Here is a 42,590-nt window from a genome sequence, read left to right as displayed (position 1 = left end):
TCAAATAAGACTTTGGCAACAAAGCACAAGTCTGTGAAGCCCGAAGCCCATTTGTCTTTAGCAAATGGGTAGTTCACAACTCATTATAGTAAAGCAAATAAAAAATTTAAGGCTGATTTTGAGTTTTATTTTTCATCTAAGGATGATAACTATGATGTGGCTCAAATGGTGGAAAGTCAAATAAAAAGTATTATCAAAAAATATTCTAAAAGGAATTATATCGATTATAGCAGTAGCAATGCATTATCAAGAGAACTGTCTAAGTTCTTGCAGTCAGGTGAGCAATATTTGAAAAATAATAATTTGCTTGACGCTTCTAAATTTACTATGACATTTATTAAAGAAGTAACGCCTGCTTTAGATTATACAGATGACAGTAGTGGTTCAATTACAGATGTAATTATTTCCAGTATAGACTTATTACTTGATATAATTTCCAAGGCACCATTTTCATTAAAAGAACGTATTACTGATTTATTGAAAGTTGAAGTTCAAAAATCCATGTATTATGAATTTGGAGAGTGTGGGCATACTTTGGTAAATATATATTCCACCCTGTGTTCTGAATTAAATAGGAGTTCTGATTTCATTGATTTTGCAGAGAAAAGAATTCATGCTACAAGAGTCAATGGTGATGTTTATGAGCACGAATTTTTTGTAGTTGAACTCATATTATTTCTTTTCCAAGAAAATAATCAAGAATATGCGATGCAATTAATCTATGAATATCTGCACTTACCTGCGGTTCGGCAAATTCTTGTGGAAGAGTTGATTAGTATGCAAGAATTCGATAGTGCAATAGCTTTAATTGAAGACGGTATTTTGTTGGCTAATGAACATCATAGTTTTGGATTAGTTAAGCAATGGGAGAGAAATCTACTTCGGATTGCAGAAATTCAGGGTGACACTAAAACTCTGCGAAAGAATTACGAGAAGTTGGCTTTTGATCCAACTTTTAGTAGTGCTGATTATCAAAAATGGAAGAATACATATTCTGCAGAAGAATGGCCATCAATAATTGAAAATAAAATAAAATCTATTCGTAACAAAATTCAAAAAGCAAAAAAAGCCAATAAATGGCAATCAGAAGATTATTTATTATTGATCTCATTAGGTCCAATTTTTGTTCAAGAAAAAATGGATAAAGAGTTGATCGAGCTTATAAAGAAACAAACGGAATTAAATATAATCCTTCAATATCATTCTTATTTAAAGGATTTATATCCAGAAGACTTAATGAAATTATATCTTCCTTTATTAGAGCAACTTGCCGAATTTGCATCTGATAGATCTGCTTATAAGAACTTATTAAGGGTAGTAAATTTAATCTATAATGATATTCCATCTGGAAGAAATGCTTTAAATAACCAGTGCATTGAATGGAAAGTTATATATCAAAGACGTCCAGCTATGCTGGATGAGATAAATAAGTTTATTGAGCGTGTTTCATAGGCACTTAAGATCTTTTAGATCCTTGTTATCACGATTTTTTAAGCCTTTATTTATACAAAAATGAAAGTATAAATAATCACGTTTTTTACAGTTGTTAATTTAGGTTTGAATTTTATGGTCTAAAATTTTTTTAGGCCATAATTACTACTTCCAAATGGCATTCTCTATATGACCTGATTTTTCACTGGAGATACATTACTATAGGACATTATTTATGGTATGCTATTGACAAATTGAATTTTGAGATATATTTTGTTTCAAGTATATTTTGTTTAGTGTGAAATGGCCCATATTGTTGGGCCATTTTTTTAGCACTGTACAAACTCTAGTAAATAACTGCAAGAAAACTTAATCAAATGTATATGTGGAATCGGATTTTGTTTTATCTTATTCTTGGCGCAAAGTAGCGGGGTTGGTTAAACCTAACAAAAGAATAGCAGAGGGTGGCTAAAGCGTCTTGGTGGGGGGGCGTTAGTAGACAACTTTTAATTATGGTAAGAGATATGTTTTTCTATCCTAGATTAATAAGAATAAAATGAATTATTTTTCATATTTCAAAAGTAGCTAAACAGCTACTAATTTTTATTTTGTAAGAAAATGTGAGGTTTTTAGCTTTACTAAGGTGTTAAATATGGGTAGTTTTGTACCATAAATTATATTATACATATGAGAATATTTTCTTCTTTAGCTTTCAGTGTTTTAGCATTACTATTAATCGTAACTAGTTGTGATAAATCTGATTCAATTTCAAAAGATAAAGTTATTATTAACAATAACTTAAATTCATTGAATCAACGTGTGTCTAGTAAAAATGCAGGTTTATTAAATTTTCAAACGCCATCTGCAAATGGTATGAAATTTAGAAGTGGTGATACTGAGCAGTCAGTAATTCTAACATCATCAGACAAAAACTTTGCATTAGCATTGGTTTCAGAAGTTTCTTCACCATCTTTCGATGGTGAGAAGTTGAGATCCACGCATGTTGCTATAGAGGGATCTTATGCATACGTAAGTTATAATACAGAGGGAGACAAATACTTAGGGGGTGTAGATGTTATTGATATTTCAGATATTAATAACCCAAAATTAGTTGTAAGTGCTCAACTTCCAGATGTAGATGTTAATGCTTTACAAGTGGATGGGAATAAGTTATTAATAGCTGGGGCAGCAAATAGAGATGTGTTTTCAGAGTTATCGACTTCTGCTTGGTCTTCTTTCTTGACTTTAAATAATGGTATGCTTGGCAGTAATTATGAATTCCAAAATCTTCCCGGTCCTTCTGCACTAGATATAATTGCTGGAAAGCAAGGTGCTAATTTTGTCGTATCCGGAGGAATGAGCGGTGTACTAGCCAAACTTAATAAACAAAATGGAAATGTTGAGATGTCTATAACGATTCCTGATTTAAGATCTGTTAAAGATAATGGTACGAAAGTAGTTGCCTTAAGTGGTACAGGGGTATTAAAAGTGTATAATGAGTCTTTAGTCCATGAGAAGGATGTTTCTGTTGAATCAAACACGGCAGAGTCTAAAAGGACAATGGATTTACATCAAAATATGGCCATTGTTCCACAAGGAAAAAGTGGATTTGGCATTTATAATATACAATCGGGAAATTTAGTTAAGCAGCATGGGATTCCAAATTATTCAGGCAACGATTTAAATTTAGATCCAGAGGATGTTGTAGTAAATGCAGTCTCGGTAAACAGTGATAAACTATTTACTGCCAATGGAGGTGCAGGCATTGCTATTTATAATTTTTCTGGTGAATCTGGTTCAGCAAATTTACTTGGGACGGCAAGTTTTAACGGAATGGATTTAACATCTAGCAATTTTGTGATAAGTAAAAATAACTTTGTTTTTGTAGCATCAGGGAGAGGGGGATTAAAGATTTTAAAAATGATTGATCTTACACCAAAGGTTCCAACATGTAATGGAACATATCCTATTTATTCTGGAAATGATAGTTGGTTCAATATCAATTCAAATGATGTTAGATACTTCTCGGGAGTACGTGCTTTCCAAGGCGTAAATATAGGCGGAGCATTAACTTGGTGCGGTACCTTAAGTGTTACTTCTAGTGACTTAAATGTTAACTCAAATGGAAAGTTAGATGTATATGGAACATTAGCAGCATCTAAAAACATAAATGTTAATTCCAGTACTAATCTTTATGGCGCCTCTGTAGTTGAGGGTAATATTAATTTAAATAGTGCAGGTGTATTAAGAGTGTCAGGGAATTTAGCTCAAGGAAAAAATTCGGCAAATACCACCTTCCATATAAATGGAAAATTAGAAATCGATGGTGAGGTTGTTGTCTACGGGGATTTGAATATTAATAGTTCAGGTACTGTGGAGTTTAAGAATGCAGCATCTAAGCTAATCGTGTATGGAAGATTTACTAATAACAATGGAAAAGTTTTAAACGGTAGTATTCAAAAAATATAATCACATTAAAGCTGTTTCATGTGATCTACTTACTCTGTATTTATAAAACGGAGCGTAAAACCCACAGGCTAAAGACCTGTTGGTTTTACGCTCCGTTTTATAAATACATTATTTTATCTTGTGTTCCACTTCTTATTTATTAAATATATTGACAATACTTCATCTAGAAGGATATCTGTAAGAATCATTCTGCGTATTGTTAGCCATTTGAGCATGATAATCCTTAACAGTAGTTTGCTTATCAATATTTTCTTTATTTTCCATAATTAGCCTTGCAAGAGTTTCATTATAGTTTTTTGTTAACCCTTCGGTCTGCTCATGCATATTATCTCTTAGGTTTTTTAGTTCTCTAAAAATAAGATAGGACAGCCCTCCATCAATAAGTACAGAAAGGATTAACCTTTTTCTATCTGAGAGTATACCTTGACTATCGGTGGCTGAATGTTGGAACTTTGTACCATCTTGTAATTCAATTAGTTTACCTTTTCTGAAATCCTCTTGCTGCGAAGCAGATAAGGGCAAGCCGTTAACTTCAATTATTTGTGGTAGTCTACTAGGGTCATACGATACAAAATCTTTGGTTTGTTTATCGTATTCGATGTTTACAGTAATGATGTTATCATCTTTAGTTTTGTGTAATTTGCTTATTAGGTTCACTTCTCCAGAAATAAGAGCCTCGTTTTCCAAAGAAGTTAATAAAGGGTGTTTTTGTGGCTTATTATAAATGGGGTGAATTTGAAGAGTAATATTGTTTAGCTCATCACGATACAGTGAAAGTTTTGCGTCGAGTTTATCGATTTCGATGCCATCTACCTGCAGCCCTTTTAGGCTAACCATATCTGTCCTTCGGCCTGAAAGTAAAGATTCAATATCTTCAGGTTTTAATTTTAAGTCACCGTCTTTATAAAGTCCTAATTTTTCTAAATCCTCTAAGGGAAGGGTTTCCATTTTACTTTTTGAGTTTTCCATAATTATTGGTTTGAGAGATATTATCGTTTGATTGAAATAATATTAGAATGTTCTTCATTAGTTGGTAAATGCGCAGCGTTTTGATTAATGTTAATTGGAATTATTTTAGTTGGGCTTTTAGCCGATAGTAAAGAATTATATAATACATCGGATTTTGAAAGAATGAAGTTATTTCCCGTGGATAGATCTTCAACTCTAAAGCGACCTCTTTTAAGCAGGCTATGAATTTTATAAGAGGTGTTATTGTACTCAATTACTTCTCCCATATTTAGGCTTGAGCCCATTTTTTTACTCGAAACTTTAATGTTCTCTTGTATATCTCTTGATGTATTTATGTCTCTTTTAATGTCGAATGCCATTATGTAGTTTAATATTTTTTCGGCATCTGCTGCTGCGGCATGTATTTCATAAGGTTTATCTTTTAGTAATTGAATCCAGCTTTCCACATAAGCAATATGTTGTCCCGGATCATGTCCAATGTTAAGTTCATGTCCTATAAGCATTGAGGCAATTTCAGCCCTTAATTCCTCTCGGGCATACTCTTGAGTTCCTATTCGATTAAAAATATCTCTGTTCAAGCGATCCTTATGAGAGGTCCAGTGTCCCATTTCGTGCAGTACAGTAGCATAATATTTATCAGCGGAATCAAACTGATTGCGTTTGGGCATTACAATCTGGTCAGTTTTGGAATTGTAATAGGCTCTATCTTCATTATTGTGGGAAATATTAGCTTTGGACGCTATAATTAGATTTTCTACTCTTTGTAGATTTTCCCAGTTTGAAATTTTAGGTTCTTTTATTATTAAAGGTTCTATGCCGTTTATTTGCTGGGCATTAAATACCCATGCGGTTGTTATAATAGGTGTTTTAAGCTTTTGAAATTCTTTTAAAGGTTTTCCATCTTCCTGGGTTATTATTTTCCCCTGTTGGTCTCGCGAGGTGAAATAATCATGAGTTTTTACATATTGAATAAGTGTTGCTTTTTCGCCTTTTTTGACACTATACCCCTGAGAATCTGCTTGTTTAAATGTCAACCATCTAGGGTCTTCTCTTTGGGCACTTAATAGGGATAATATATTTATTCCTTTGTACCTGTTACCTGTAAGGGCATTATAGGGCAGCATGAATGAAGGACCATTGCTATTCCATGGCAATTGCCATGGCGCTGTTCCTTGTTCTAGCTTTTTAATAATATTGTTAGCAACTATTTCATGTAAAGCTTTGGAACTGTTATTATTCATCTTCATCTCCTTGCTTAAATTGACTTGAATGATCCATGTATTCTATTCCATATATTAGGGCTTCTTCCGGGGTTAGCTCAATGCTTCCTAGAGTGGTTAGTAAAGCTAATTTCTCTTGTAGGCTTATAAAATGATTATCCATTTTCATTTATTTTTTAGTGTGTTAAGGTGTAGTGATTGAATTTCTTTAAGAAATGATATAGGGTCTATATACCTGCCTTTTAGTTTTATCGATAGATGCAAATGTTCTGCTGTTGCAAGGCCAGTGTTTCCTGAGATTCCAATATTATCTCCTGCGCAGACCTGATCTTTTTGTTGTAGGAGTAAACTATTCAGATGTGCGTAGATTATTTCCAGTTCTCCAGATTTTATGGTAATATAATTTCCGAGATACCTATGGTATCCAGCAAAAATCACCTCTCCATTTAGAATACTTTTGATGGTATCTGATTTACACTTAAAATCTACGCCGTAATGGAATTTGGGTATCCCAAGGATCGGATGGATTCTCTTGCCAAAAGGTGAAGTGATTTTTAGTTCAGGCAAAGGGCTACTAATGTGGAGCTGTTGTGCAAAATGAATTTTAGGAATAAGTAATAGACACATTAAATAGGCAGGGAATATACAGGTGATACGTCTGTCTATAGAACAGAAATTTAGAAATTTATATAGCATGTTCTTTATGTTTAAAGAGATAATTAAAAAGATCTGGGATATCTTAGCTTCGGATAGCATCGTCAACTACCTGGTTTACTTGTTGAATTATCAGGGAATAATTCTCAAGTAGTATCTCTTCTTGTTGATCTCCAAAGTCGTAAAATAGGGGCATTTCTTGGTAGTTATTTTCCTCCTTATTCAACTCCTTCATATCCAGGTTTATCCTACAGTTGATTGCTGTGGTTTGAAATTCTCCAGTGAATTTTTCAATTCTATCACGAGCAAGAATGCCTACAACTTCTCCCGCTGAAAGCGATGCTATTTTTCCTGCAGGAATGAGCGAATCTAGCTTTTCATTGACCGAAATAGAAGTTTTTGTTCTATCTATACTTAGACTTTCACCTTGCTGTTTAACTTTTCCAAAAAGTTTTTCTAACCAATCGAGTGTATCCTTACTTCGTACTGCTCCAGATATGATGTTGCCCATTATAGCCATGATAGTATCAGCTGCCTCTTTGCCATATTGTTGACGGAGCATAGGTAGTTCCTGGATACCTAACACTACAGCAGATAAATTTGATCTGGCTTGAGCGAGTAATACATCAATCTTATGTATATATACACTTGGGGCTTCATCCACCACTAGGCCTACAGGTAGATTTCCTTTGGTATTTATAAGTTTAGTAACTCTATTAAGAACAACAGACAGGCAGGCCGAGTTAATGCTTTGCGTACTTGGGTCATTAGCAAGCACAAGAATTGAAGGAGACTTGGGGGAAGATATACGCAAGTCAAAATCGTCACCAGAAAACACCCAAAATGTTTCCTTGGTAGCCATTCTTGAGATAAATATTTTCAGGGTGCCGACCTGTCCTTCCAATTGATCAAATGCTTTAGCTTTATAGGCAGACATAAATGGAGATAATAAAGAGGCCAGTTCATCATTACTGAATAGTACAGTAAATATTTGATCGTATGATAAATTTAAAAAGGCTAGTACGTGAGGAAATGAGGAGTATCTCCCTTGTTGATGCCTGCTGAAATAATATATACATGCTGCAAGGAAATTTATGGCCGATTGCGTAAAAAATTGATCGCTTCCAGCTGACTTATCACCTTTTTTTAAAGCTTCCACTAACGCCTCTGCTGTCTCCGATGCATCAGCTAAGGTTTTTATATATTCGGACTTAAATGGATTCACTCTTCGGCTTTTTTGGGGCTCATTCAGATTTATCACATGAAATTTGTGTCCATATCCTTTATCGACCATTTTGCTATAATGATAGTACGCTATTTTGCCAAGATCCGGGTATTTAAGATCGTATAGGCACATGGTAAATGACTTATTTATCATCTGTCTAATTATAGGCATAATAACGCCGAAACTTTTCCCACTTCCGGGAACCCCACATACTAAAAGTCCGCGAAAAAGATTCTCAAGGCTAATGAACCCTTTGTTTACTTTTCTATTATAATAAAATAGCATGGGTATATTGATGGCATATGGATTAGTAGATGCTTTTGTTTGTTGCAAAAAGGACTCTTGTTGAATGTTCCATCTATCTTTCCCAAGGTTAGAGTGTATGATTTTTGATATGTTATCTAAGGCAACATGCAATAATACAACCCCAACTATGCTGCAGGCAGTATAGGTTAAATTCAGGGTGTTAATTTTATTTAGAATTGTAGAGGTTGGAAATTTATAATACAGCCAAATGGAAATACTTAATATTAGTATTCCAAAGATTAACGGAAAGAGAATATGTTTTTGCGGGTTGAGATCTACCTTCTTTTTTGATAAGGTTCCTATGGCCACTAGGCACAGTAAGCTCAGTGTAAATGATTTACTAGCTATAGGGCTACTATACATTGGTAAACTTAAAACTTTGTAGGTTAGATTTTCTACAAAAACATACTGGGTGTGTAGAAACGCTTTTGTAAATGCAAACAGATAGACATCAAAACATACGGAGAGATAAACTCCAAATTGAAGCAACCTATAAAGACTTTTTTGTTCTTTAGTTTCTTCCATGATCTCTTGAGTTTTTAGTTAATAAACTGATAATCTTGCTAAGGGAATTCGATTATAGGGCTTTTGCATTTGATATATCATCAAAACCTATGTCCAGATCTAGCATACGTCCGGAAATCTGCTTTTCTGTTAAGCTAATTTTGAGAACTTTGCTATTGGGGAATATGACTTTTTTAATGACATATATGTTACGTTGGTGGGATTTTATAGTACTTAGCTCCTTAAATTTCCATATGGGTGTTATTTCAACGCTTTGAAAGTTAGTCGTTTTAAGTACTTTTTTGTCTTCAACAAAAAACCTAAACTCATCGATGTCATAAGATAGTTTTGTCTGGTTTGAAAAACTGATATCTAAAAATATATATTCACCTACTGCATAAATCTCATTAACTGAAAGGGTTATCCCAAAATCCTTTTTCTTGGTGATTGGTTTGGATTTTTTTTTGGATAGGAGTTGCATGGATATTTCTTTTTTATTGATTTCTGTTAAAAGATCTCTGTTAATTTCCAGGGGTTGGCTCCTGATCGGATCGAGCTGGATTAAGGCAGGCAGGTTTGCTTGAAAGGTATTAAGGTAGCAAAGCCGGTATTGAGAAATAAAGTCTTCGGCGACAATAGTTAAGGTTCCAAGCTCGGGGCTTAATGCCCCTTGTGCTATAGAGTCGTTTTGAAATTTAATACGCAACATATTTTCTAAGGGCAAATCTCCATGAACTAGCTCAGAGGAGATATCGACATATTTAATGGGCTGTGGGGATAGAAAATGTACAGAGTTATCGGCGTACAGGTATATAGTAGGGAGATCCTGCATGTGCGTTTGTCGGGCTAAATTGTTTTGTGCAAAAATATGCGTGATATACAAAAGGGAGAATAGCAGTGTTAAATTGATTTTTATAGTTTTCATAAGTTATGTTTTTAGGTGTAAGGAAATATAAATTCGGAACTGTAGTTATGGATAATATAGGCCAAGATTAAAGCCTTCATAGGCGTGAATGCCGTAAATGTTTAGAAAAAAGCCTGGCTTTTAATTTGCGCTATTATTTGCACTTGCGTCTACTAAGTAGACATGGGTATTGTATTTTATTTTTGCTTTATTTTTTCTTATGTGTTTATTGATTGCTGAACTTGTGGATTGAAACATGCGCTGCACAGTACTCATTAATAATTGGGCATTATTTTCTGCTTGTTGATTAATCGTTAAGCCCTGTGCCGAGTTGCTGGTAATCTCCTTACTAAATTCTCTAAACTGAGATTCAGGAACATATAATCCGGCTTGACCATCTTGGTCATAGATGTTGAGTTTAACAGGTAATATCTGATCTTTATGCAGGATAGCGTTTACTGTTATTTGTACCCTTTGCGCGGAAAATCCCGATACTTTGGCATAGAGAAAGGTCCCTTTTTCAATTTTATATTTCCCTACTTTTAAATCTTCAAGCAGTCGTAAGCGAAGCCGCGAATCCACATAGGAGGTTCTATTTTCATCTATTATTGCCTTTATTAAGCTTTCTTGTTTATCGCTTTTAATGGTATTAAAAACTCCCTTGCTATTTGTGAATTTTTCTACATTTAAATTTGTTGTAAGCTCCCTTTGTGCTGTTTGGTGTGGCTGTTCATTAGGCTCTTTAGAGTTATATTGGGGATCATTCGCTTTAGCAAAGCTGTCGGCTAGAGCCATCTGTTTTCGAAATAAATCCAAAGGATCCAGCTGCTTTGTGCTGGTGCTTTCTTTTTTTTCGTTTTGCTGATAAGGTAAATTTTTAAGTATTTTTTCTAGTTCTTTATCTGTGCTTTTTGCCGGATATGGTTTAGTTATGTTATAAGAAAGCTGAGCAGAGGATAATGATTTCTCAATAGAGTCTAATTTTCTTTTTTCGTTCTGGTTGTATAGCTCATCGAACTTAAATTCTGTTTGCTGCTCCTGTTGTATTTGACTTATGGCAGTATATCCGTCTGCATATTTATATTGATTTTTATATGCAGCAAGTTTATCTGCCAGCTCTCGTTTTTTTATTTCATCGGACACATCGGTAATATGCTCTTGCAGTGTATTTTCCCTGGGCTGGTCCTGCGGATTTTTGGTGGCAAATACATCATTAAATATGTAATAGAATATACATAAAAAGGGCAGTGCAATAACAGGAATGATGTACCGTGGTTTTTTGAAGTTAACTTTCATAATTTGCTATTTATGTACCAGTGTGTCTGGCATTTTTGAATTGATTATGCTGGTTTCAATTTTCTGCATTCTTTCAAAAACATACAATACCATGGCACTATCTTGGTGGGTTAATGAATCTTTACGAACTAATTGTTCAACTATACTTTGGAGCTCAAATAATTCTTTAGTCGCTGAGGCAGAGTAGGCGATGCTTCCCATTCCAGCGTAAAAGCCTGACAGCAAACTTTTGGCAGGGGCTTGTGTGGTATCTTTGTGCGTTTTAGGTAAATAAAAAAAGCATCCTAAAGAGATTAGAATGCTGGATACCATGACCCCATATACAGTTTTGGGGTAGGAATTTATAATATAGAAGAAGCTGCGCTGTATTTTACCGATATGATCCTCCCAACGATTATATAACTCCTGCCATAGGGACGGTTGATCTTGTTTATTAGATGTTATTCTTCTGAACATGGCTGATATCTTTATTTTCTATTGTTTTCCATTTTGTAATTAATACACCATGGCCGTTATTCTCGGTTCTAAGTTTTAGATCATGGAGGTGTCCTTCTGTGATAATTGTTCGCACCACAGTGGAGCTTCGTCTATCAATAGTTTGTTTACCGTAATAGCGAAAATATTTCCTTTTAGGATCTATATGAATAGAATCTGTTTGTATAGTTAATACAGCGCTTGAAGAGAGTATGGAGTTGAAAAATCCCTTTTCCCGTAAATTGTTGTACTGTAATGCACCTGTTTCATCTATCAAGTACATTGCTTTTTTCATTTGGTACTCCATGAATTTCTCATCTGGTGCAAGTGTAAAAAAGAGCATATGGAATAAATTCACATGCGTTCTATATTCAAGCGGTCTGTTCACGTTCACATCCAGCTGGTTTGCTTGATAGGGGGTAGAATTTTTATCTAAGATATATACGGATTTACGGGCGATATGAATCTGTTTAAATGCAAAGAAACTTACGCCAAGTGATATTATAATACTAGTTATAAGACTTAAAATCGAAATCCATGAGGCTAGTCTAATCTTGCTCTCGATGTTTCTAATAATCATAATGATAAGGATTGTAGTTTATATTTTAGTTGCGATTTTGCTGGCTGTACGCCATGCTGCTGATGAGTTCCTAGCTACGGTGCTCACTGCAGAGGTAATTCCACTTGTAGAAATAATCCATGTGCTGATACTGGGAACGGTTAACATGGTAAGGCCCCCTATAATAAAGGAGATAATAACAATACCGAAACTTAGTATACCGTTGGAGGCAAACCAGCCCATTTTTTCTAAAGTATCTCCCGATGTAGCTAATAACTGTTCATAGCGTGTAATCTCAGCCTCCATGGCATATTGTTGAAAAAGACTAGATATATGCATCACCAGGTAAGCAATTCCTGAATAAAGGTTAACACTGACAAAACGCGCAATCCAGCTTGAAAACGAATCTCTAAAGGCAGGAAGTATGCTTGTAGAAACTGAAAAAGGCCCTAATATGATAAGTATGGTGGAATATATAATTTGAATCATAAAAATTATATATACGCAAATTCTTAAGACCCATAGTGCAAGGGTTTCAAGTGTAAAAGTTAAAAGCAGTTGTAAGTTTACCTGCATTCTGTTTTTTAACTGTGTTACTGTATTCCATACGGTAGTAAATCCTTCTTTTACAGTAGAGGTAACCGATTCCCAGGCTTTGCCATACCAAGAATCTGCTTCTTTTTGAGCCACCTCGGTCTGGGCTTGAATGGTGGTAAGTTGGTCGGCAATTTTAATCATTAAATCTGCTCGTTTTATACGTAAGGCGTTTACTTGTAACTGTCCTGTATCGAATAGGGCTTCTGTTTTGGCGGCTATTATATCTGTGGGATAGGATATAATGCGTGTAAAGGGGCTCCACCATATTATTATCATTGCTAGGCCAAAAGGGCGCAGAAGTGGCATTATTTCTAATTTCTTATCACCTGATATCATATCATATGACCTTATGGCGAATGATATTAGCATAAAAATGGCTGCTAAGGCTTGCGCATCGGCTATAAATACATCAAAATGTGTCCACATGGTGTTTTTCATGCCCCGTAAAAAATGCATCACACCTTCCTCATAAACACCATTGCCTTGCAGGAAATTGAAAGTATCCTTAAATGATTCGGGTGCGCTGGCAGCAATAGATTGATGGTTTACGGGCAGAAGTGAGCATAAGAAATTTAAAATATTCATAGCATGAGGTTTATTTAGCGTATAGACGCGTAAGAATTTTGTTGGCTATTTGAATGTCTGTCTGCCCGGGCGGTATGGAAGGAATATGGAGGCTTAAGGCATTCGGGGAAACATGTATTTTCTTTGCTAGGGCGAGATACTTAGCTTGATACTGCACTTTTGCATTCCAATTGCTATTGAGTAGTTGATAGTCTTGCAGTATACGGTGATAACTAAGCATTCTACTTCCTCTATCCAAGTAACTTTGTTGCGCGATTGAGAGTCTCTGTCTTAGGCTTTCAAATTCTTGGATGTACCAGTCTAGCACTCCTTTGGCAATCAAGTTTATTTTTAATTCGTAAGAAAAATCTTTCAGATGATCAATACGATCCTCTAGAAGTGGGCTAAGCTCATTTTTATAGTATAGATTCCATAGTGGATCGGCAGAATTTACTTGGGGAGCGTAGTTATATATTTCCGTGAGGGAAGTGCTCCGCAGGGTGTCGCTGTGTAGTTTATAGCGCTGGGTAGATTCTTTCATTGCCAGTAGCATACCCATGCGTAGGGTTTGAGGTCCAGAAGCAGATAATGGGCGATGGTCTACTTTAGGATAGTTTGGGTGAAGGCCCCATGTAAGCCAATACTGCGGGTTTAATCCTAGAAAGCCTTTTTTTGGCGTAAATTTATTTTTATCCCATTGTTTAAAAACCATACGCTCTTGTTGATTGACAATGTGTTTATCATTTATTTTCCGTACAGTTTGTCCATTGAGAGGGCTCAAGCTTAGGATGATATAGAAGAGCAATAGGTATGAAAATTTTGATTTTAGCATTTTTTTAAAATTTAGTGGATAATTTACTTTAATAGGTTGTAGTACCTTAAAATTTCGTCTGCTTTCTGCTTATCGGTATTAATAAAGCTGGCATACGGATTAATTGATTTCACAATACCATTTATTTTAGCCCAGTAAATAGCGCGGTGCATGGAAAATATAAGGGCTCTGATTACTTTTAATTCTAAGCTTATTTTTGTGAGTAGATAATCTCGTTTTTGGTAATCCATTAAAATGTCCGTACCTTCTTTTAATATAAATTCGTATACCTCGGCAGCAAGTTTTAGGCTCCTATCTTTAAAAGATTTTGAGGCTTGCTCAGCAAAAAGTAATAGCCATGGGGCGGGGGCTGCCAGCTGCAATACCACACTGCTTTCTTTATATATCTCCTGTACAAGTTTGCCAATACCAACCACTTGGATAGAGGATTTCAAACCTTGATCTACATGAGTTAAAGATTGATGAATGATGTTTTTTACTAATATCACTGCGCTTAAATTTATATTGATATTATCTACTTGTTGATTTATTTGGCTAAGCAGTGATTTGTGGTAGCTTTCCGCAGATAAGCGTACAGCAGCATTTTCATTAACTGTGCGCAGGTGATTGGCATCATGAATGACGGTTACCACCCCTTGGGCTAGCGCAAAATTTATCGGAAAGAAGAACAAAACGATTATATATATTAATTTCATGGGGTCAAGATTTTTATTTTCGATAGGATACGCTCTACGATACGTTTATCTTCATTTATGAAATCAGAAAATGCATGCTGGGATTTAACCTTTTTAAGTACACTGGCGTAATACATGGAGTTTGCAAGACTCCTTGAGATGCTTAATATAGTTTTCAGCTCGGTGATTACCTGAGCATAAAATATTCGCCGGTCACTTTGCTTCATCTGATTAATCTCCCCGATTGTGAGCATAAGTCCTAAAATATACCTGGCTAACTGTTGGGCTCTATGGATTAATTCGCTTTGAGAATTTAGGGCAAGCCTTAACGTGCTGGGGTCATCCTGGACATAGTGGAGTATGCGCTCCTGCTCGTTGGTAATCTGCTGTATTAATTGGGAAGATTCCATCGATGTATTAAGGATAAGTAATGCTGTCCCTAGCACCTGAAATCGCCCTGTGATCTCACGGTATCGACTTTTTAGCGTTGCGGTTTGCTGGCTGTTTATTTCTTGGTTTGCTGTCGCTACAACTTGGGTGCTTCGAAGAGTTTGCTGTTTTTCATATTCTTGTTTGCTGTGAGCGACAAGCTGATGTAATAGTTCAATATTAAGCTGTGCTTTTGACAAGGGCAGTAGGCACATGTTAAAGGTAAATAGGAGCAGTAGCGTTTTCATTTTTTAACCAGTCTTGAATTCCTAATAATATCATCAGCTATACTCTTATCAATATTTATAAAGGTGCTGTAAGGATTCAAGGATTGTAGTATTCCGCGCTGCTGCGCCCAGAACATGCTTCTTTGCATTCCAAAGGCTATTCCGCGCAGTATGTTAAGCTCAATTCTTATGTAGTTTAATAGCTTAGCCCTTTCACCCGAATCCATCAGGTTTTCCTTTCCGCCTTTTAGAGCGAAGGTGCCCACTTCTAAGGCTAAATTTGAAGCCCTAGTTTTAAACTCTCGCGCACCTTCTTCTGCAAAAAGTAGGAGTATGGGGTTGGCTTTTGCTATTAATAGTGCTTTTTCAATGTTTTCTAGAATGTCGGCGGAAATTTCAGTGATATCTTTAACGGCTAAAAGCGAGCGCATTACACCCGATACCTCTGAAAGACCTCTATAAATTTGATTTTGCAAATCATTGGCTATAGTTAACTGACCCGTGATTGCAAGCTGTCCACGTTGAATCAGTGTAAGGTTTTCATTGACATTATTAAGTTGGTTATTAATAACTCCAGCATGTGTAGCTGTTGCTGCTGCGACAGTAGGGTCAATATAAACTTGGGCATTGGCTAGGTGTAGGCTCAATACCATTAAAATAATGGAGAGAATTTTCATGGAATAGTATTTTAAGGTTTACAAATAAATTGTTCCAACGGGCGCGCTGGTGAGATTTACCTGGTTAACAAAATCTTGAAGGCTCATTTTCGATTTGTTAAAGTCATCCACAAAGGCTGTAAGGGCATTGGGGTAGGTTTTAAAGTGTCGCACGTATATTTCCACAGCACTTTTCTCTGGCTTTTCTGTTGTAAAGGCCAGGTGGTGATATAAGCTTACCTCTACGCCATAGACCTCGCCGGAATTCCCTCTTCTAATATAGAATTCATTGAATCGGGACCGATTATGCTTATTATCAAGCTTATTTATGGTGCTAATTTTTAGCTGCTCGACAGGACTTATATTAAGAAGTTCTGCTACTTTTTTTAAATCAGTTTCTTTTTGTTGCAGAAGTATAACCGTATCCGAGTTGTTAATAATACTATCTTTGATTATGGGATTTCCTATGATGTCGTTTATTTCTTGGGTTACTTCAATTATCTCTCCATAGAACTTACGTACCGTTTTATTTAAATACAACAGAAAATTTGCCATCATTGGAGAAGAGATAGCTCGCCAAGCTTCTTCTAAAATGAGCGTTTTCCTTCTGTTTTTTCTGTGCCTCATCTTTTGGATAAACATATCCATAATAATAAGGGTGACAATGGGTAGTAATATGGTGTTAGACTGAATATTGTCTATTTCATACACCACAAATTGCTCGTCAAAAAGAGATTTATCTGCAGGTTCATTCAAAATCTGTTCATATTCTCCGGCTTTATAGAATTTTTTAAGTACAAAACAGAATTCATCTATATCAAAGGGAATATTTTCCTGTTTCATGATGTTTGGGATATGTTTTTTTGCGAAAAGATAAAAGCTGTTAAAATTTAGCTCCTCTGTACGCTTATCCGCTTTATAGGAGAAGTAATCTATATAGTATTCTGAAATTACTTTTGAAATTACGTCACGTTCTAGGGTTGAAGCCTCACCGTTAGATCCTTTCCATAAAAGGCATATTAAGGTAATTAAGAAGTCTTTTTTCTCAATATTAAATTCTTCTTTTGTGATGGCAAAAGGATTCATGGTAATGGGGTTTTCATCACTATAGGTTATATATTTTCCATTATAAGTACTGCATAAGCCCGAGTAGGAGTGCCCCACGTCCACGATTACTACATCCATATTGTACTGTAGATACTGCTGAACGATAGCATTAATAGCATAGCTCTTTCCTGTTCCTGATGATCCCAGTACGAATCGGTTTCTATTTTTTATTCTTCCAGTTTGCATGGGATGATCCGATGGATCAATAGCTACAGGAATGCCTTGCCTGTCGGTGAAGTAAAGTAAAAAGTCAGATGGTTCATCGCTGGGCAATCGTTCTTTGAAAAACAAACATAACGCGGCATCGCAGGTTGTCAGAAACCAATCATACTTTTTTAATTCCACAGCATTTGCAGGAAGGGTTGTACGAAATAACTCGAGCTGGTTAAAGGCATTGCGGGAAGTGATGATTCCCTGTTGGAATAGTGCAGCCTCTATAAAGTTCGTTGCCTTATCTAGACTACCGGGGTATGTTGAGACCAAAATGTTAAAGTGCGCATGCACCAAAATTTGGTTTTCACGTGCAACATCAACTAATAATCTGTCAATATCTTCTACACATAATGTATTTGCGGGGTCAGGTATTCCCGCATGCCTATTTCTTTTAACTTCTAATTTATTTATCAGCTGGCGTTGTGCTGGTATTTCGATAAATTGATTGTATATGATAAGCTGATAATCGGGAACATTATAAAGAAAGAAGAAATTGTCAATAGGGAAATTTTGTGCATTGGAATCATTCTTTATAGTATATGGGCTTATCGTTTCAGGAAGATCTATACTCTGGGTGTTAATAAGTGTGATAGCCCGAACGTTTTTATTACCGATTGATAATTCTGTGTTTTCAGGCCTAATATTATCTAAAGTAATATTTTCATCTTTGAAATTTAAAGACATAACGCGCTTGACAAACAGATTTATCTGCTGGTTGGAAAGTATTTTGGGCTCTAGGTTTGCCTGAAAAAATAGTTCATATATTTTTTGAATATTTATAATAAATGCGGAGAGATCTCTGGCATCAAAAGTGTAAAAAGCCCCTTTTTTTACCGAACGGGTAATGGTGAAATAGGTTTGAATTTCTGTATAGGCTCTCCCTGAGAAATGCTCTTGGTATTTGCTGTGAAGGAATTCTTGATTTTGATTTGCTTTATATGCTTTGCGAATAAATATATCCTGCTTTTGCAGCATATGCCCTTCACCTAATATTTTAACCGCATTAAGAAGTATCTGATGATGCTGAATATAAAGTTTTGCATCTGCGGCATACTGCATAATGGGATTATTAATTTTTAGTATCACCGAATAATCACCATTTAAGTGATAGAGTATATCAATACCTTGGTAATTGTCTATACCGGCGTAGGGGATATCAAATAGATTTTTGATTACTTTTCTCATAGCTAATTAATAGTTTGGTTTGGGGAACAAAAATTCTGGGGTATTTTTTTCTATGGTAGGGTCCCTTATTTTGCCGGTGAAGTATCAACGCAATACAGCCACCCATGGTTGCAAGGGCGCAAAGTCCAGCTATTATCATGTTGGTTAAGGCCGCGGCAATGGCCCCTATAAATAGCCCTAATATTAATGAGCCAAGTGCCCAGTAAATATATTTTCCTTTAAAACCCTTATAGGTAAGGGGCTTTTGAAGCCCCTTGTATATGGGATAACTTTTCGGTGTCATACGCCAAAGAATGCTTTAATCACCACACTTACTAACACCAGGAATAAACAGGAGCCTCCCCAGCTCATTAGCTCTTTGTTAATATCCTGATCCCCACTATTCCATTTAATATACACGCGAATTCCACCTATCAGGCCGACAACTGCGCCAATAGCAAGTATTAAAGTTGATATAGGGTCTACGTAGCCTGTTAGAGACGACGTGGCTGCATTTATTCCCACAGTTCCCCCTTGAGCGTAGATGAAGTTTACTGACCAAATAGCAAGTAAAATGGCAGAAAATAGTTTTTTGAGATTTTGTTTCATGATTATTGTTTTTAAGTTATTTAGTTGTTGAATGTTAGTTTAGTGAAATAGCCCCTTAAGAGCTGCGCTAAGTATGGATAGAAATAGACAGGAGAAAAACCACCCGGCAATCTGCGCATCTATGCGGTCTCTTCCAAACTGCCAATTGTTGAAAATCCGTAATCCGCCTAATACTCCACATATTCCTCCTATAGCAAGTGCTAGATCAGATAAGACGATATAGTAGCGGTCAATTTGATTACTTACGCTATAAAACTCATTGATTGCAGGTTGTGCAAAAATTGAATGGGTATGTAGTAGAATACTAAGGGGGATTAAAAGATAGCATAGTTGTTTTTGCATGAGTTGACGTTAATAGGGGATTGCTTTAGTGTACTCTATAACCTCATTTTGTACGAGCACCAAGAGATCTTTAAAGCTAATAGGGGCAGTGCTTGCAATGGGGGTAATAGGTAGAGCCTGAGATTTTTTTTCTTGAGTCGACACCCCTACTTTTTTAGCAGCTTGATTAGTCTCTTTTTTACTTAAAGTGACCTTTATTGGCTCACTAGGCTGCGGTATTATTATTTCCTGCTGCTGCGGGTTATTAGGCGAGGCCTTTGCCGTGTTGATATATAGATCATAAATAATGTTGAGAACATAATAGATCACATAGCCTGTAGCAAGGCTAAATAAAAAGGTAAACCAGTTCATAATTAATTAATAGAAAATGTAAATTTTAGATTTATCTTTGCAGATACTGATGGTAAATGCTGTCTAGGGTAGGAAGTAGTAAACTTAATAGACTTGTTGGTGTATGTATGTTGTTTAGTCTTTGAAAATCAATCCTATCGTAAACTACCGATGTAATGGTTCCAAATTTTGAAAGTGTGAGCTCAATATCCTTTTTAGATTCAATTTTTGCAGAATTCTTTATCCTATTGGGAATAAAGCACCATGGCGCTCGAGGATTCAATTTGGATAGTACTAAGCTGAAAAGCAGCGTGGCGTGAATGGTAAATTGGTCATAACTAAAAGGGCATAAAATAAGATCGGCACGTGAAACGTAGTCCATAGCATGCGTATCCTCTATACTGGTAGGAAGATCAATCAGCAGAATTTTATGTGGATTCTCTTTAATCTTTAAGAGTAGATTTATGCTTTCTGCTTGTTGTTTGTCATATATCGTATATAAGGATGGAGTTTGCAGAATTTGGGTATTTTTCTGCATATTAATTAGGCATTGCTTGAAATCTAAGTCCAATACACTGACCCATCTTCTATGCTCTTGCGTGAGATAATTTGCCAGAGCTAGCGTGAGGATACTTTTACCAACGCCCCCTTTAATATTTCCTATAAGAATGATCATAGCTGTCTTTGGTTTTAGGGGATTGTGTTTGTCTTATTTTTCCTTCTTTTATATAGTGCATTGGGTTCTACTTCTTCGATAATATCGATTTGGAAATCAAGTATTGAAATCCCAGAGCTTTCTTTATAAGTAGCGTCTAAACCGTCATTCCTGTCTATAAAATCGGATTGCGTTCTAGGCTGCGTAAGACTATTATTTACAGGGCGGATAAAGTCAGACAATGGCCATATGTAGCTACCCTCAAAGATGGTCTTACTTTGATGATCTATTACGCAGAAGTCAGTTGGCATTTTACGGCTTCTTCCGTGAAAAATAAGCTGAATGTTGTGGCTGTTTTTAAGCTGCGAAATAAATTCGGATGTGCACCTTATTGGGGATGATGAAAATTTTTGATATTTCATATACTCTTTAATTTGTATGGAGGCATCATGTTTTTTCAGATTCGCGGCAAAAATTTCTCTCAGCTCCTGCAATCTCAAATTAGATCGCTCGCCGTTTGCTATCTTGTCATATATTTTCTTAAGGGAAACCTCTGCTTGTATTTTTCCATGTTTTATCAAACCCAGATTGCCATTTTTAATTTGAGCGCTGTATCCAAATGCGTATAAAAGCATTATAAAATCCATGCGCGATGAGAATGTATAGCTTAATGCCTTATGAAGATCATCTTGTGCCTGTTTTTTAGAATCTATGCCCAGAACATTGTTAAGCTCAGTATATGCTTTAATTCCTTCGAAGCTGTCGCTTATCCCTTTTCCATTCCTACCCACGCGTGTTGAGACAATATGGACATGATTTACGTTTGTGTCGTAGTGAAAAAAAATTAAATAGGGCTGTTTACCATATCCCATTTTCTCAAGCCATTCTATAGCCATGAAAGTCAAGTTCCACTTACTTTGGATTTCTTTTTGGCAAGTAATGACAGCGTGAAATTGGGGTTTTTCAATCCGGCTGGCAGTAGATATGCTGAGTAAATAATCAATATAATCTTGAGGTTTTATATCTCTTAATATGCTAAGGGCATGAAAATTTTCTGCGCACATTAATTCAGCTCTATCACTGCTAACCTTAGCTATATTATACATTACACCCTTAAATGAGCTTTGATTATTAAAAATTATAACTTTCATTTCATCTTCTTTACTATTTTTAATAATTCTGAAAATGCAGCCTCAATTTTGCCTAACGAGAGAAAATAGTCTTCTATATTTGCTAGCGTTACAGCGCTGATATGCATGTTATCTTCGGGGTTTTTCTCCTTAGTAAAGTAATAAGGAATTGTTGGCTCAAGTGAATTTCTAATCTGCGCTAAATGCGTGCCTAATGTATCTAAAGCTTTTATAAGCTCCACAGTATTACAAAGCATAATGTTAGACTCTTCAATAACCATTAATCTAACAATTTTTGATTTACTCATGCCTAAGCTTTTAGCTAATGCTGTTAACTTAGTATGTTCAGTAGATGTAAGAGACAGATGGTATCTGTTTTTAGGTTCTTTGTGATTAGCCGTTAATTTTGACGTTTTATTTTCCATACTAAAAATGTTTTAGCGCTTTAAAAAATTATTGAAGGAATGATATTTACAGCCAATTTTATCTACAAGCATCTCGTTAAAGTCCTTGTAGCCTTGATACTGATTTGAACGATCTTTGGCATGTGGTATAGCATTTATAATATTCATAGTAGCTTGCCTTCCCGCTTTATCGTTATCTAGAAATAGATCTATTTGTTTGATGCTCTTAATTCTATCGATGGTTTTATTTAGTTGTGCTATGGAATTAAGTACATAAATGGTAGGGGATAACTGAGGATTACTTGTGTGTTTTAACCAGCTCAAGTAATCCATGTAGCCCTCAAATACGGCAGCATGATTTTCATCAGATCCTGGAATTATTGAAATTCCTTTAGCCCCAATGCTACTTTTGAAGCCTTTAATGGTGGTGAACTCAAAATTCTTATGCTCATTCTGCCAGCCTATGGCATAATAGCTTGTTAAAGAGTCTTTATTCAAGTGGTTTTTATAATATACTTCCTGAAGGTGCCCTTGTGCTACGTCATAAATCCCTCTAGATTCCAGGTATTTGGTAAGCAAGAAGTTTGTTCCTAGAGGTTTAGTCTTAACCAGCTTAAAGGCATAGTCTTGAGACTTTTGAACATCTACATTCTGCAGTAAGGAATTATTTATAGAGCTGATGGGTCGGGTATTAAGTGTGTTTCGCATTTCAAGAAGCACTTCTTTAAAGGAAAGCTCAGGCCAGTAAGCCAGGGCGAGTTGAATAATCCCACCGCCGTAAATCCCTGAATGGTTGGCGCCCCCTCTATCGATCCATTTACCTCCATCATCCCAAACGCTAAAAGAAGGCGTGGATTGAGAGGTTTGCCGAAGCATACTATGATAGATAAGTTCTTTACCAGATTTCTTTTCAGGATAATGTCCTAGGGCGGCAAGAAAATCTGAAATCCGTATATTTTGAAATTCTTCAATATTAACATATGTTGACATGTTTAATGATTTATAAATAAAAGATTTTATTTTTCTAAAGGTTAGTGTCCCTTGATATGCTATCAGTTAAGTATATATGCTCACCAAAAGGGCTGTTTGCAATAGATTTAAAAGAATCCACTGGAAATCTAGAGGATCATCGTTTTATTTCATTTTTATTTTTATTCGGAACTACTCACGTCAGTCTGTACAGACCGGGTATTCACCTGCCAATGTGCTTTCAGTATATTGAATAGACTCTATTCTCACTTTCACAAAATTTCCTTTTTATTAAGGATAATGCTTCGTTCCTGGCTGTCAAAGAACATCATTGAATCATTCTCGCAATGATTACTTAATGGATGTAAGCTTTGGCTATTCTGCTTTAGCTTGGCTATTTTGTTCTTATGCATTATTAGAAATAGGTTTTTATTAATTTTCATTAGGCTATGCTTTCTGATTTAATCATATAACTATAGCGCTTTAGGAGTTAACCATTTAAGTGTTTGTTTAATAATTGAAAATTTTAAAACATATTTCTTCTAATTTTTATCAAATCAAAAAATTATGTGCTTTAGCAAACAGTGAAGGGGGGTGAAAAAAAGAGTTCACCCTAGGGAAGGAATTGTTGTAACCAGCAGATAATCAGCGGTTCAGTTTTTAATTAGCAAAAAGTGAAAAATTCAGAAAAAATACACTGAAAGTTTTCAATTGGATTATTTGATTGTATATAGCAATTGTACGTATTCAAATAGAACTGAAGATGTAAGCTTAAATTTCTTGAGGCGCTCTTTTGAAAAACTTTCAACCTATGATACTGTTAAAATGGAATGGAAAACATTTTTTAAATTCGCTTCACTAATATTAGTGTTTTGTCTAATTTTAGGAGGATTGTAATAAGATGTGCAGAATTAAAAAACAAAGAGGACTTAATCGATATTATAAAAATCTTGCTACTGAAAATGACTTTGACAAAGGAACCTGGCTTGAATTTATAAATCCAGAAACTTGGTTTGATAACTGGCATATACACTTTGACTGGAAAGGTTATGGAAATAAGAGATTTAAAAGCCGAAAGCCTCATTTAGATAAGCTTTTTAGGCATTTCGATTTACTTGAGGATAAAACTAAACAGTTAAAAGACTTTCAGCTTTATGCGATTTTACTCGATTATGATAGTTATAGTGATGCATTATTCTTACATACACCAAACCCAAATAATAGTCAATTCTCATTTAAAATATCAGATTTGCAATTTAAATCAACATTAAGAAATAAACCACTAAAAGAATACATCTCTAACTTGAAAGGGTACGAAAAGCTATATGGACAAGCTGGGGAAGGATTCTGTTTATTATTCAAAAAAAATGTTGGGAAAGCTTTTTTATAAAACGGAGCGTAAAACCCACAGGTGTTTAGCCTGTGGGATGTAAGCGACTAACCCTGATTGAGAATATACTCACGAATAGTATCAGGAGATGCTTCACCTATTGAACAAACAAAATAACCATCAGACCAGAAAGTATGTTCTTTCCAAAAATGTTTAAATAAGAATGACCTGTATGGTGAACGCGAAATGTAATAATTAGATTCTTGTTTTAACTTGCGAACAATAGAAGTAATTGAAACACGAGGGATATAACGAATAAGAAAATGGATGTGGTCTAAATCAGATTCAAACACTTCAATTTGAAAATCTGAATTAGAAGTAATGTTTAAGAGAAAAGAACGCATATCATCTTTTAACTGACCGACAAGTAACTTTTTACGATACTTGCAAACGAAGATTAAATGACACTTTAAGTAGTGTTTTGAACGATTTGTGCTGATGTAATTACATTTTTTAGACATAGTAGCGAAGTTTTTTGTGAATGTTTCTCAATGAAAATGGAAATATTTACAAAAAACGTATCGTACTGCATAAATAAAATGTTTTTTTGCATAAAATAAAACTATTTAATAGTATTACACAGCGGAAACAAGTCGTAACGAAGATTGAAGATTTTAATCACTTTTCATAAAACTAAATCTAGACTTCATTTTTCTTCAATCTATTAACAAAATTCACTTTTTTGTGCAGTCAAATCTTGTAAATTATAAATATTAGTTGTAAGCAATGTCAAATACAATTATGCTATGAGAAACTAATCATACTACCTATTAGTACCGGAAGAATCTATACTATGACATTTAATCTGAAGCAACAAATCATTGTACAAAAAAACAATTACTCGCATTAAACGTTATATTTTATGATGCCTTCATTGAGGGGCTTGGATATCAATTTATGCTGTATACTTTTTATAATATAATTCTTATTATCTTACTCTACCAAGTCGCTTAACCAATGATATATAATTAAGAATATTATGAAAATAATTATTCACAATATGGTAAGCAATCGGTGTAAGATCCTTGTGAAATCTGAGCTCGATAAGTTGGATATTTCCTATACGTCAATAGAATTGGGTGAAGTAAATTTATCCAAAGCTATTACTGAAAATCAGCTTATAAAGTTGAAAAATGTTTTACAGCATTCTGGACTAGAACTCATACAGGATGGCACAACAGAACTAATAGAAAAAATAGTTAATATCGTAATAGAAACGGTGCATTATTCGAAAGAAATACCACACATCAATTTTTCAATCCTTCTAAGTGAAAAATTAAATAAAAACTACCATTATCTTGCTGAAGTATTTTCTAAGAACAAAGGTGTTACACTTGAGCATTTTATAATTTTGCATAAAATAGAAAAAATCAAAGAATTAATCATGTATGATCAATTAAATCTTACCCAAATTTCTTATCAGCTAAATTATTCAAGCGTCTCTCATCTATCTAAACAGTTCAAAAAAATTACAGGTTGTACACCTACATTTTTTAAGAATCTTCCCACAAGAATTCGAAGAAATTTAGAAGATCTGTAAAGTTAGTATGTATTCCAACCAATTGTACTACAACTATTTCTAATTGTATAAACCGTCTCTCACTATAAACTTCATCTTTGTATTGAAGCAAAAATTTATTTGTTTCTAAATTTCATAATGATGAAAACAGATGCAGAATTACAAACAGACGTTCAGAATGCTATCCATTGGGAGCCCTTATTGAACGAGGCAGAGATTGGTGTTATCGCTAGAGATGGAGTAGTTTCCCTTAACGGTCAGGTTGATAGCTATGCAAAAAAAATAGTAGCTGAAAATGCTGCAAAAAAAGTTCTTGGTGTAAAAGCCTTGGTGGAGAACATTGAGGTTAATCTACCAAGTAAATGGATGCTAACCGATAGCGAAATTGCAAGTTCAGCCCTAGCAGCGTTGAAAACTAGTTGGTCAATTCCTAAGGACAGGATAACGGTAAAAGTCGAAAACGGTTGGATTACGCTTGAAGGATATTTACCATGGCATTACCAACGTGAGATCGCGAAAAGTGCTATAAATTATCTCAGCGGAGTGAAAGGTGTAATAAACCATATCAAGATAAGATCCGAGTCAAGTGATACAATTAAAAAAGTAGATGTGGAAAATGCTCTTAGAAGAAGCGCTATTGATGATAGCAATATTGAGGTTTCAGTGAAAGACACAACAGTAACCTTAAGTGGTACATCGAATTCTTGGTATGAGAAAGACGAGGCTGAGCGTATTGCATGGAATACACCAGGGGTCTGGCACATGAAAAATGATCTGGAAGTAGATTACAAATTATCTCTACAGCATTAGGCTGCTAAAAAGGCGCTTGATTGGGTTTCAAGGTGTTTAAAGACAAGCTCTTAAATCGTTTTAAGTGACGCGTTTTATAAGCTTTGTATTTAAATGTATAAAAATGTATGCTCCCAATAAAAAGGTCTTTAAAATGGAAATGAGAACTTATAGAGAATACGATAGCTGTATGAACCGGAGATTAAGGTAATATAAGTTAAAAGTATCGATCGGCTTTTTTACTATATAGGTCCAAAGTATTAGTGATTTGATTCTTCCGAAAGAATAAAGGAATTCAGGAAGTATCGGGGTAACGAGAATGTCAAGTGCTGTTTTGTGAATGATTCAAAAGATGTTGAAATAACACTTTATAAGTAGCATACGACAAAGTAATTAAGGGATATCTATGTTTTTAAGCAAAATAGGGCTAGAAGGGGGGATTTTCTCGTTCTTTAACCACAAGAAATTATTTGTAAGCTGTTGGATTTTAGTGTGATGAAGAAGTAGATAAATGTTATCCATAGGGATGTTCACAGCAAGCCAATAAAAAGATGATGCGCTTTATCAAATGAGTTCATCTCAAAGATATGCTAAAGATGTACAACATTAATTTTAGCCGTCCACTGGTAATGGATAAACAGAAACATCATCTTTTTTATTCGAATCATGGTGAGCTTTTAAAAGGCAAATCCATTAGAGAATTCGTGTTTTATGCTTTACTTAATCCAATCCAAGTGAAAAAGAATTAGCAATCAAAAATTTCTAAAAATAACATAATATGAAAACCATACGAGATCTTAATATAGACATACTAAATATTACAATGAAAATTCATCGTAATTACCCAGAACTTTCTAAATATATCAAAGAAATGCATGTAGATGCTGCTTCTAAGGATACGAGAAATATTACTCCTCAAAACCTCACTGACTATTATAATTCATTAGCCACGCTGTTGGAAAAATATGCATCAACACATACGTCCATAGGTATAGAAACGTTAACACAGCAAGACTATTTGCAACAACCTTCTTTTGGAACCCCACCTGCTAAGGAAGTTAAGCACCACGAAATAGATGCTCAATTCATTATCCACCCACCTTAACAGACCAAATGCAATAGTGAAAATGCAGATGGTAATCACATTCTGTATGTTCTTGGGTCCGCAGTTAGATGATAAACAGCGTAGAGCGTGAGGAAGAATGCAAACAGCAGAAAAGAATATAATTTAAGCAATAAATAAAAATTATGAAAACGATAGCGGTATTAGTTTTTGCAATATCAGCATTTATGTTCAGTTGCAATCAACCTTCCAATAAGGAGGTGAAAGACGCAAATCAAAATTTAACCAAGGCAAAAGATGCATTACAGGATGCGCAAACTAAACAAATTCAGGTTGCCAAAGCAAAGGAAATCCAAGATTGGAATCGCTTTCAAATTGAATCCGACAGTTCTATTGTTGCGTTGGAAAATGACTTGAAAAAATTGGAATTAAGAATCGAAAACTCTGCAAATAAAAATAGGCAAGATCTTAAAGCTGCTTACGACAGTTCTAAAGGGAGAATAGAAATATTGCGAGACAATTTGCACAAAAGAAATGTGGAATTTGAAAGAAATATCGAAAAATTTGATAAGAATTTTATCGAAAAAAATCAATCTTTCAAACGAGAGTTCACGCACGATATGGATGAATTCGGAAAATCAGTAAGAGATCTTTTTAAAGACAATGTTAAGTAACGCAAAAATTGTTAAAAATAGAAGTAATGTCGTTAGACGATTCTCTCGAATGCTTTCTACTTGTGCTTAACCTATAATGAGGGATGGGAATACCCATTTTTGCTTGCAAAATTGTAATAGTTATACATTCTGAGCTTTAAATAAGAATTAAATAATGGCTGGCTCAATATTTAATTCTTACACTTAATTTATGGAGTGCGAAAAGTCAACTTATAACCTCATGAGTTTTAAAAGCCAAATGATGGAAAAGTCGAAAAACCTGATGCCACCTTTTGATTAATACATTCTGCTCACATGTGCTTTAATAACTTGAACAAATCAAAAGACGTTGTCAAATGAACGAATAACATGGTGTGATCATCTATTCATTGAGGGTATGGAGTGAAAAATTTACCGCGTATACTGACCGAATTGAAAATACTTAAAACTAATGAAATGGAAGCAACAAGAGGAATAGCAATTAAAAATAGGCAATCCGTTGTAACAGAATTAACCAAATTATTGTCCGAGGAAACACTGCTTTACATTAAAACTAAAAATAAACAGTGCACTATTCAAGAGACAAGATTTTATGATACATATAGGTTTTTTGGTTCCCAATTTAGACAAATCGATGAGCTAATAGATGACCTTCAAGAAGGTATTGGTATTACTGGTCATTACCCACCAGTTTCTTTTAGATCGCATCTAAGTTTGGTCCATACAACACAAGCTAATAGAAAAAATAGTGGTAGGCAAGGATATATCCAAGAGCTAACTGAAGATCATGAGGGTATTATCCTGGCTTTAAGGGAGCATCTCAAATCTTTTTCCAATAGCTTCTATAGAGCTGGCAGTAACGATTTATTGTCAAAATCACAGAGAATACACGAGAATATAATATCGTATTTGAGTTCACAATTAAAATAATATAATCATGATTTACGAAAATTATTATTTCTGGGGAATGCATCTTATTTGGTGGATAATTTGGATAGCGCTGCTCTTTTGGATTTTTGCTATACCATACGATATTCCCGGCCAAAGAAATAAAATTAATAAACCACTTGATATGTTGAAAAAACGTTATGCCTCGGGACAAATTAATAAAGCGGAGTATGAAGAGAAGAAAAAGTTGCTTGAAACATAATTTTAAAAAACTAGATAATTATGAAGTTGGAAAGGAAATTTATAAGATCGCAGCTAAAGAACAAGAATGCAAATTCCACTAAATTAGATCATGGACATGCGTTACTTATTGCTGGAAATACAGGTTATATGGGGGCTGCAGTAATTGCAACTAAGGCAGCCCTGCGCTCGGGTGTAGGGCTCCTTACGGTAAGTGTACCCTTGGATGAGCGGTGGACCTTACAGGTTGCTGTTCCCCAAGCAATGCTTATAACACAATCAGATTATCAAATAGACCTAGAAAAATTCTCCACTATTGGAATAGGGCCTGGATTAGGAGAAAATGTGAAATCACATGAATTACTACAACAAATTTTAAGACGGTATAAAAGTCCAATGGTACTGGATGCAGATGCACTGAATATTATATCAAGCAATCAGCATTTAGTAAGCAGTATTCCTGCAGAAAGTATAATTACTCCCCATGTGGCAGAATTTGATAGACTTTTTGGAATCCATGAAAGCCATGACGATCGTGTCGCAACAGCTATTATAAAGGCGAATGAACACCATCTTGTTATCGTATTAAAAGGGCATCAAACAACCATTGTATCAGAAGATGAAGTAAGGTTTAATCATACAGGGAATGCAGGACTGGCAAAAGGCGGATCTGGCGATGCATTGACAGGAATAATAACCTCATTATTGGCACAAGGTTATTTGCCATGGATTGCCGCCTGTATAGGTGTTTATCTGCATGGCCTTGCATCTGATCTCACGTTAAAGCGACAGTCAATTGAAAGTATGCTTATTACAGATGTTATCGATCATTTAGGAAAAGCATTCAAAAGGACAAGGAGATAAATAATGGTATTAGTCTCTAAAAATGTTTTCTTAACTATATAATCATATGTGTTTTTCAGCTCATGTAAGTTTTATAGCTGGTGGTTTGCTGACTATTGTGGGAGTAGCCTCGATACTAAAAGCTTCCCATCGCTCGCAACGGTTATTTGCAGCTATCCCGTTACTCTTCGGTGTACAGCAGATAGTAGAAGGGATGCTTTGACTGACACTTCCCAATTCTGATTATGTGTTTGCTCAAAAAGCTTTGACCCACATATTTCTATTTTTTGCTCAAGTTATCTGGCCTGTCTGGATACCCACGGCCTTTCTTCTACTGGAGCAAAGAGCCAAAAGAAGAATGGTACAAAAAATACTGGTCGTAATTGGTGTGGTTATTGGTTTATATCTTTTTTATTGCCTCCTTAATTATAATGTTGCTGCGCAGATTGAGCTTCACCATATTACTTATTTACAAGAACACCCTGCTGTATTCAGAGAGTTTGGTTTCGTATTATATGCCATAGCTACAGTAGTTCCCCCATTCTTGTCGCAAATAAGGCGAGTTTGGATCCTCGGCTTAGCAGTATTGGTATCCTATATCATATCAGATTTTTATTATGAGCAATATCTATTATCTGTGTGGTGTTTTTTTGCTTCAATTATCAGTGTAACTATTTATGCAGTTATTACTCATTTCAGAACAACGGAAAGAAGAAAGATGATTATAGCCAAATTATTTTAAAAAAAGAATAGCTTATGGAATTTCGCAGTTATCTCAGTAAAGAGAAAATCAGAAAAGGTGAGGATGTAAAATGTAAAGACATCAGAGAAGGTATATTTAATTTGTTATTATTGGATTATCCTGACCTATCCATGGAAGATTATATATCTATTGAAGAGTTGAATAATTACCGACGGCTCTATGTCACCTCGCTTATTAACAAAGAGAAAGGAGAGCTTGCTGTCATTGATTACGATATGATGAACGCAATTAGAAAGAACTCCATTCTCTCCGAGGAAGTACAAGAGGAGATAGAGTCAAAGATAACCGTAGGGGGGCGGTTAGCTGATAGTGTGGCTTTACTCGCTGGTAGTTGGATATTTATCATTGCCTTCTTTTCATTTATCTTTCTATGGATGGTGGTTAATTTTACGCTATGGCGTATTACACCCTTTGATCCTTACCCTTTTATTTTACTTAATCTACTTCTTTCCTGTTTAGCAGCAATTCAGGCGCCTATTATTATGATGAGTCAAAATAGGCAGGAAAAAAAGATCGCTCAAAGGCCGAACACGATTATAAGATTAATTTGAAAGCAGAGCTTGAAATAAAATTGTTGAGCGAAAAAATAGACCATCTAATGGTTCGTCAGGACAAGAAACTTTTGGAAATTCAAGAAGTACAAACAGACTATTTGGAAGATCTTTTAAAAGTATTAAAGAAGAACTCACCGTTAAAAAATGCCCAGGAAATCTAAAAATAGTATAAGTGAGTAATAAGAATAGTTTTTTCTCACGGTATTTCTGGTCTGTTGATTTAGATGTTTAAATAAAAATGAGACAATAAAAAGGAAATGAAAAATATTTTTCCAGCAACTTTTGCTGATAAATCCTTGGCAAAAAAACGTGTTCTTGTAATCGTAGCTCACCCAGATGATGAAACCCTCTGGGTGGGAGGCACTATCTTGGGTCATGACGACTGGATGGTTTATGTGATTAGTATTTGTCGAGGCGATGATCGGGATCGGGCTCTGAAATTTAGTGCCGCACTTAAGATTCTAGGAGCAGAAGGTGCGATGGGCACTATGGATGACGGTGTATGTCAAACACCCCTGAGGGAAAAGGAAACTCAAGATACTATTCTTTCTCTTTTACCCTCCTTGGAATATGATCTTGTCATTACGCATAACCCCTCAGGCGAATATACGTACCATCGAAGACATGTGGAAGTCAGTAGTGCTGTTATAAAACTCTGGGAAAAGCATAAAATAAAAAGTAAAGAATTATGGACGTTTGCCTATCATGATGAAAATCGTCTTTTTTATCCAAGAGCCCAGGAGTCTGCTCCAATAAAAAACCGGCTAAAACTCAATATTTACAATATGAAGTATAAAATTATGAATAAAATATATGGCTATCCAAAACAAGGGTGGGAGATGAGAACTACGCTAAGAACAGAAGCTTTCTGGGTATTTACTGATGCCAAGAAAGCTTTGATGTGGTTAAATAAGGGAGGGATATCAATATGAGGGTATTATTATTATATGATTACCCGCCTTCTCCGGGAGGTTTATCTACACAGGGTGATTTGTTGTATAAAGGCTTGATAGCCATAGGTGTTGATGCACATGCGGTTCACTGGGATTCTGAGCAAGAAAAAGAATGGTATTACGCTTGGTTTAAACCAGATATAGTGGTTGGTGTGGGATATTGGGGGCATGTGCCGTCCATTGTGGTCCATCCTCAGCGCTTTGGACAGCGAGCTGTACCCTGGCTTGTCGCAGACGGATACATTGCTAATTACAGAGACATACTAAATGAGTTACCTCTCATCTTAGCAACCTCCAATTGGGTAAAAGAAATGTATATTAGAGATGGTATCTCTGGAGATAAAATAGAGGTTCTCCCGGTAGGCTGTCCGACGGATTCTTTTATCCCCTATGCAAGTGATGAACCCAAAATTCTTGCAGTAAGAAAACAACTAGGTATATCTGAAGATGAGATTATGATTCTAACAATTGGCGGAGATGCTGCTTCAAAAGGATCAAATGAAGTTATGCAGGCATTAGCCTTAATCGACAAAGATGTACCATCATGGAAATATGTTTGTAAGGTATGGCCACAGCCCAGAACCTCCTTACAAAATCAATTTGATCAAGATCTAGCCAAAAAATTAGCCATCAGTGAAAAAGTGATATACGCTACCAATACAATTTCACGGGACTTTATGCCTTATCTAATCGGCGCCTGCGATATTTATGCTGCACCATCTAGATTAGAAGGCTTTGGTATGCCTCAAGTGGAAGCAGGAGCATGCGGTAAGCCTGTTCTTGGTATTCGAGCTATGGGGATGCTGGACACACTAGTGCATGGAGAAACTGCTCTATTGGCCAGGGTTGGTAAACAAATTGTTGTAGATAGTGTTATTTTGGGGCCTGAATCTGGTTATGAAGTCAATCACCTTTTAAAGTTTGATGTTCCTCGCACAGTAGACTATAGGGCTGATATCAGAGATATTGCAGATGGATTGCTTGCCCTGATGCAAGATTCCTCTCTCCGAAGTGAAATGGGAGCCGCTGGGCGTAAGAGGGTTGAGGAGCATTTTGATTATATTGTGGTAGCTAGGCGATTTGTTAAAATAATTCAGGAATATTTCAAGATGAACTAATTTTAATAAGGATGCTTACTAAACTGCAAATTGAGGAGTTAGATGCTGCAAAAATAGCAGCATTAGATGTGTTGTTAAATAATATGAACGGACCTTTTCATAATCTTCCCAGAACTGCAGGGTGGGGCTACCCTGAGCCTTATACTCGAGATCTATTATTGTCTATCTTTGGGATTGCTAGCACGAAAAACGCTCAACTCTATGACAGTGTTAAGAATGTTTTGGAAGTTTTAGCAGACCATCAAACAGTCCATGGACATATACCATCCATCGTATTTGATCCAAATAATTTGGGGGCTAGTGATACAACGCCATTGTTTCTCATGGCGGTTGGGATATATCGGCTGATGACAGGGGATTCCAATTTTCTTGAAGAGGCTGTTAATAAATCATTAATCTGGATGCAATATCAGTGTCCAAATGATGACGGAGTAGTCGCTCAACAGCCCACTAGTGACTGGCGTGATGAACAGTGGGTATTGGGATATGGGTTGTATGTTAATACTGTATACCACATTGCCCTGCAGGTATTAGGATTCCAACAGCGTGCCGATAGGCTCTCCAACATATTGGATACTCTATTCACTATAGAAAAACAATATTATGCACTATGGACATATAAAATATTCAACAGTGAAAAATTTGATTTACTAGGAAACAGTCTAGCCATACTTAGTGGAATTGCATCTGCTCAAAAAGCAGACGCAATCATTCAATGGGTAGAAAATTCCTGTGAATCCATGAGAAAAGAAAATATATTATCGGTAGATCTTCCACCTAATTTTTTCCCCTTTATTTACCCGGTTGATCGCGAATGGCATGAGCGATATAGAGAGTTTAACCAACCAGGAGACTATCACAACGGAGGCATCTGGCCATTTATTTGTGGATTTTATATAGCAGCATTAGTGAAAAGTCAACATTTTGATTTGGCAGAAGAAAAGCTCGTAGCTCTTACCTCAGTCATCAAAAAATCTACAGATATTCAGTTAGAATTTGGATTTAATGAGTGGTTAAAAAGCCAAGATGGAGTACCTTATGGACAAGACTGGCAGACATGGAGTGCAGCTATGTATTTATATGCTGCTCAAAGTGTGCAAAACCGTGAAGCATCGTTTTTTTAACGTATTATCCATCCGTTTGTGTATGTACTACAAAGGACTGACTTTAATCTTGTTAAACCTAGAAATAACCACAAAAGTTATACAGAAGAATGTGAATAAAACACTCAAAGGGCTTCACGCTTCCCAACCAAGAAATATCCTCATTGCTGATGTTTGTTTCAAAGGTGGGTATATTGATTCTTGGGGACGTGGAATGTTGAAAATCTATAACGCCTGTTAAGAAGCGGGATTACCCGAACCTGAAATAAAGGAGTTTCAGACCGGCTTACTGGTAACGCTTTTCAAAAACAACCTGACAACCGAACAGCTGACTAAAATCGGATTAAATGAACGACAGTTGAAAGCTGTCGAGTTTGTGAAGGAAAACGGAAAAATAACGAATAGTGAGTACCAGAATTTAAACGAAACGTCTGACAGAACATCTTCAAGAGACTTGGAGAACTTAGTAAAATTAGGTGTATTTGTGAAAGAAGGAGAGAAAAAAGGAACAAGTTATAAGTTATCTGGCAGTTAAATGGCGGAAACGTGGCGGATAAAATCGCTTTTCGGAAAAGGTTCGGGAAGGAAGTGCTTGAAACACTAATTGGATAGAAAAAAATCCTAAAAACAGATAGCAAAACTTATTGGTAAATCATCAAGACTTAAATTGATTTGTCTCTTTAACTCAGGTTAATCCCTCTGTCCGTTTTGAATTCCATTTTTTTAAAATAAACGGAAGGAAACCATAAAAGAGTTTTACACCCCTCACGGACAGGAATATCAAACACGGTAAATTTAATATATATCATAGAGAGTAATTAGCGTGTGGTGGTCCATTTTAACTTTAAAAGTGTTTACAATTGATTACTTATAAAGGTGTGTTCTGAGAACTTACAACTCTATTTTATCCATTTTAGTACTTACTTTTAAGAGGTTAAAAATTAATTTATGGAAATATTACACAAATAATCTTGACTAAATTATAATATCATTATATATTCGTAGCTCCAATTGAAGTTATAGACCTTTGAAATCAGATGTTTTCATTATTATAAATTAACAATACTTTAATGGTCAAATGCTTATTTTGAGCTTTATTGTGAATGTATTACTTTACGTAATTGATGAAAAAAAATTTACCTAATATAGAAGTTGATTGTTTCAATGAAGGCTGTCCGAAATCATTTTTGGTTGTATTTAACTTTTATTATCCGATAATCGTTAGGTATATACATTCCAGATGTCCTATCGCAGAAGATGTTGAGGAATTAACTCAAGAGGTGTTTGTACAATTACATTTGAGTAAAGAAAAAATTAATCGTGTCGAAGATATATACCCCTTATTATTTACAATAGCTAAAAGAATTACAATTTCTTATTTCAGAAAACAAATAAGCATTAGAAATACACATCAAGAAGCGCAAAAGAATTGGTCTTATGATGTTAATTCTACAGAAGAAACAATAAGTTTTAATGAACTTAGCAAAGTACTGGATAATATAATTAAAAGTTTACCACCACAGCAACGACAAGTTTATGAGTTATCTTCTCGTGATAACCTTACTAATGAAAAAATTTCTGATGAACTTAATATTTCAAAAAATACAGTAAGAAATCACTTACGTTTGGCGACTCAAAACGTTCGATTAAGTCTCAGTAAAATATACAATACACTTTTTTTATAATTATTTTTAGTTGCATTAGTCTTTTCGCATTTAGCTTGCGATTATATAGATAATGCAAAAAGAAAGATTAAATCAATTATTACAGAGGTATCATAACAACCAATTGTCGCAGAGTGAGAAATCTGAATTGATGGATTTCTTACAGCACGATGCTAATAGCACGATGTTGGATTCTTTGTGGAATAAGGATTTTGAAAGTTCTTTTTCTGAAATAAATATAAATCAAGATATATTATTCGAAAAGATTATAACTGATAAAAGGTTAAGTCCTTTTAAAGATACTAGAAAAATAAAGCGTATTAAATTTTATAAACATCTTGCTGCAGCTTGCGTAATAATTTTCTTTCTCTCTTTGTCCGGCCTCTGGATTTATCAAACCTATTACAAATCAAATGAAAATTTAACCATTTCTAAAAGTGAGGTAATTATTCCTGGAGGCAAATTAGCGCGTATGCAGTTTGAAGATGATTCATTTATTGAATTCGAAGATATTAAACAAGATACTGTTCTGTTGGATAAAGGTATACATATAAAAGTGTCTGACAAGGGAGATGTATCCTATGAACTTATTAATAAAACTAAATCAATTCAATATACCACTGTATATACACCTCGAGGTGGAGAATACACTCTTACATTAGCTGATGGATCTAGAGTGTGGTTGAATAGTGAATCGAAAATAAAATATCCTTTGGTATTCAATAATGAATCACGGGAAGTTGAAATAGAAGGGGAGGTGTATTTTAATGTTGAATCAAAATCTCTTGGGAATAGAAAAATTCCATTTAAAGTAAAAACAAAAACTCAAATTATTGAGGTATTAGGAACTGAATTTAATGTGAATGCGTATTATGATAATATTTACACCACATTAGTTGAGGGATCTGTTGCTGTAAAAAATATTACAAATCAGGAAAATATAATCTTAGCACCTAATCAACAAAGTGAGTTTAACACTGCTAATGGTTCGATAGAAAAGAGCAATGTCGATCCATATTATTTTATAGCTTGGAAAAGTGGAAAATTTGCCTTTAAAAGTGCAACTATACAACAAGTTATGGCTGATTTAGCCAGATGGTATGATGTTGAAGTTATTTACCAAGGAGATTTTCGAAATATAACTTATTCAGGATCAATTTCAAGACTTGAAAATTTTGAGGAAGTTCTAAAACTTATTGAATTAACTAACAAATTTAAATTTAAAATTGATGGAAGGAGGGTAACTGTGATAAAAGCATAATTAGATATACAGTTACAAGATAAAAAACAGGAGTGTTGAAGCCACCCCTGTAATAAATCTATGTAATTATAACATAAAAATAATTGAAATCGCTGTTAAACAAAATCAATATCTACAAATGTATGAAAAAAATATTTTAAGGAATAGTTTCCTTAAAACCCTTGTTTGTCCTAAATTGTTGTTTATCATGAAATTGACATGGATACTACTAATGGTGTCAATATTACAAGTTAGTGCTTCTACTTTTGCACAGAAAATAACTATTAAGAAATCAAATGTTAGTCTAGAAAATGTTTTGAAAGAAATACAATTGAAGACTGGTATTTCTATTTTTTATGCTGATGAATTAGTTAGAAACATTTCTACAGTGAATGTTGATTTCACTAATCAGGAAGTAGAAAAGGTGCTTACTTCGATATTATCCACGCACAAATTAGAGTTCAAAAAGCGCAAAAACAGTATTGTAGTAGTCGCAGTAGACCAGAAACCTACAATTTCTCCTGTTGTAAAAACTTTAGATAAACACGAATTACAAGAAATTATTATAAGGGGCGTAATTAAAGATGTGAATGGTAATTTATTACCAGGTGTCACGGTTAAAGGAAAAAATATTTCTACTATCTCAGTATCTGATAACCAAGGTTTTTTTGAAATTAAAGTCACGGAGATTCCTACCACATTAAGTTTCAATTTAATGGGATTTCAAGCTTTAGAAAAACGTATTACAGCAACGCGAGATATTGTTGTAATCTTACAAGAAACCGTTTCTGAAGTTGATGAGGTTGTGGTAATTGGATATGGAGAAGTTAAGAAAAAAGATCTTACTGGATCTGTCGTAAATGTTAAGATGGACGATGTAAGGGATGCTCCTGTTTTATCTGTTGATTTAGCTCTTCAGGGTAGAGTACCTGGAGCTGATATTATGGCATCAACTGGAGAGCCTGGTGCTCCGGCATCTATTCGTATTCGAGGAACACGTTCTATTACAGCGACTAATGAGCCGTTGATTGTTGTAGATGGTGTTTTAGATGGTGTAAGTAATTTAACTGATATCAATACTGCTGATATTGAATCTTTAAGTGTTCTAAAGGACGCTTCTGCTACTGCTATTTATGGGTCTAGAGGAAGTAATGGTGTAATTATTATTACTACCAAGCAAGGGAAAAGGGGCAAAGATCAAATAAATCTTAGAAGTACATTTGGTATATCACAATTGCCACGAAAATTGGATTTAATGAATGCTTCTCAATATGCTCAATATCGTAATGATTATGCATTATTCACATCAGCTGCACCATATACTGACATAAATATAAACTCCCCTTTATCGGCTTATCCTTACCCTGATCCATTATCACTTGGGAAGGGAACTGATTGGGTAGATGAAATTACAAGAGTAGCTTCATACCATACACATAATTTATCCTTATCGGGTGGTACTGAAAAAGCTAATTATTACGCTTCAGTTGCATATGACAATACCCAAGGTATTATTAAGCGTAGTGGTTTAGATCGTATTACAGGTCGCCTTAATATTGATTATAAAATATTTCCATGGATGAAAGTGGGCTGGAAATACAATCTTACAAAGCGTGATGAGGACCAAAACTTAGTAACTATTGGCGGGACGAATTGGTGGAACGGAGCTATATACTTAAATCCCATGATTAAAGTATATGAAAACTTTAATGATTTATGGTATTCTGGGCAGACTTTCAATTCTCCACGTTCCATTTTGGATTTAGGTGTGATTAGAAATCTCAAACGTGATGGTGCTACTAACACTGGATACATAGAGATTGAACCTATTGCGAATTTAAAGTTTAATTCACAATTGACCTACTACAATTATGGACAACATACATTCCGATTTGAGCCAAGTACTCTTCCCGCTAAGGGGGCGAACGAGGGGGCCTTAGCATACAGGGGTGAGTTTACAGAGCATAATTTAATGAGTCAAAACACATTAAATTATTTAAAGAAGTTTAATCGACATCATATTGATTTTACTGCAGGGTTTATTGGTCAAAAAATATTCAGTGATAATTTAACATTACAGGGAGATGGCTATCAGTCAGATGCAATTTTATGGAATAATATGAATGCTATTCCTGATAAAGAAAATTATTCAGCTACCTCAAACAATAATAACAAGACCAGTATGTCTTATTTAGGAAGGGTCAATTACCACTTCAATAATAAATACTATATCACCCTTACAGGTCGTAGAGATGGAGCTTCAAATTTTGCATCAAATAATAAGTGGGCATTTTTTCCCTCTGGAGCTTTAAAGTGGAACATAAGTGAAGAAAATTTCATGAAAGATATGAAGTGGATTAATGAATTTTCTTTACGGACTAGTGCTGGTAGGACAGGTAATGATGGGATTAGTTCTTATCGTTCACTTGCTGCCTTATCATCTTCTACCTCTGGATATTTGTTTAATGGCTCGCAACCAGTGGCATTTTATCCATCACGATTGGCATCGGATCAACTTTCATGGGAGAAAACTGATATGTATAATGTGGCAACCGATATATCATTATTTGATCGTCGAGTAAATATCGTTTTAGAGGCATATTTATCCTATACTAAAGATTTGTTGCTTGATGTACAAACACCTACACAAACTGGATATACCACACGATTTGCTAATGTTGGTAAGACATCTAATCGAGGATTAGAATTTAGTATCGAGACACGCAATATTGAAAAGGAGAATTTTGATTGGAGCTCTAGTTTTTCCATTTCTCACAATAGACAAATGGTAGATAACATAGGTCATTTTGACTATGTAAATGTTTATGGTGCCTATGGTAATAATAGCTATATGATGTATGGCTACATTGAAGACTATCCACTTAATGCCCTGTGGGGATTTCAATACGCAGGTACATGGAAAAATCAGGAAGAGGTAGATCGTAATAAAATTACAAAATCTTATGTGTCAGCTTCTTCGAATCAATATCAACCAGGATCAGCTAGATATATTGATACAAATCATGATGGGGTTTTTAATGAGCAAGATCAGATTTATTTAGGGAATGCCGATCCATTCATTTATGGTGGATTGCAGAACAATATCCGTTATAAAAATTTGACTGTTGGCTTGTTTTTGAATTATTCATTAGGGGGTAAAATTTATAATGTTTCGGAGCAATGGTTAGGAAACGGAGGTTTTATAACAAACCAATATGCTTATCAATTGGACGCTTGGCATCCGGTGAGAAATCCTAATTCAGATTTACCACGGGCAGGCAGTACAGATAATATAGCATCTAGTCGAATGGTTCATGATGCTAGTTATTTAAGACTTAAATCATTAGCTATAGGATATAACATTGATCTAGGGAAAATTACGAATAATAAGCTAAAAAGTGTTCAACTTGGTCTTGCGGGAGAGAATCTATTTGTCTGGAAGAAATACAATGGATTTGATCCGGATGTATCCTCACAAAGTAGCAATTCTACTCTAAGACGTGTAGATATTGGAGCATACCCAAAGCCTAGAACAATTGTTGGATCCATTCAAATCAGGTATTAATTATTTTATAAGTTATGAAAAAATTTATTACAGGAATATTATTGAGTTTCTCTTTGATAGGATGTTCGATAGATGAGGAACCAACATCATTTGTTAATACCGATAATTATTATCAAACAGAAGCACAAATTATCTCGGGATTAAATGCTACATATATTCCATTGAGAAGTATATACAACTATACATACTTAATAGCTACCGAGGGGGTTACAGATTTGATGTATATCGCATCAGGAACCTTAGACGCACAACTAGATATTTCTCCTGCTCAACCTCGATTTGGTCAGAATATGTGGACAAATGGATATAAAGGAGTTATGTATTGTAATTCAATTATCGAAGCAATTAAAAAAGCACCAATTTCAGAGGAATCTAAGAAGCCATTATTAGCTGAAGGGATAATTATGCGTGCTTATTACTATTGGTTTTTGACTTCCACCTTTGGTGATGTTCCATTTTATACAGAAGACGTTTCAGATGCCAATGTGTTAGATAAGGTATCCAACTTGGGAAGAATGTCTGCAAATGAAACAAGAGAATATTTAATTGCTGAATTGACTGAGCATGTTCCTAACATGCCTCAAATAAGAACAAATGACTTATCTGGTAATAGGTCAGGTGCTGCAATGGGATGGATGTTAATAGGGAAATTAGCCCAATGGAATAAAAATTGGGAGGTAGCGAAAAATGCTGTGAACGAACTGGAAAAGATATATGGTTCTTTAGAACAATATCCCTTGAGTGATATCCCCTTGAAAAATAAAAATATAAAAGAGTCAATATTTGAAATTCAATATACTTATTCAGAAACAGGTCTCCAAGTTGTAACGAGTTCTGCTGCAATCTGTATGCCTACACGCAATAGAGATAATGTCTATGATGGTGTTGTAATTCCAGAATTGGGAAGTACAGCGACTACTTGGGCTGCATTAAGACCTAATAACTATTATTTCCAAACAGTTATGCGTCGTAATAGTAGTGATAATAGATTGGATTATAACATGGCTTGGGAGTACAATGGTGTGGCTTTTAATAGTGTAGCGAGCAGACCATGGCTAGGTCCTAAATTTTGGTCTTACAATATGATAAATTCTGCTGATGGAAATAATCAAAGAGTGTTTAGATATGCTGATGCCTTACTGATGCAGGCTGAGAACTTTATGGAATTAAGAAATGCGGATGAGTCAATTAGGTATCTAAATATTGTTCGTAAGCGAGCAAATTTACCTGTGTATAGCTTTAGAAACTGGGACTTGTTAAAAGAAGAAATTCAAAAGGAACGTGGCAGAGAACTTTTAGGGGAATACCAACGTAAATATGATTTGGTAAGGT

42 protein-coding genes and 2 pseudogenes (1 of these 44 only partly in view) are annotated in these 42,590 nt (G+C 35.1%); 21 read left to right on the top strand and 23 right to left on the bottom strand.

Going from position 1 to position 42,590, the window contains the following annotated elements; translation table 11 throughout:
- Positions 1-165: 165 nt before the first annotated feature.
- Both GOQ16_RS07550 and GOQ16_RS07545 read left to right on the top strand, forming a co-directional pair.
- Positions 166-1,452, top strand: coding sequence for a hypothetical protein (locus tag GOQ16_RS07550; protein ID WP_160068732.1), 1,287 nt, complete (start codon positions 166-168; stop codon positions 1,450-1,452).
- Between the two features lie 666 nt (positions 1,453-2,118).
- Positions 2,119-3,900, top strand: a complete 1,782-nt coding sequence (locus tag GOQ16_RS07545; RefSeq protein WP_160068731.1) for a hypothetical protein — start codon at positions 2,119-2,121, stop codon at positions 3,898-3,900.
- A gap of 159 nt (positions 3,901-4,059) precedes the next feature.
- Here GOQ16_RS07545 and GOQ16_RS07540 read toward each other — a convergent pair whose 3' ends face one another.
- From GOQ16_RS07540 to GOQ16_RS07430, 22 genes are all read right to left on the bottom strand, one after another.
- Positions 4,060-4,869, bottom strand: a complete 810-nt coding sequence (locus tag GOQ16_RS07540; RefSeq protein ID WP_160068730.1) for a DUF4099 domain-containing protein — start codon at positions 4,867-4,869, stop codon at positions 4,060-4,062.
- A 20-nt stretch (positions 4,870-4,889) separates the two neighbouring features.
- Complete coding sequence (locus GOQ16_RS07535) at positions 4,890-6,110, bottom strand: ArdC family protein (RefSeq protein ID WP_240140977.1); 1,221 nt, start codon at positions 6,108-6,110, stop codon at positions 4,890-4,892.
- Entirely contained in the window at positions 6,103-6,252 is a 150-nt protein-coding gene (locus GOQ16_RS07530) for a hypothetical protein (RefSeq protein ID WP_160068728.1), read from the bottom strand. The genes GOQ16_RS07535 and GOQ16_RS07530 overlap by 8 nt, the downstream gene beginning before the upstream one ends.
- Before the next feature lie 2 nt (positions 6,253-6,254).
- A complete protein-coding gene (locus GOQ16_RS07525; RefSeq protein WP_160068727.1) occupies positions 6,255-6,785 on the bottom strand; it encodes a M23 family metallopeptidase in 531 nt (176 codons plus the stop codon).
- 43 nt (positions 6,786-6,828) lie between these two features.
- Entirely contained in the window at positions 6,829-8,799 is a 1,971-nt protein-coding gene (locus GOQ16_RS07520) for a type IV secretory system conjugative DNA transfer family protein (RefSeq protein WP_160068726.1), read from the bottom strand.
- A 52-nt stretch (positions 8,800-8,851) separates the two neighbouring features.
- Positions 8,852-9,703 carry a conjugative transposon protein TraN gene (gene traN, locus GOQ16_RS07515; protein WP_160068725.1) on the bottom strand — a complete coding sequence of 284 codons (852 nt, stop codon included), beginning with the start codon at positions 9,701-9,703 and terminating at the stop codon, positions 8,852-8,854.
- A 120-nt stretch (positions 9,704-9,823) separates the two neighbouring features.
- Positions 9,824-10,978, bottom strand: a complete 1,155-nt coding sequence (gene traM / locus GOQ16_RS07510; protein ID WP_160068724.1) for a conjugative transposon protein TraM — start codon at positions 10,976-10,978, stop codon at positions 9,824-9,826.
- 6 nt (positions 10,979-10,984) lie between these two features.
- Complete coding sequence (locus tag GOQ16_RS07505) at positions 10,985-11,434, bottom strand: hypothetical protein (protein ID WP_160068723.1); 450 nt, start codon at positions 11,432-11,434, stop codon at positions 10,985-10,987.
- Complete coding sequence (gene traK / locus GOQ16_RS07500) at positions 11,412-12,032, bottom strand: conjugative transposon protein TraK (RefSeq protein ID WP_160068722.1); 621 nt, start codon at positions 12,030-12,032, stop codon at positions 11,412-11,414. The genes GOQ16_RS07505 and traK overlap by 23 nt, the downstream gene beginning before the upstream one ends.
- 18 nt (positions 12,033-12,050) lie before the next feature.
- Positions 12,051-13,193, bottom strand: a complete 1,143-nt coding sequence (locus GOQ16_RS07495) for a TraJ family protein (protein WP_240140976.1) — start codon at positions 13,191-13,193, stop codon at positions 12,051-12,053.
- 10 nt (positions 13,194-13,203) lie between these two features.
- Positions 13,204-14,004 (bottom strand): hypothetical protein, encoded by an 801-nt coding sequence (locus GOQ16_RS07490; RefSeq protein ID WP_160068721.1) that lies wholly within the window; start codon positions 14,002-14,004, stop codon positions 13,204-13,206.
- A 23-nt stretch (positions 14,005-14,027) separates the two neighbouring features.
- On the bottom strand, positions 14,028-14,699 hold the full coding sequence (locus GOQ16_RS07485) for a hypothetical protein (RefSeq protein ID WP_160068720.1): 672 nt from the start codon (positions 14,697-14,699) through the stop codon (positions 14,028-14,030).
- The gene (locus tag GOQ16_RS07480) at positions 14,696-15,355 is read right to left on the bottom strand and encodes a hypothetical protein (protein WP_160068719.1); all 660 of its coding nucleotides are present in this window, start codon (positions 15,353-15,355) and stop codon (positions 14,696-14,698) included. Before GOQ16_RS07480 ends, GOQ16_RS07485 begins: the two co-directional genes overlap by 4 nt.
- Positions 15,352-16,011, bottom strand: coding sequence for a hypothetical protein (locus GOQ16_RS07475; RefSeq protein WP_160068718.1), 660 nt, complete (start codon positions 16,009-16,011; stop codon positions 15,352-15,354). Before GOQ16_RS07475 ends, GOQ16_RS07480 begins: the two co-directional genes overlap by 4 nt.
- Positions 16,012-16,029: 18 nt before the next feature.
- A complete protein-coding gene (locus tag GOQ16_RS07470; RefSeq protein ID WP_160068717.1) occupies positions 16,030-18,495 on the bottom strand; it encodes a TraG family conjugative transposon ATPase in 2,466 nt (821 codons plus the stop codon).
- 279 nt (positions 18,496-18,774) lie between these two features.
- Positions 18,775-19,083, bottom strand: a complete 309-nt coding sequence (locus GOQ16_RS07460; protein WP_149914982.1) for a DUF4134 domain-containing protein — start codon at positions 19,081-19,083, stop codon at positions 18,775-18,777.
- 39 nt (positions 19,084-19,122) lie between these two features.
- A complete protein-coding gene (locus GOQ16_RS07455; protein ID WP_160068716.1) occupies positions 19,123-19,425 on the bottom strand; it encodes a DUF4134 family protein in 303 nt (100 codons plus the stop codon).
- Positions 19,426-19,434: 9 nt separating this feature from the next.
- On the bottom strand, positions 19,435-19,776 hold the full coding sequence (locus GOQ16_RS07450) for a hypothetical protein (RefSeq protein WP_160068715.1): 342 nt from the start codon (positions 19,774-19,776) through the stop codon (positions 19,435-19,437).
- Between the two features lie 31 nt (positions 19,777-19,807).
- Positions 19,808-20,431 (bottom strand): ParA family protein, encoded by a 624-nt coding sequence (locus GOQ16_RS07445; protein ID WP_160068714.1) that lies wholly within the window; start codon positions 20,429-20,431, stop codon positions 19,808-19,810.
- A 14-nt stretch (positions 20,432-20,445) separates the two neighbouring features.
- A complete protein-coding gene (locus tag GOQ16_RS07440; protein ID WP_160068713.1) occupies positions 20,446-21,561 on the bottom strand; it encodes a relaxase/mobilization nuclease domain-containing protein in 1,116 nt (371 codons plus the stop codon).
- On the bottom strand, positions 21,558-21,965 hold the full coding sequence (locus GOQ16_RS07435; protein ID WP_149914987.1) for a hypothetical protein: 408 nt from the start codon (positions 21,963-21,965) through the stop codon (positions 21,558-21,560). Before GOQ16_RS07435 ends, GOQ16_RS07440 begins: the two co-directional genes overlap by 4 nt.
- A gap of 12 nt (positions 21,966-21,977) precedes the next feature.
- Positions 21,978-22,934 (bottom strand): toprim domain-containing protein, encoded by a 957-nt coding sequence (locus GOQ16_RS07430; RefSeq protein WP_160068712.1) that lies wholly within the window; start codon positions 22,932-22,934, stop codon positions 21,978-21,980.
- An 880-nt stretch (positions 22,935-23,814) separates the two neighbouring features.
- Between GOQ16_RS07430 and GOQ16_RS07425 the strand changes: the two genes are divergently transcribed.
- A complete protein-coding gene (locus GOQ16_RS07425) occupies positions 23,815-24,303 on the top strand; it encodes a hypothetical protein (protein ID WP_160068711.1) in 489 nt (162 codons plus the stop codon).
- 47 nt (positions 24,304-24,350) lie between these two features.
- Here the strand turns inward: GOQ16_RS07425 and tnpA are convergent, their stop codons facing one another.
- Positions 24,351-24,764 (bottom strand): IS200/IS605 family transposase, encoded by a 414-nt coding sequence (tnpA, locus tag GOQ16_RS07420; RefSeq protein WP_160068710.1) that lies wholly within the window; start codon positions 24,762-24,764, stop codon positions 24,351-24,353.
- 518 nt (positions 24,765-25,282) lie between these two features.
- Here tnpA and GOQ16_RS07415 point away from each other — a divergent pair.
- From GOQ16_RS07415 to GOQ16_RS07335, 18 genes and pseudogenes are all read left to right on the top strand, one after another.
- Complete coding sequence (locus GOQ16_RS07415) at positions 25,283-25,843, top strand: helix-turn-helix domain-containing protein (RefSeq protein WP_160068709.1); 561 nt, start codon at positions 25,283-25,285, stop codon at positions 25,841-25,843.
- 117 nt (positions 25,844-25,960) lie between these two features.
- The gene (locus GOQ16_RS07410) at positions 25,961-26,632 is read left to right on the top strand and encodes a BON domain-containing protein (protein ID WP_240140975.1); all 672 of its coding nucleotides are present in this window, start codon (positions 25,961-25,963) and stop codon (positions 26,630-26,632) included.
- A 757-nt stretch (positions 26,633-27,389) separates the two neighbouring features.
- Positions 27,390-27,716 (top strand): hypothetical protein, encoded by a 327-nt coding sequence (locus GOQ16_RS07405; protein ID WP_160068708.1) that lies wholly within the window; start codon positions 27,390-27,392, stop codon positions 27,714-27,716.
- Between the two features lie 143 nt (positions 27,717-27,859).
- Complete coding sequence (locus tag GOQ16_RS07400; RefSeq protein ID WP_160068707.1) at positions 27,860-28,348, top strand: hypothetical protein; 489 nt, start codon at positions 27,860-27,862, stop codon at positions 28,346-28,348.
- 435 nt (positions 28,349-28,783) lie between these two features.
- A complete protein-coding gene (locus tag GOQ16_RS07395; protein WP_160068706.1) occupies positions 28,784-29,257 on the top strand; it encodes a DNA starvation/stationary phase protection protein in 474 nt (157 codons plus the stop codon).
- A gap of 7 nt (positions 29,258-29,264) precedes the next feature.
- Entirely contained in the window at positions 29,265-29,477 is a 213-nt protein-coding gene (locus GOQ16_RS07390; protein ID WP_160068705.1) for an SHOCT domain-containing protein, read from the top strand.
- 20 nt (positions 29,478-29,497) lie between these two features.
- Entirely contained in the window at positions 29,498-30,319 is an 822-nt protein-coding gene (locus tag GOQ16_RS07385) for an NAD(P)H-hydrate dehydratase (protein ID WP_160068704.1), read from the top strand.
- 46 nt (positions 30,320-30,365) lie between these two features.
- Positions 30,366-31,040 (top strand): annotated as a pseudogene (locus GOQ16_RS18095) (DUF6629 family protein).
- 14 nt (positions 31,041-31,054) lie between these two features.
- A pseudogene (locus GOQ16_RS07375) lies at positions 31,055-31,776 on the top strand (DUF1003 domain-containing protein).
- 96 nt (positions 31,777-31,872) lie between these two features.
- A complete protein-coding gene (locus tag GOQ16_RS07370) occupies positions 31,873-32,547 on the top strand; it encodes a PIG-L deacetylase family protein (protein ID WP_160068702.1) in 675 nt (224 codons plus the stop codon).
- Positions 32,544-33,686, top strand: a complete 1,143-nt coding sequence (locus GOQ16_RS07365) for a glycosyltransferase family 4 protein (RefSeq protein ID WP_160068701.1) — start codon at positions 32,544-32,546, stop codon at positions 33,684-33,686. Before GOQ16_RS07370 ends, GOQ16_RS07365 begins: the two co-directional genes overlap by 4 nt.
- 11 nt (positions 33,687-33,697) lie before the next feature.
- The gene (locus GOQ16_RS07360) at positions 33,698-34,810 is read left to right on the top strand and encodes a glycoside hydrolase 100 family protein (protein WP_160068700.1); all 1,113 of its coding nucleotides are present in this window, start codon (positions 33,698-33,700) and stop codon (positions 34,808-34,810) included.
- Positions 34,811-34,832: 22 nt separating this feature from the next.
- The gene (locus GOQ16_RS17530; RefSeq protein ID WP_192922514.1) at positions 34,833-35,030 is read left to right on the top strand and encodes a hypothetical protein; all 198 of its coding nucleotides are present in this window, start codon (positions 34,833-34,835) and stop codon (positions 35,028-35,030) included.
- Between the two features lie 117 nt (positions 35,031-35,147).
- The gene (locus tag GOQ16_RS17525; protein ID WP_192922513.1) at positions 35,148-35,324 is read left to right on the top strand and encodes a hypothetical protein; all 177 of its coding nucleotides are present in this window, start codon (positions 35,148-35,150) and stop codon (positions 35,322-35,324) included.
- 589 nt (positions 35,325-35,913) lie between these two features.
- Positions 35,914-36,474 carry an RNA polymerase sigma factor gene (locus GOQ16_RS07350; RefSeq protein ID WP_160068699.1) on the top strand — a complete coding sequence of 187 codons (561 nt, stop codon included), beginning with the start codon at positions 35,914-35,916 and terminating at the stop codon, positions 36,472-36,474.
- A 52-nt stretch (positions 36,475-36,526) separates the two neighbouring features.
- Positions 36,527-37,714: a FecR family protein gene (locus tag GOQ16_RS07345; protein WP_160068698.1), complete on the top strand. Its 1,188-nt coding sequence runs from the start codon at positions 36,527-36,529 to the stop codon at positions 37,712-37,714.
- A gap of 187 nt (positions 37,715-37,901) precedes the next feature.
- Positions 37,902-41,258 (top strand): SusC/RagA family TonB-linked outer membrane protein, encoded by a 3,357-nt coding sequence (locus tag GOQ16_RS07340; RefSeq protein ID WP_160068697.1) that lies wholly within the window; start codon positions 37,902-37,904, stop codon positions 41,256-41,258.
- A gap of 14 nt (positions 41,259-41,272) precedes the next feature.
- Positions 41,273-42,590, top strand: the 5' portion of a protein-coding gene (locus tag GOQ16_RS07335) for a RagB/SusD family nutrient uptake outer membrane protein (RefSeq protein WP_160068696.1). The gene runs 161 nt beyond the window's last position; 1,318 of the gene's 1,479 nt are visible here — the first part of the coding sequence; it begins with the start codon at positions 41,273-41,275; its stop codon lies off the right edge, out of view.

It is taken from the genome of Sphingobacterium bovisgrunnientis (assembly GCF_009829085.1).
Taxonomy (GTDB): Bacteria; Bacteroidota; Bacteroidia; order Sphingobacteriales; family Sphingobacteriaceae; genus Sphingobacterium; species Sphingobacterium bovisgrunnientis.
This window is presented reverse-complemented; position numbering and strand designations above follow the sequence as displayed.

Coding starts and splice junctions, on each gene's coding strand:
- GOQ16_RS07505 (WP_160068723.1), bottom strand. CDS start 11,434: ATGTTCAGAAGAATAACATCTAATAAACAAGATCAACCGTCCCTATGG.
- GOQ16_RS07430 (WP_160068712.1), bottom strand. CDS start 22,934: ATGTCAACATATGTTAATATTGAAGAATTTCAAAATATACGGATTTCA.
- traM (WP_160068724.1), bottom strand. CDS start 10,978: ATGAAAGTTAACTTCAAAAAACCACGGTACATCATTCCTGTTATTGCA.
- traN (WP_160068725.1), bottom strand. CDS start 9,703: ATGAAAACTATAAAAATCAATTTAACACTGCTATTCTCCCTTTTGTAT.
- GOQ16_RS07550 (WP_160068732.1), top strand. CDS start 166: ATGGTGGAAAGTCAAATAAAAAGTATTATCAAAAAATATTCTAAAAGG.
- GOQ16_RS07345 (WP_160068698.1), top strand. CDS start 36,527: ATGCAAAAAGAAAGATTAAATCAATTATTACAGAGGTATCATAACAAC.
- GOQ16_RS07370 (WP_160068702.1), top strand. CDS start 31,873: ATGAAAAATATTTTTCCAGCAACTTTTGCTGATAAATCCTTGGCAAAA.
- GOQ16_RS07440 (WP_160068713.1), bottom strand. CDS start 21,561: ATGAAAGTTATAATTTTTAATAATCAAAGCTCATTTAAGGGTGTAATG.
- GOQ16_RS07490 (WP_160068721.1), bottom strand. CDS start 14,004: ATGCTAAAATCAAAATTTTCATACCTATTGCTCTTCTATATCATCCTA.
- GOQ16_RS07475 (WP_160068718.1), bottom strand. CDS start 16,011: ATGAAAATTCTCTCCATTATTTTAATGGTATTGAGCCTACACCTAGCC.
- GOQ16_RS07495 (WP_240140976.1), bottom strand. CDS start 13,193: ATGAATATTTTAAATTTCTTATGCTCACTTCTGCCCGTAAACCATCAA.
- GOQ16_RS07435 (WP_149914987.1), bottom strand. CDS start 21,965: ATGGAAAATAAAACGTCAAAATTAACGGCTAATCACAAAGAACCTAAA.
- GOQ16_RS07410 (WP_240140975.1), top strand. CDS start 25,961: ATGATGAAAACAGATGCAGAATTACAAACAGACGTTCAGAATGCTATC.
- GOQ16_RS07450 (WP_160068715.1), bottom strand. CDS start 19,776: ATGAACTGGTTTACCTTTTTATTTAGCCTTGCTACAGGCTATGTGATC.
- GOQ16_RS17530 (WP_192922514.1), top strand. CDS start 34,833: ATGTACTACAAAGGACTGACTTTAATCTTGTTAAACCTAGAAATAACC.
- GOQ16_RS07415 (WP_160068709.1), top strand. CDS start 25,283: ATGAAAATAATTATTCACAATATGGTAAGCAATCGGTGTAAGATCCTT.
- GOQ16_RS07545 (WP_160068731.1), top strand. CDS start 2,119: ATGAGAATATTTTCTTCTTTAGCTTTCAGTGTTTTAGCATTACTATTA.
- GOQ16_RS07525 (WP_160068727.1), bottom strand. CDS start 6,785: ATGCTATATAAATTTCTAAATTTCTGTTCTATAGACAGACGTATCACC.
- GOQ16_RS07520 (WP_160068726.1), bottom strand. CDS start 8,799: ATGGAAGAAACTAAAGAACAAAAAAGTCTTTATAGGTTGCTTCAATTT.
- traK (WP_160068722.1), bottom strand. CDS start 12,032: ATGATTATTAGAAACATCGAGAGCAAGATTAGACTAGCCTCATGGATT.
- GOQ16_RS07535 (WP_240140977.1), bottom strand. CDS start 6,110: ATGAATAATAACAGTTCCAAAGCTTTACATGAAATAGTTGCTAACAAT.
- GOQ16_RS07425 (WP_160068711.1), top strand. CDS start 23,815: ATGTGCAGAATTAAAAAACAAAGAGGACTTAATCGATATTATAAAAAT.
- GOQ16_RS07365 (WP_160068701.1), top strand. CDS start 32,544: ATGAGGGTATTATTATTATATGATTACCCGCCTTCTCCGGGAGGTTTA.
- GOQ16_RS07530 (WP_160068728.1), bottom strand. CDS start 6,252: ATGGATAATCATTTTATAAGCCTACAAGAGAAATTAGCTTTACTAACC.
- GOQ16_RS07480 (WP_160068719.1), bottom strand. CDS start 15,355: ATGAAAACGCTACTGCTCCTATTTACCTTTAACATGTGCCTACTGCCC.
- GOQ16_RS07340 (WP_160068697.1), top strand. CDS start 37,902: ATGAAATTGACATGGATACTACTAATGGTGTCAATATTACAAGTTAGT.
- GOQ16_RS07390 (WP_160068705.1), top strand. CDS start 29,265: ATGATTTACGAAAATTATTATTTCTGGGGAATGCATCTTATTTGGTGG.
- GOQ16_RS07445 (WP_160068714.1), bottom strand. CDS start 20,431: ATGATCATTCTTATAGGAAATATTAAAGGGGGCGTTGGTAAAAGTATC.
- GOQ16_RS07460 (WP_149914982.1), bottom strand. CDS start 19,083: ATGAAACAAAATCTCAAAAAACTATTTTCTGCCATTTTACTTGCTATT.
- GOQ16_RS07405 (WP_160068708.1), top strand. CDS start 27,390: ATGAAAACCATACGAGATCTTAATATAGACATACTAAATATTACAATG.
- GOQ16_RS07385 (WP_160068704.1), top strand. CDS start 29,498: ATGAAGTTGGAAAGGAAATTTATAAGATCGCAGCTAAAGAACAAGAAT.
- GOQ16_RS07395 (WP_160068706.1), top strand. CDS start 28,784: ATGGAAGCAACAAGAGGAATAGCAATTAAAAATAGGCAATCCGTTGTA.
- tnpA (WP_160068710.1), bottom strand. CDS start 24,764: ATGTCTAAAAAATGTAATTACATCAGCACAAATCGTTCAAAACACTAC.
- GOQ16_RS07540 (WP_160068730.1), bottom strand. CDS start 4,869: ATGGAAAACTCAAAAAGTAAAATGGAAACCCTTCCCTTAGAGGATTTA.
- GOQ16_RS07350 (WP_160068699.1), top strand. CDS start 35,914: ATGAAAAAAAATTTACCTAATATAGAAGTTGATTGTTTCAATGAAGGC.
- GOQ16_RS07360 (WP_160068700.1), top strand. CDS start 33,698: ATGCTTACTAAACTGCAAATTGAGGAGTTAGATGCTGCAAAAATAGCA.
- GOQ16_RS07400 (WP_160068707.1), top strand. CDS start 27,860: ATGAAAACGATAGCGGTATTAGTTTTTGCAATATCAGCATTTATGTTC.
- GOQ16_RS07470 (WP_160068717.1), bottom strand. CDS start 18,495: ATGAGAAAAGTAATCAAAAATCTATTTGATATCCCCTACGCCGGTATA.
- GOQ16_RS07455 (WP_160068716.1), bottom strand. CDS start 19,425: ATGCAAAAACAACTATGCTATCTTTTAATCCCCCTTAGTATTCTACTA.
- GOQ16_RS07485 (WP_160068720.1), bottom strand. CDS start 14,699: ATGAAATTAATATATATAATCGTTTTGTTCTTCTTTCCGATAAATTTT.